The organism is Paenibacillus sp. alder61, from assembly GCF_020179875.1.
Taxonomy (GTDB): Bacteria; Bacillota; Bacilli; order Paenibacillales; family Paenibacillaceae; genus Fontibacillus; species Fontibacillus faecis.
In genome coordinates this window covers 115,343-173,013 of record NZ_JAIUDG010000013.1, presented here as the reverse complement: position 1 = coordinate 173,013, position 57,671 = coordinate 115,343, and the positions used below count along the sequence as shown (strand labels likewise).

Here is a 57,671-nt window from a genome sequence, read left to right as displayed (position 1 = left end):
AGACGACGCCGATAAACAAGGAGAAGCCAAAAGCTATGAGCACAACGGCGATCGAAACGTCGGCGCTTAAAGTCGAATAAGTGCTGATCAGAGCGCAAGCGCCGTACCCGATGCCTATGCCGATCAAGCCTCCGAAGCTGCTCAGGGCGGTGGACTCGATCATGAATTGGAGCAGAATGTTCCTTTTTTTCGCCCCGATCGCTTTTCTAACCCCGATTTCCCGCGTCCGCTCGCTGACGGACACCAGCATAATATTCATAATTCCGATTCCGCCGACGAGGAGGGAAATCCCGGCGATCCCGCCGAGCGCCATGGACAGCATCTGGGTGGTCGAGTTCAGCGTATCCATCATTTCCTGGGCGTTGAAAATCGTATAGGCGTTGTCGGCGGATTTGAACTTCTCGTTCAGCCACGCTTCAAGCCGGCTCTGCGTCCGCTCGACCAGGTCGGTCGATTCCGCCTGGACCGTGATCGAACGGATGCCCCGGGTTTGCATAAATCGTTCCGCGGTCGTGATGGGAATCAGAATTTTGTCGTCATTGGACTCGGTCGCGCTGGTGCCGATCGATTCCAACAGCCCGACGACGGTAAAGCTGGATCCGTTCAATTGCAGCGTTTGTCCGACCGGGTTGTCGGTTCCGAAAAAGTCGCCGGCCACCTCGGTGCCGATAAGCGCCACTTTCATGCGATATTCATTATCGATATCGAGAATATATCGACCCGCTTGGACATGAAAATCTTTAACCTCCTCATAGGCGGGAGTAATCCCTTCAATGGTATACGTATCGTTAATCGTTCCCTTTTTTACGGTAGCGGAACCGTTGATGACCGGAGAAACCGCCTTGATCCCCTCAATTTCGCTCAAACTTTTGACCTCCGCGTAGGTTAGGGACGTCGTCGCTCCCCGGCCCATGATATTGACGGTGAGCAGATCGGTTCCGAGCCCTTCCAGCTGTTCGGTAATGGACGAAGTGGTGCCTTGGCCGACGGAGACCAGGGTGATCACGGACGACACGCCTATAATAATACCCAACATCGTCAGAAAAGATCGAACTTTGTTCCCAAGTATGCTTTTCAAGGCCATCTTGATGCTTTGGTACAGGTTCATCCCGCGGCCCCCCGATCCTCGACGATCTCGCCGTCCATGATCCGGATAACCCGCTTGGCTTGCTCTGCGATAGAAAGGTCGTGTGTGATAAGAATGATCGTATGCCCTTTACGGTTTAAATCTTTGATCGTTTCCATCACTTCGGCACCGGTTTTACTGTCGAGCGCGCCTGTAGGCTCGTCAGCCAACAGGATCGGAGGATTCCCGGCGATAGCGCGGGCGATGGCCACGCGCTGCTGTTGACCGCCGGACAGAGCGGAGGGGCGGTTATGCATCCGGTTCTCCAGACCGACCGATCGGAGCGCCGCCTCAACCGCCTTCTTTCTCTCCCGGTGCGGCATGTTCCGGTAAATCAGGGGCAGCTCCACATTTTCATAGGCCGAGAGTTTCGGCAGCAGGTTATATTGCTGAAAAATAAAACCTATTTTTTCATTGCGGATTTGCGCCAATTTGTTATCGGACAATTGACGGACGTCCTGTCCGTCCAACATGTAGCCGCCCGCATCGGCGACATCCAGACAGCCCAGCATATTCATGAGGGTTGATTTTCCGGAGCCGGAAGGTCCGATAATGGCGACAAATTCCCCGTCATGAATGCGAAAGGAGATATTTTGCAAAACGGGTATCCTCTCTCCCGCCATGATATAGCCGTGACTCAGACGATCCACTTCGATTAGCGGCCGGGGCGAACTTATCATTCTCTCCCACCCCCGCCACCACCGCCGCTGCGGGGCATCCCGCTTCCGCCGCCGGGCATACCGCCGCCCATGCCGCCACCTATACCGCCGGGCATTGGAGCGCCTCCGCTTCCGAAACCGCCCATCCCTGCGGGGACGGCTTGCTCATTGGCCGTTGAGCTGCCGGAAGGCCGAACGGTGGGGATAACGACTTCGTCTCCTTCGTTCAAGCCGCTGACGATCTCAATCCGGGTTTCGTTATGCGCTCCAACCTGGACTTCCTTCATCCGGCCATTGGCCGAAGCGCCCGTTTTTCGGGCGGTGGGTGACGCGGAATCCGCCGCCGGTTCGCCGGTTTCCGTCTGCTCCCGCACGTTACCGCCGTCGTTCGAGGAACCGGAAGGCAGGAGGACTATGTATTTTTCGCCCCGTTGTTGAACCGCTTCGATGGGAAGCGTCAGCACATTCTTTTTCTCCTCCAACATCACCGTAGCTTCCGCGGACATGCCGACTCGAACTCCCTCGGTCTTCAGAAGCTTTATCGTAACGTCAAACAGGGAAACCCCGTTGGAGGCGACCCCCTCGTCGGCAATATCCGAAACTTCGCCTTCAAAGGTTTGATCGGGCAGCGCATCGATTTGAACGGCAGCCTTCAGTCCCGGTTTTACTTCGGGGATATCCAGCTCATCCACCTGAATCGCAACGCTGAGGTCCTGATAATTATGGATCGCAAACAATTCGGTTCCGGTCTTAGCTTGCTCCCCGGCCGTGATGTTGACGGTGGTCACGGTTCCGTCAATCGGAGCGGTTAGCGGATCCGGGGCAGCCATATCTTCCCGAATCGAGGCGATTTCCTTTTCCGTGCTTTGAATGTTCAGCTCCTGTTTGGCTATCGACTTTTTAATGGAGGTTAACTCCTCCTCCGTCCCGCCGTCCGCGACTTTTTGTTTGAATTGTTCCTGAAGGTCCTGAAGATCCAACTGCTGCGATTTCAGATTCCTTTGCTGCGATTCGAGATTCTCGGTGAGATCATTCGCTTCAAACGTGAGCAGAACTTGTCCTTTCTTGACGACGTCACCGGCTTCGACCAACACCTGCTTCACTTTGCCTTCGTCCTTGGTCCGCACCGTTTCGCTGTCCGTAGCGATCACCGAGCCGGATCCGGAAACGCTGACGGTAATATCGCCCATGGCCGCCTTGGCCGTGCTTTGGACGGGGGAGGGCGATTCCATGTTTCGATCCGGTAAGTTCAATACGATAATTATAGCGACTGCCGCAAGGGCGGCTGCCGTGAGCCCGATCCATAGCCATCTCTTTGCTCTCATTCCATCACTCCAGCTTTCCTTGATATTAGGCACTCTTCATATTAAGGGGGCAAGTTGAATCTATTCTGAAGTGAGGCTGAAAGAAAACTGAAAATTTCCTGCCGTTTTTTTCAATGTATAAATAAGGATGGCACCAAAACTGAGGATGAAGTACAATGTTATTATCTGGACTTTTTTGGGGCATATGTGAGGGCAGGAAATGGATTCCCAAGCATAGGGATATTTTCTGGCTTTCCGGCCATGCGAATATGCAGTAATTTTTTTGAGGAGGCTTCTTCATGGATCAAAATCCGCAAGACCAGTATCAATACACGACATTCAACAATTACCCGCCCGGCTATCCGCCGCCACCCGCCAAGACGAACGGTAAATCGATCGCATCTCTCGTCATGGGCATCCTGTCCATCGTGATTCCTTATATAGGCTTTCTCCTGGGGATTGTGGCCATTGTATTTGCCAGCTTATCCTTCAAGGAGTTGAAGAGAACCGGGGAACAGGGCAAGGGATTATCCATTGCCGGTCTGGTTTGCGGTATCGTCGGAACCGCTTTGTACGGCATCATTCTCTTGATTTTAGTCTTCGCTCTTATCGCGTTTGCTTCGGTAAGCAGCGGAAATATTTACACGAACTTCTAATGGTCATCCATGTTCCCGGAGACACCGCGGCTATACGCAGCCCCGGTGTTTTTTATTAGTGGCTTTAGTCTGTTGAGCTCGCGAAGCGTGCGAAACAACAAACCGCCTGCTATAGCAAAAAAACACCAGATGGGGTCGTTATCATAGGAGTGTTCAAGTTGCTATGTATAGCGAAAGGTAAGGTGGTTTAATGGCTAATCGAAGTGATATGTCACCTACATAGTGGCGCCTAGAGTACTTCCAAGCTTCCAACTCCAAAAAGATGCAAATCTGCAGGTTTTTATGCCGATTCCCGAGCGTATGCGAAAAAAGATGCAAATCTGCAGGAATTTCCAGCGATTTTAGAGAAACGAGCCGGTTTCGCCAAAAATACCTGCAGATTTGCAGGAATTTTGAAATTTTGGGCCCCTAACAAGAAAAAAACATGCACATATGCAGGAATTCTATATTATCAAGGTTGTCTGAAGGGGACTAGCAATAAACGCACCCTTTAAGGGATAGGCAAAAGCGGCAATTGGCATAGTAGCTTGAACGAAGTGAAAGCTAGCTCTTTTAGACGCGAGCCGGTAATAAAGGCTTATAGCCTAAGAGCAAGCCACCCGTTGGACGGGTGTTTTTTATTTCCAAAGGACCGGCATTCATCTGGTGGTGGAAATACCTTGGGAAGTCTGTGATAATACTAAGCACAGAGTATTTTTGAGCGAAAGAGGGATTCTATTGTCACATACGCAAGCGGATGCCATAAAGGCGGAGGAACAAAACGGGAGGGAGAACCGCGAACGGATCGTTCAGCAGGTCGCCAAGGAACTCTCGCTGTCCCAGAAACAGGTACGCACGACGATTTCGCTATTGGACGAAGGGAACACCATTCCCTTCATCGCCCGTTACCGGAAGGAAATGACCGGGGAGCTGGATGAGAACCAGCTTCGCGAAATTGAGGACCGTACGCAGTATTTGCGCAATCTGGAGGAACGGAAGAAGGAAGTCCTTCGCATTATCGCCGAACAGGGGAAGCTGACGGACGACTTGGCCGCGTCGATCGAGAAAGCGGTCAAGCTCCAGGAAGTGGAGGATTTGTACCGCCCTTACCGGCAGAAACGCAAAACAAGAGCGAGTGTGGCCAAGGAAAAAGGGCTGGAGCCGCTGGCCGAATGGCTGAGGTCCGAGCCCAAGCAGGGGGATGCGCTGGTTGAGGCAAGCCGGTACGTGAACCCCGATTTAGGCGTTCAGACGGCGGAAGAAGCGCTCCAGGGCGCTATGGATATCGTCGCCGAAGCGATAGCCGATGAAGCGGCGATCCGCGCATGGGCCCGCAAATATACGATGGACCATGGGATGATGGTATCGGAGGCCAAATCGCCGGAGGCCGAGTCCGTTTACGAGATGTACTACAATTATCGGGAGCCGGCAAAGAAAATGCCTTCCCACCGCATTCTCGCGATGAACCGCGGAGAACGGGAAGACGTCCTCAAAGTGACGCTTGAAGTGGATGCGGAGCCGATTCATCGCTATATCGCGGGACGCTGGATTAAGGGAAATTCCGCCGTGAGCGGCATCCTTCACAGTGTCGTTGAGGACGCGTACAAGCGGTTGATCGCGCCTTCGATCGAGCGCGAGGTTCGCGGCGCCTTGACGGAGCGGGCCGAACAGCAGGCCATCTCCATCTTCGCCGGGAACCTGCGCAGCCTGCTGCTGCAGCCGCCCGTCCGCGGCAAACGCGTGCTCGGCGTCGATCCGGCCTACCGGACCGGCTGCAAGCTGGCCGTGGTCGACGACACGGGCAAGCTGCTGGAGGTCGCGGTGACGTATCCGACGCCGCCGAACAACAAGAAGCGGGAGGCGGCCGCCAAGTTCAGCGAGCTGATCGACAAGTACGCCGTCTCGCTGATCGTGATCGGCAACGGGACCGCCTCGCGCGAAACGGAGCAGTTCGTCGCCGAGGTCATCGCCGAACGGAAAGACAAAGAGCTGGCCTATTTAATTGTCAATGAGGCCGGTGCCAGCGTTTACTCCGCGTCCAAATTGGCGCAGGAGGAATTCCCCGATCTGGATGTAGCCGAGCGGAGCGCGGTTTCGATTGCCCGGCGCCTGCAGGACCCGCTGGCCGAGCTCGTCAAAATCGAGCCGAAGGCGATCGGGGTCGGACAGTACCAGCATGACGTCTCCCAGAAGCAGTTGGACGAGAGCCTGACCGCCGTTGTGGAATCGGCGGTCAACCATGTCGGGGTCGACGTCAACACGGCTTCGCCGTCTCTGCTCTCGTACGTGTCCGGGGTCAACGCGACGACGGCGAAGAATATCGTCAAGTTCCGCGAGGAGAACGGACGGTTCGTCGACCGGAAGCAGTTGCAAAAGGTGCCGAGACTCGGCGCCAAAACGTATGAGCAGTGCATCGGGTTTCTACGGATCAGCGACGGACGGAACCCGCTGGACAAAACGCCGATCCACCCCGAGTCCTATGACGTGGTGAACCGGTTGTTCGCGGAGTTGGGCGTCGATTTGGGACAAGTCGGCTCCAAAGAGCTGGCCGCCAAACTTGCGGCGGTCGACGCGGAAGCGATGGCGGCCCGGCTGGAAGTGGGGGTTCCCACACTTCGCGACATTCTGGACAGCCTTCAGCGTCCGGGACGCGACCCGCGCGAGGAGCTGCCGCTGCCGATTTTCCGCACCGACGTGCTCAAGATCGAGGACTTAACCCCGGGCATGGAACTGCAGGGGACCGTGCGGAATGTCATCGATTTCGGCGCCTTCGTGGATATCGGTATCAAGAACGACGGCCTGGTGCATATCTCCCAGCTCAGCGAAGGATATGTCAAGCACCCGATGGATGTCGTCTCGGTCGGCGACAATGTGACCGTATGGGTCCTGAATGTCGATTTGAAAAAGGGACGCGTCGGACTTACGATGCGAAATCCCCAAAAATCGGCTTTATAGATGACAGACGAAAAACCGGACAGCACATGCCGTCCGGTTTTTTTGCGGTTGCTATGGTGTGCGCCGTTAGGCGGCTTCCTTTTTATGCTAAATCGAAAGAACTTTCCTGATATGTACACAGGCTATATACGCTAGCGAATTGTTACAGACCGGCGGATTGTTTCAGCCTTTCGGGGTCCCGTACCAGCACGACTTTCTTATCGACGGAAATATATTCGCTGTTTTGTAGGTCGAGCATCACCTTGGTTACCGTCTCCCTTACGGTGCCGGACATATCGGCAATCTGCTGATGGGTCAGCTTTAGCCCGATTTGAATGCCGTCCGTTTTGCGGCGGCCATGCTCCTCCATCAGCCGAAGCAGTGTGCGAACGATTCTCGCTCTGGCGTCCAACAAGGTCAGATCTAGGATTTGCTCATTGGCTTTGCGAAGCCGGGTTAGCGCGGTCTCCAGGATCTTGAGCGTAATCTGCGGGTTTACCTTCAGCATCTCGACGAAATCGCGCCGCTTCAAAATGCACAGTACCGATTTCTCAATCGTGCGGGCGGATGCCGAGCGGACTTGTCCGCTTTCCAGCAGAGCCATCTCTCCGAAGAAGTCGCCCTCACGGAGCACCGCCAAAATAATCTCTCTGTTCTCATCATTTCGGTAGATATGGATGGCTCCCGACTGGATCAGAAACAGTTCCTCGCCATCCTCGTTCTCCAAAAAAAGCGTAGTTCCTTTTTCATATGTCCTAGTCATAAAAAGCGGAACGATTTTTTCCAGATCCGCTTCCTCCAGATGCTCAAAGAAAGGAAAATTACGCAAAAAATGCAGGTTTTTCACAGTTTTCCCTCCTGCTTCTTGCTTTGCTACCAAAGTACCGTTACCGAGACTTTTTTCACATTTTGTGGTTCACACTACAAATTCGCGGTTGTAATCCTGTTAATGTTGTCGATAGGAATAATTCGCCATCGACCAGGCATATTCCTCTATTTTGATCGAACAGGGGTAGAAAGCGATGCAAGAGTTTCATGTCAAATTATTGGAACCTGGAGACATTTTAGGTCGGGCCGTGCTTGGACGCACAGGGCTAACGATTCTGGAAGAGGGGACGGTTCTGACGGAGCAATACATCAAGAGAATCAGACAGTTGGGAGTCGTTTCGGTGGTTGTGAAGAACAGGAAACTGCCGATGCCCGAATCGTCTTTGGCGGAACAGGAGAAGCCGGCTTTAAACCATACCCATTTTTCAGCCAGTACGGGAGTGCCGGTTTCCGATTTTCGCGCCCGCAAGCAAACGCTGGCCGAGTTAATGCAGTTGGCGGAATCCGAGAAAGTTCATGGCCGGATTGCCATTCCTTTCGTAGAGCAGCGGTTCAAGCGGCTTTTTCGCGGTCTGGTGTGCGATATATCTTCCCATCAAAAAATAATGGATCTTCTGACCATGCTTCGTACGTATGACCAAGGATTGTTTAAGCACACGCTGAGTGTGACCGCACTTTCCGTGATGCTTGGCATCTCGCTTCAGTACGATAACGCGAAGTTGCTTGATCTCACTGCAGGATCCCTGCTGTTTGATGTCGGAATGACCCGGGTTCCTCAGTCCATCCTGCGGTGCGTTCGGGAACTGACTTTAGAGGAGCGCGTCATTTTGCAAAATCATACGATTGAAGGATATCGCCTTACGGAAGGGCTGGAAGGAGTGTCGGCGGTTTCGGCCAAGTGCTCGCTGCTTCACCACGAACGCTTCGACGGGTCTGGCTATCCGTTCCATATGAAGGGCGAAGACATTCCGGAGATCGTGCAAATCGTGGCTATTTCGGATGTGTATGACGCCTTGATTTCTCCGCGCCCTTACAGACAAGCCTATAGGGAAAGCGAAGCGGTTGAATTTTTGTTCGGCGCCGGCGACCGGTTTTTCGATGCGGAGCTGGTTAAAGCCTTTTTGAAAAATATTTCGGTGTTTCCGATCTCCACCACCTTGAAGCTGAGCAGCGGACAAGTAGGGGTTGTAGCGGCCCATGCCAGCGGACTTAGTCATCGCCCCTTGCTTCGGATCATCCGGGAGGCCGACGGAACACGGGTAAGTCACCCCTATGAGCTGGATTTAGCCAAAAAAAGAGACGTGGTCGTACTGCATTCATGCGTGGAGTAGGGAGAACCGGGGAGTGTAAGTGTGAGGGAACTGATATTAAGCGGCTTACCGTTTTTGCAAGGCAAGATGCCGGCCGGCGGAGTGATGCTTCTGCTCGGCGCTCAAGCCGCGTGTTTGCTATGTATTGTTCTCCTTCGGCTGCGGGGAGAACGCAGACTGCGAAAAGTTGAGCATATTATCGGAAGGTACATGGCGCCGCAGGTGGTTCATCAAATCTTGAACAGCGGAGAAGCCGGACTCAGATTGGGTGGGACTCGCCGCATTCTGACGATTCTCTTTGTCGATATCCGTGGATTTTCCCTGTTGTCTGAAACCGCGGAGCCGGAAGAAGTCGTCGCCATTTTAAACGAATATTTGAACCTCACCGCCGGCTGTATTCTTCGTTATGAAGGGACGTTGGATAAATTTATCGGAGATGCCGCGATGGCGGTCTTCAACGCGCCCTTTTTTCAGGAGGATCATCCGATGAAGGCGGTTCAGGCCGCATGGGCGATGAAAGAAGGCGCCGCAGGCTTGGAGCGAAGGCTTATGGACCGATACGGCCGTCAAGTCCAGTTCGGTATCGGTATCCATACGGGCCCGGCGGTATTCGGCAACATCGGCTCCTTGACGAGAATGGACTACACCGCCGTGGGGGACGCCGTAAATACCGCGGCCAGATTGGAGAGCCTGGCCAAACCGGGGCAAATTCTAATCAGCGAAACGACCTATGAGGCGGTTAAGGACAGGATCCGGGTAAGTTCTCCTGGCAAGCTGCAGATGAAAGGAAAAGAACAGGAAATCGTCGTTTATGAATTGGAGGGGGTTGTGTGACAATTGAAAAGCTGCACCCGTTACCAAGAACAAAGCCCGCCAAAGATGGCGGGCTTTCGTTTTGCACCATGGTTTTTCACGGGGGGATACTTTACTGCAGGTCATGATTCGGACCGCTATCGTCCCGGCGGTTATAATAGAAAAACCAGCAGTCATTCAATAATCGAATCTGTCGGCGGTCGCGCTTATGAAAGGCGCGCATTATCTGGTTGCTGAGCCACTTAGGCAACACGATCTCCTCCTCCGGCACCCTTTGTAGGTAGCATATGGGGAAACGCCGGAAACCGTGCAGGTCCAGCCGGAAGGATGCTAGGCTATTCCTTCTTCCTCGTACCATTGTTCAAGCTGGGCTTGCAATGCCCGAATCTCCGTCAAAAGGGAGATCAGCGGGTAATTTTCTTCGCGGATGGCCGAGAACGCCGCTTCCAAGTCATTGATGTAATCCAATCCGCTTGTGATGAGCAGCGATTCCTGAAGCAAATCCAGATTATCGCATTCCGCTACCGCGATGGGCAGGGCGGGAACCTTGCTGGCGGTCAGTTTATCGATTTCTTTATTCAAACGCAGGTTCAACGCGCTTAGCTGATAGGCATAATCGCGGGGCATTTCTACAAATAACAAGTTTTGCTCCTGCTGCAAAATGACGTATCTCATAAGGGCCATGTACGATATCTCCTTTTTGTTGTATCCTACTTGACAGTGTAGCGTAAGGCGAAGTTAAAATTCAAGTAACAACCTTGAGGGAGAAGATCAGACTTTGGGCGGAAAAGGGGACAAGCCGATGACCAATGAACAACTGCAAGCCTGGGTGGAGCAGATTTCCCACGACTCCTTCGGCCTTCCGTTTAGGCATCGGGCGAGCTTTAACCGGCGCCTTCGGACGACCGGAGGGCGATATTTCATGAAATCCCATGATATCGAGATCAATCCCGCGCAGTTGGAAGTTTACGGGAAAGAAGAAGTAGAGCGGATTATTAAGCACGAACTGTGCCACTATCATCTGCATTTGTCGGGGAGAGGGTACAAGCATGGCGATCCCAATTTTAAGCGACTGCTGGCGCAGGTGGGCGGAAGCCGCTACTGCCAGGGATTGCCCGGGACCGCCAAACGCAGGGTCCTGCCCTATCGGTATAAACTGACTTGTTCCAAGTGCGGGATGGAGTACCTGCGAAAGCGGAAGGTCGACCCGGCCAGATACCGATGCGGAAGATGTGCCGGCCCGCTGCGTTTAAACGCACTGTAAGGGTCAAACATGTGCTATACTTAGCTCAATACATGTAAGGAGTGAACTAAGAATGGCCCAATCGAAAGCTAAGAAAATTCGCCGGAAGCTGATCCGCGAGGGAAAAAGAAACCCGGAACTCGGCCGCAGCCCGTTCTCTTTTGCGGATTTGAGAACCCGAAAAACAAAAACGAAGCAGGATTGCATCACCAAGCAAAAACATAAGAACCACGGTTCCTTTTATGGAGACGATGGTTCTTTTTATTTTGGGAGCAATTATAGCGTATTTAGGCAAAGATTAATCGCAAATCTAAGGTATAATGAAATATCAAAACCATCGAAGGAGGGATTTTTATATGCGATATGGTCCTGATCCTAATGCCATCTACCCGAACGAGCAAATTAAAAGTCTATGTTACATTAAAAACGTGGTCACTCGACCCAATATCATAGTCGGTGACTACACATATTATGACGATATAGACGGGGCAGAAAAGTTTGAAGAGCATGTTACTCATCATTATGAATTTATCGGAGATAAGTTGATAATCGGGAAGTTTTGCGCTATAGCCAAGGGCATTGAATTTGTTATGAATGGTGCAAACCATAGAATGTCCAGCGTAACCACCTATCCTTTTAACATTATGGGCAATGGTTGGGAAAAGTCGGCTCCCACACTGGCAGACTTACCCTTAAAAGGCGATACAGTTATAGGAAACGATGTGTGGATCGGTCAAAATGTTACCGTAATGCCGGGTGTGCATATTGGTGACGGAGCCATTATCGCAGCCAATTCAGTCGTCGTAAAAGATGTTCCTCCTTACCATATCGCCGGGGGGAATCCCTGTAAAGTAATTCGAAAAAGATTTGATGACGAACTCATCGAATATCTACTTTCCATTAAATGGTGGGACTGGCCGGCCCAAAAGATTTTTGAAAATCTGGATGCTCTTTGCAGTGGGGATCTAACAAGAATCAAGGAGATTATCGATATAGGTTGAACTATTGATTTGGTTCGAAATAAAGGGAATTCTTCCCGTTAATTTGGTACGTATTCGGCTGCAGAAGCGAATTAGCTGGAAAACCTCCCGTTAATTCGCCTGAGTTTTTGTATATCGGCAACAGGACCGCGAAATAGATGGAACTTTTCCAGCTAAATCCGATCGAGAGGCCAATAGTGGTAAATTAACAGGAAGTTTTCCCGTTAATGATACGGACTCCGACGGCGGTACTTTATGTCCGAATGCCTATCTCATCCTTGCTCAGTGCCAATCCTTTAGGTCAACCTATCTAGTTATGAATTCCTTATAACCGGAGGTCAAAAATACCGCTAAAATCTTGACTTGTTTACACAAACATGATAAATTTAATTTTGTTCTGACGACACTTCTATTCCCCGATAGCTCAGTTGGTAGAGCACTCGACTGTTAATCGAGTTGTCACAGGTTCGAGTCCTGTTCGGGGAGCCATTTTCCTGGAGAGATACCCAAGTGGCTATAAGGGGACCCTCTGCTAAGGGGTTAGACTGCGTAAGCGGTGCGAGGGTTCGAATCCCTCTCTCTCCGTTCTGAGTTACATCGATCAAGAACCTCCCGTTAAATCCGGGAGGTTCTTTTTGCAGAGGGATGAGAACCCTCAATGGGAAGGTTCGTCGCGAGAGTATCCCTCTATAAAACTTTAAAAATTATTGTTGCAAGGCATTCTAGTTTCTGTTATACTCATTCTTGTCGCCGCTTCTGGGTGACACAGCGTACGGCCCGTTGGTCAAGGGGTTAAGACACCTCCCTTTCACGGAGGTAACAGGGGTTCGAATCCCCTACGGGTCACCATATATGCGGTCGTGGTGGAATGGCAGACACGCTATCTTGAGGGGGTAGTGGGCGTACGCCCGTGGAGGTTCGAGTCCTCTCGACCGCATCCTATGATTTGAGGCAGTCCCGGTAACTTCGGTTATCGGGACTGCTTTTTTTCATTTTCAAACCTAAGCTTAGAGGAATATGGTATATTGATTGATAATGATTCTCAATAAAAGGTGGTTTTTGCATTGCTTGATCCTAAAACCGATCAACCGGACCAATTCCAACCGGGGGGCGGTCCTTGGACCGTTCGCCTGTGGGATCTTGAAATCATAAAAGGGCTGCGACAGCCGGGGGACCAACGGTTAACGCTGCATTCGGCTCTCATTGTATTGCTGGGAGGCGACATCCTTATGGAACGGGATCAGCAGACCTTGCGGATGAGCAAAGGCTCCGCCTGTTTTTGTCCCAAAAACAGCACCTTCGGGATGTCAGCCGAGTCACCGGCGTCGGTAAATGCGATGGTGTTTTACTTTAGCGTTTACCAAGCCAATCAGGCGAATGAGGGGCTTCGCCATGAATTACGCGAGACCGAAATGAATAGGGAAGACGGGGTGGAGGAAAGGATCATCCATTTCCCGGGTTGGGAAGATCGCGCAGCCTTGTTATGCCGGTCCGTCTATGGCCATTTTTATCACAAGGATAAGATAAAACGTTGGAAAGCCCAACTGGACTTTCAGGAGCTGTTGTACGGGATTATAACGGCATCGGGCCATCCGGCCGGAACGGATAAGAGCCAGGCGTTGGAACGGGCGAGAAGCCATATGGAGGAGCATTACGCCGACGAGTTGACCATGGACCAGCTGGCGGGAATTGCGGAGCTCAGTCCGAAGTATTTTGCAGAAGTGTTTCGGAAGGCGTATGGACTCAGCGCGATGGAGTATTTGACGCAAATCCGCTTGAATAAGGCGAAGCAGCTCATCCTGGGAACGGGGGGAAGGCTGCGGGATGTGGCCCACCAGGTGGGGTACAAAGACGAGTTTTATTTCAGTAGGAAGTTCAAAAAAGAGTTCGGTTTGTCTCCAACCGCCTACTCCAGATCGAAGCAGAATAAGCTTGCCGTGTACGGCTCGTCTTCCGTGCTCGGTTTTTTGCTTCCACTGCAAATTACTCCTTACGCCGCGCCTCTTCACCCCAAATGGTCCCGTTCTTATTATCATGCTCTGGCGTCGGTGGTTCCCGTGCATTTGGACGCCTACCGGCAGAATTATAATAAGCGGATGAATTTGCAGAAACTTGCCGATTCCCGGCCCGAGTTGATCATTTGCGCCTCTGGTGTCGAAGCTTGGGAACAAGAAAGGTTGGAGAAGATCGCTCCAGTCTATGAAATGAAGGCCGAAACAATCGGATGGGAATCCCAGTTGGGGGAGCTTGCCGAATTGCTTGATAAAAAGAAGGAAGCCCAAAACTGGCTCGATGGTTTTCACGCCAGAGAAACGGAGATTCGCAATACATTACGGGATCGGTTGAAGGAATCTCCCCGTATTCTGCCGCTCTGTTTGCACTTGGATCAAATGAGGATTAACGAGGGCAGGGGCCTTCGGGAGGTTTTATTTGAGATGATGGGGGCTGAAAATGCGTTGTCCGGCGTCGGTCCAATCCGGCTCGAGGAGCTCGCGGGCCTCCGGGCGGAGCATTTGTTTTTGCTCGTCCGGCAGGATACGGCGACCTTAGCGTACTGGGCCAAGCTGCAATCTTCTCCCCAGTGGCTGGGCATCGAGGCGGTTCGCGCCGGGAAGGTACATCTTCTTTCTTCCTATCCTTGGCGGGAATATTCGCCGGAAGCGATCTGGCGAATGCTTGGGGAGCTGCCGGCCTGCTTTTCCGATAAAAGTCCATGAAACTTCCGTCGATAATCCATGGCGAATCTATGACAGGTTATTTACGATATTAATGATAATAATTATCATTATCATCTGATAGATAGATTCGATTCATGGAAAGGGGCAGCAGAGAAGAGATGAAACAGACGAAATGGGCAGTAGTGGGGTTGTTATTCCTTATATCGGTTGTATTTACGGCCTGCGGTGAAAAGAAAGAGGCCGCCGAGTCCCCGTCGGGGACGGAAAAAGCGGCTTCGGCCGAACAGGCGGAGACAAGAATTATTAATTATCTCGGAAAAGAATACAAGGTCCCGGCCAAAACGGACCGTATTGTCATTACGGGAGCCGTGGAAGCGATGGAGGACGCCATTGTCCTGGACGTCAAACCGGTGGGGGCGATCACCGTAGGCGGCCAATTCCCCGAGCTGTTCCGGCCGATTACGGGGGAAGCCCAATCCGTAGGAGAGAAGACCGAACCGAATTTCGAGACGATTCTGTCCCTGAAACCGGATGTGATCTTGGGCAGCACCAAGTTCAAGCCTGAAGTGATGGAGCAATTGGCTAAGATTGCCCCGACGCTTCCGTATTCCCATGTGTCTACGGATTGGGAAAGCAATCTGCGCCTGCTTGGGGAGTTAAGCGGCAAGCAAGAGCAGGCGGAGCAGGAAATCGCCAAATATAAGTCCGATTTGGAGGATGCCAAAACCAAGCTGAATGATTCCGTAAAGGGTGCGAAGGTGCTTGCGATGCGTATTCGCGTTGGCGAGCTGTACATATATCCGGAGAAGGTGTTTTTTAATCCCGTGCTCTATGAGGATTTGGGCCTAACGGCTCCGGCCGAGGTAAAGGCGGCGAAAGCCCAGGAACTGCTTTCCAAAGAAAGGCTTGCCGAAATGAACCCGGATTACATTTTCCTTCAATTCTCGCCTGATGAAAATAAGGAAAGTCCGAACGCGCTGGAACAATTTCAGAACGACCCGATTTTGAAAAACGTGGCCGCCGTCAAAAACGGAAAACTGTTTATCAATGCGGTAGATCCCCTCATCCAAGGAGGCACCGCTTACAGCAAGATTGAATTTTTGAAAGCGGCGGTGGACCGCCTGACCAAATAGTATAAATAAGGCGTGTTAAATCATGAAGCAGAAAAAAATGCTGCCGGCGTTCATTTTGTTAATGGCTCCGGCAGCCGCTATTTTACTTATCTTAATTTCAACGCGTTACGGTGCAAAACCGATGACACTGGAGACCGTGTGGAATGCGGTATTCGCTTTCGACAAGGAGCTTGTCGACCACCAGATCGTTATGACTTCACGGCTTCCGAGGGCGATAGGCTCCATGCTGATCGGGGCTTTTCTTGCCGTGTCGGGAGCGCTGATGCAGGGGATTACAAGAAACTACCTGGCCTCCCCCTCCATTATGGGCGTCTCGGACGGCTCCGTGTTTGCGGTCACTTTGTTTATGGCCGTACTGCCTGGAGCCACCCCCAATTTGTACATTCTTAGTTCCTTGTTGGGATCTGCGGCCGGGGCGGCGATGGTGTTCGGACTGGCTTGGCTGATCCCGAAAGGAATGACTCCGGTCCGCCTGGCGATTTTAGGTACGGTTATCGGGAGCTTTTTAAGCGGTGTCGCCAATGCGATTCAATCGTATTTTCAAGTATCCCAAAAATTGAGTTTCTGGTTTAATTCCCGGCTGCACCAACTCGACCCGGAGATGATCAAGCTGACCGTTCCCTTTGCCGTGGCGGGTCTGGCGTTAAGCCTGGTATTATCGAAGTCGATTTCGGCTTTGTCGCTGGGCGAGGAAACGGCGGCGGGGCTGGGGATTCGAGTCTGGCTGGTCAAAGGGCTTGCTATGCTGGCCGTCGTTATTTTGACCGGCGTATCCGTGGCCCTGGCCGGGAAAATCGCTTTCGTGGGGCTGATTGTTCCTCATATCGCCCGGTTTATTTCCGGTTCGGATTACCGGTGGATCGTCCCCGTCTCCGGTGTGCTCGGGGGCTTGTTTTTGACGCTTTGCGATTTGCTGGCGAGGTTTATCAACTTTCCGTTTGAAACGCCGGTAGGGGTCGTGACCGCACTGTTCGGCGTTCCGTTCTTCCTTTATCTGATCAAGACCCGGGGAGGCGAGCAGCGTGCGTAAATTTTCGGCCGGAAGAACGGCAGCCGTTCTCGCCAGCGGGCTTTTGCTCATCCTCGTGGCGGTCTATTTCAGCTTAACTTATGGGAATTTTGAGATATCGGTCAAAGATATCGTTAAAACCTTGTTACGGATCGATCCTCAACCGGAATATGATCTGGTCGTTTTTGAGTTCCGTTTGCCGCGGATTGTTTTGGGAGCCTGCATCGGGTTTGCTCTCGGCATAGCGGGCTGCGTTCTTCAAGGGATTACGCGAAACGGGCTGGCCGATCCGGGCGTTCTCGGCATTAATGCCGGGGCCGGCATGGCGGTCGTTCTGTTCATGTTTCTGTTCCAGGGAACCGTAAATTTAACCGGCTGGCTCGGAGTGATGACCATGCCGCTGTTTGGGCTGGCCGGAGGATTTGCGGCCTTGGCCGCGATCTATTCCTTCGCCAGACAAGGAGGAAGACTCGACCCTCAGCGGTTGATTTTGGTCGGTATCGCGATGGGAACCGGTTTTGGGGCCGTGACGATGTATGTTTCGCTCAAAATGAATCCGCAGGACTATGAGATGGCCGCGGTCTGGTTGTCCGGCAGCCTCCATGGCGCGAACTGGAAGTTTGTTGCCGCTATGCTGCCTTGGTTGCTGATCATTCCGCTGGTCATTTGGTTAAGGTCGTCGGTTTTGGATTTGCTTCAGCTGGGCGAGGAAAATGCGAAAGGGTTGGGCGTGGCGCTGGAACGGGAAAAAAATCTTTTGCTGCTGTGCAGTATCGGACTGATTAGCGCCAGCGTAGCTTTTGCGGGGGCCATCGCGTTTGTCGGGTTAATCGCCCCTCATCTGGCGCGGCAATTGGTCGGATTGCAGCATAAGCATATCCTCCCTGTCAGCGGCCTGATCGGCATCGCGATGCTCGTCATCGGAGATTTGATCGGCAAGACGGTATTCGCCCCGGCCGAGTTGGCGGTGGGCGTGGTTATTTCTATTCTTGGCGTCCCCTATTTTGTCTATCTCCTTATTCGAAACAGAAAATAACCCAATTAGCGGGAGGTCCTGATGCGGAAATTCCAACAGTTGAAAATCGGAGAGAGAGAAGTGCTGCTGTATTTACCTCCCTCTTACGAGAAAACCGTTCGCCATTATCCCGTCGTGTATGTGCATGACGGCGGCTTTCTTTTTACGAGCTGCCTCAATTATTTGGAGCATTTATTTCTGTCGGGGCAACTGCCTGAATTGATTTGTGTCGGGGTTGAAACGGCATGCCGAAATGACGAGTACACCCCTTGGCCTGCGGAAGCCCTGGCTCCGACCTCCATCGGCTTTGGCGGGATGGGACGAAGGTATATCGATGAAATTGCGGAGGTGCTTAAACCCTATATTGACCGGCATTACCGGACGATTCCGGCCGCAGACTCCACGGGAATGATCGGCGGCTCGCTCGGCGGATTGATTTCCTGGTTCGCAGGGTATTGGAGGCCGGACGTATTCGGGAAACTCGGTTTGCTGTCGCCTTCCTTTTGGTACCCGGGGGTGCTTGATTTTGTTAGAGGTTCGCAAGGACTGGACCCTAATCTTCGTGTATACATGTCCCTGGGCGGCCTTGAAGGAATCTACAAGCAAACCGTCCAGAAAAATATGGTCTACTGCGGTAAAGAGGTTTATCGCTTGATGGTGGAGCAAGGATTTCCCCAAGAACAATTGACGTTTGCCTGGGACCCGGACGGGACGCATGACGATTTGTTTATGGCTCAAAGATTTCCCGAAGCCCTGCAGCGATTGTTCCATTCAACTCCCGGGTTATTGCAGCCGGTCAAAGAGAACAGCGCGCGCTATCATATCCCGGGAACCGAGGTGTGGCGTATGAGAGCAGACCATACGGGCCGCGAATATCGTGTTTTCGTGGCTGTGCCGGACGCGCCGCCTCCTGAAGCGGGGTACCCGGTTTTGTATTCCCTGGACGGGAACGCCTCATTCGGTTCCCTGGCGGAGGCCATGCGACTGCAATCGCGGGGCCCGCACGGGATTCCGGCCGCGTTGATCGTCGGTATCGGTTATGACTCTCTCGAACCGCTGGTTACAACCGAGAGATTTCGAGATTATACCGTTTACGCCGAGGACGGGGAGTTGCCGGAACGTCCGGGCGGGACGAAATGGCCGGAAACGGGAGGCGCGGATGAGTTTCTCGATTTCCTGGAGAGGCAGCTTAAGCCCGAACTGGGAAGGCGATATCGGATTAACCGGGCAAAGCAAACCTTGTTCGGCCATTCGCTTGGCGGATTTGTCACTCTCTATGCCATGATGACAAGGCGGGAGGCTTTCCAACGCTATGCGGCGGCGAGTCCGTCAGTCTGGTGGAAAAATCATGTGCTCTACACATTATGGGAGCAGGCGGGCGAGACTTTTCCCGACGCTGGGGAATTCTCCCCGGAGATCCTCTTGATCACCGGAACGGAAGAAAAGGAGTCCATGATCCGCGATGCCCGGGAGCTGATGAACCGGCTTACTCAATCCTGCCCTAAGCTTGCGGTGGAATATAAGGAAGTGGAAAGGGAAGGCCATGTCTCCGTACTTCCCGCCTTGATTAGCGAACTGCTGCGATTTGTGACCTCTTGAACAAAATAAACACCGCTGAGCACTTGTGCCTTTCAGCGGTGTTTTCTAATGGTGAAGGTGAATGATCGTCTTAGAACCTCTTAACTTAGCCGGGCCTTAGATTAAATGCCTTAAAGCATAGGCAACACCGTGTTCGTTATTGCTGCGGGTTACTGCGGAACTGAGTTGCTTGACCTCATCAACCGCATTTTCCATAGCGATTCGGGTGCCTGCGATTTGAAACATAGAGATATCGTTATAACTGTCTCCGATCACGACCGTATCACTCAAGGGGATGCTGTAATGGTCGGCGAGAAATTTCAACGCTTTGCCTTTATCCGTAGCGGTGGAGATGATCTCCAAAGTATGATCGGCGGAAGAGGTAGTATGGACATAAGGATGATCGGCAAAATGTTCCTGAATCGCTTGAAGTTTGCGTTCGTTGTAGGTAAACACAAGCAACTTGTAGACGGACGAGCCGGTTTGCAGCACTTGTTGAGGGTGATTCACTTGTCTTATACCGAACTGTACAAATTGGATCATGGCGCTCTTCCACAGCAAATCCCGATCAATCCCGGGATTGGAGCTGAGCAGGACATCCATTTCCGCTCTCAATTTGTCTTCCCCCCGGGAAGGAGAATAGATGGCGTCCGGGCAAAAAATTTCAAAGTATACATCCAGCTCGTGCAAGTATTGCACCGCTTCCTCGGCTATTTTGCGCTCAATCGGCGTTTCGTTCAACAGGCGGCCTTCCCCGTCTATGACCGACGCCCCGTTGAAGGAAATCATAGGCAGATTATCCAAACCGACCAAATTCCGCACATCATAGCTCGCTCTTCCCGTACAAATGGTGACCTTATGTTCACCCGACTTCAGCATTTTGGCAATCTCGGCTATGCCTTCTTCGCTGGGTTTGACTTGGCTTGTCAATAGAGTTCCGTCCAAATCGATGGCGATCAATTTCATGATGGTTCCTCCCGTTTCTCTATGCTCTAGTAATAACCCTTCCGAGTATAATTTATGAAAAGCATTTCAGGTCAACCCATAGGGGTTATGTTACAATGGACCGTGATGTGGGTGACATTAAGTCAAGAGCGATAAGAAGGATGAGAAAGAATGGATGCCACACTTTGGATGATACTGCTGATCGGCTTGGGTACGTATTTGTTTCGGGCCGGATCGTCTGTTCTGGGAAGCCGGATAAAATGGTCCGACAAGACCAGGGAATGGCTGAACTTTGTTTCACCTGCGGTTCTTGGCGCGCTTCTCGGTCCTTTGCTGCTGTTAAACCAAGATCAATGGGTGAATTGGGCGGAAAATAAAGCCCTTATTGCGGCTGTTCCCACCATACTGGTTGCTTGGTGGTCCCGGAGATTGCTGCCGACCGTGGCTTCCGGAGTCGGTTTGTACGCTGTCGCTTATTACTTGCTGTAACAGGGGGTAGGACTATGAACCGACAAGATCGAATCTCGATGGCGCTTAAAGACGCATTGCCGATAGTGATCGCTTATTTTCCAATATCGGTAACCTTTGGGGTATTGGCGGCAGCCAGCGGTTTTTCCTCGCTGTATACGATTCTCGGCTCGGTATGGATTTATTCCGGAGGAGCGCAGTTCATGCTGGTCGGTATGATCGGCTACGCCGCAGTCCCGACCGCAGTGATCACGACGATTTTGCTGGTGAATCTAAGGCACATTCTATATGGAGCCACGATAGGTCCCCATATGAAGACATGGAGCGAGCCGTTAAAGTGGGCTGCGGCTTTTGGTTTGACGGATGAGGTTTATGCGGTCGTTTCCAGTCGTCTCAAAAGTGGAGAACGGCTTATGCCAGCCTATTATTTAACCTTTGCCTTTGCGGCTTACGCCTCCTGGATCGCTGGAACGAGTGTCGGTATCGGCCTAGGCGGGCTCGTTCCTCCGGAACTGTCGGACATTCTGGAATTCGCACTTCCCGCGATGTTTATCGCCCTGCTGTTTGGCGGCGAGATCAACCTGCCGACGCTTGCCTCCGCCACGACCGGTGCCGTGCTGGCTATCACTGCGGGATTGATCGGTTTGGGAGGCGCAGGAATCGTGCTGGGCGGCTTGGGCGGAGCGACCGTGGGCCTGGTTGTAAAAAATTATCAAAATAGAAAGCAAAGGAGCATCTAAGTCCCGTTAGGGATCGCCGGAGTCCAAAATGCGGGAGTATTGGGGATAGTGGGAACGGATGCAATCCGGACAAATATCGTGTGTGAAATCTGCGCAAGTACGGGCTTTGAGATATTCTTCGATGGGAACCCAGGAATTCAGCTCGTCTTTAATTTTCTTGCAGACGGCGCAAATGGGCAGCAAACCATGGAGTATATGGGCTTGGGAGAAGGCTTCGCGAAGTTTGGATTCGGTTTCTTTATATATGGTTATATCGGAGTAGAGCAGGATCAAGCCGCGGATCTCCGATGTTTCGGCATCCCGCAAAGGTACGCCTTCAAGCCTGTACCAGCGCTTACTCGTGGCGCAAAGCTGCATCTCCGCGTTGAAGGAAGGGAGCGTTCCGTCGAGGACCCGTTGAAGCCGGGTCAACCATTCGGTAATATCGGGTTTTCCGCTGTGATTTGCCGGATTTCCGAAATGCTTCAGTACATTCATTCCCGGACGGTCCCAAAGCGGAGAAAGCCCGTATTTCTCCGCCGTACGAATCCAAGTTTGGTTAACGTAACGGATCGTTCCCTCGGGATCAAGGATGGCCAGGCTTATGGGAAGACAGTTGGCGGCTTCCTGCGAAAGGAAAAACGGATCTCTCAAAGCATTCCCTCCTACTCCAGTTATTTGGGGTCAGGTGTCATCGCGCAGTTTGCATAACAAAAATAATTTGTGGAAATTTTGTGGTATAATTGGATGGAGTTAAAGCGGCAGTAAGCTTTGATTTGATTATATACGCAAATACGTCATTTTACAATCCAACAACACGCAAATGCGCGAAAAAAGACATGTACTGAAGGAAGGTCGGAGAGAGTGGCCATTTATGACCGGATCGAGTCGCTTATTAAGGATAGAAAGATGACCAAAAAACAGTTCTGTCTGGACCTGAGCATCAGCACGGGGAATCTGGGAGATTGGAAACGTGGAAAATCGACGCCAAGCACGAACAAACTGATCGAAATTGCGGCTTATTTTAACGTAAGTTTGGATTGGCTCTTGACCGGGCAGGAAGTAAGGCAGCCCTCTATGGTAATGGAACATCAGGCGTCCTACGGCAGGAGCATTGGAGAAATTTTGATGGAATACGGCTATCCGCTGGACCATAGCGAAGCGACGTTCATTCAGGAATACTTGGAATTTATTAAGCACCGCAGACAGAAGGAAAACCGTGGAGATTAATTCCACTTTACATTTCTTAAACACATCGATATAATAAGAATGTTCGCTTATGAACTGCCGCGCGGTCGTGGTGGAATGGCAGACACGCTATCTTGAGGGGGTAGTGGGCGTACGCCCGTGGAGGTTCGAGTCCTCTCGACCGCATCCTATGTTACGCAAGAAAGTCTCCGGGAATCATCCCGGGGGCTTTTTTTTGTTACAGCTTTAGCCAGTTGAGTGCGTGAAAACGCGCGAAACAAAAAACCACCTGCTATGTGGATGGTTAGTGCTGCTTATAGCAAAAAACGACCTGATGGTTTCGTTATCATAGGAGTGTTCAAGCTACGATGTATAACGAAAGGAAAAGGTGGCTTAATGGCTAATCGATGTGATATGTCACATACAAAGAGGCGCCTAGTGAGCTTCCAAGCTTCCAACTCCAAAAGGATGCAAATCTGCAGGCATTTCCAGCGATTTTAGAGAAACGAGCCGGTTTCGTCGAAAATTCCTGCAGATTTGCAGGAGTTTTGAAATTTTTGGCCCCAACCAAGAAAAAACATGCACATATGCAGGAATTCTATGTTATCAAGGTGGTCTGACGGGAGACTAGTGCTAATCGCACCCCTTCAGGGGTGGTGATGTGATTGATTTACCTGGAAGTAACACTTCTCTAACAGTCCCCAAATATTTGGATAATATACTCGATTTAGTTTAAACCAAATAGGAGGGAAGAGCATGAATAAGCTGTGGAGAAGGCTGGCTGTCAGCGGAATGGCTCTGGCGGTTATCGCGGCGGGCCCTGCGGCGATCGCCCAGGAAAACGGAAACAAGGGAGCTTCCCCCGGGAAGGCGTCCTCCAAAAACCTGATCGTGCTGATCGGGGACGGCATGGGACCGGCTCAAATTTCGGCCGCCCGCTATTACCAGCAGTACGTAAAAGGCGTGAAATCGCTCAATCTTGATTCTTATTATGTGGGGCAAGCGACTACATATGCGGATCGTGGCGAGGACGGAGGTACCGTCGTTTCCGGTATCGTCACGGATTCGGCATCCGCCGGCACCGCCTTTGCGACCGGTCACAAAACGTATAATGCCGGCATCAGCGTATCCAACGAAGACGTCTCCAAACCGTTTGCCTCGGTCATTGAAGCGGCGGAAGCCAGCGGGAAGGCCACCGGCCTCGTGACGACGGCACGGATCACCCATGCAACACCGGCTGTTTACGCTTCGCATGTGCGCAGCCGCGATAACGAAAATGCGATCGCGTCCCAATATTTGGATAGCGGAGTGGATGTGCTCTTCGGCGGCGGCAAATCCTTCTTTGTAACAAAAGAGGAAAAGGGAAAACGGACGGATAAGAACCTGATTCCGGAATTTAAAGCGAAGGGATATAAGGTGGTAGAGGATGCCCAAAGCCTGAAGTCATTGACGGCAAAAGACACTAAAGTGCTGGGGCTGTTCGGCGGCTCCCACGTCGATTACGTACCGGATCGGAAAGCGGAAACGCCTAGCCTGGCGGCCATGACCTCCAAAGCGCTTGAAGTATTGTCGGCGGATGAGGACGGCTTTGCCATCATGATCGAAGGAGGACGGATCGACCATGCCGGGCATGCGAACGATCTGCCGACTCTGGTTCAAGAGGCGCTGGATTTCGATGCCGCGTTTAAAGTGGCGATCGATTTTGCAAAGAAGGACGGAAATACGTCGGTAGTCGTCACCGCGGACCATGAAACAGGCGGATTGTCTTTGTCCAGAGATAACATTTATGAAATCAATATCGATTTGTGGGATAAGCAAAAGCATTCTTCGGAATATTTGGTCGGCGCTTTAAACGAAGCCAAAACGTTGGCGGATGTGAAGAAAATCGTGGCGGACAACACCTGGATTACGGATCTGACGGACGAAGAAGCCCAATACATCCTTGATGGCGACGGATCTTCTTATAAACGGGAAGGCGGTTATAACGCGGTGATTTCCAAACGCCTTCTGGTAGGTTGGTCCGGGCACGGCCACTCCGCCGTGGACGTAGGGGTATGGGCCTATGGACCGATCGCCGAAAAGTTGAAGGGCCAGGTCGACAACACCGAAATCGCGGTAGCCGGAGCTGAAGTTATCGGCGTTGATTTGGCTAAGGCGACGGCCGAGCTGCAATCGCGTCATATCTATCCGAAATTTAAGATCAATCGCGATAAAGAGGTGCTGTATCCGGCAAAAGCCTTGACCGAGGCGCTTGGAGGAACATACCAGGAGAGCGGGGCGACCGCTACGCTCACCGTAAGCGGCAAGTCCTTGAAGATCGATCTCGGGGGGAAAGCGGCAAAGGCAAACGGGAAGTACACCATTGATGTCGATAACGGAACCTTGTACCTGCCCCTTGGCGCATTTAACGAGCTGACCGGAAAAACGCTGAAATGGGATGCTTTGTCGGAACGAATCCTATTGAAATAAGGCTTGAAGAAATCATGCAGGAACAGGAGAATCCCTTTTCTCCTGTTCGCTTTATTTTGAAGGGGGATAGGCATGCTGGAATTTCGTGAAGTTAGGAAACAGTTTCAAGTAGCGGGAAAAACGATTCCTATTCTTGATATTCCCGAATGGAACGTCAACCAGGGCGATAAAATCGCGATCACCGGGCCCAGCGGTTCCGGAAAAAGCACGCTGCTTCATTTGATCAGCGGAATTATGAAGCCTGATTCGGGTGTTATCACGCTCGGCGGCGAGCGGTTGTCCGAGATGAACGAGCCTGCCCGGGATTCTTACCGTTCCGCTCATATCGGGTATATTATGCAGGATTTTTATCTGATCCCTTCGTTAACGGCCAAGGAAAACATTGAAATGGCGCTCTCCGGTGCCGCGAAAGGGAAAAGTCGGCGGGGCAGCGTCGATGAATGGCTTGAGCGGGTTGGACTCAAGGATCGGGGAGCCCACAAGCCCGCCCAGCTGTCCCGTGGACAGCAGCAGCGGGTGGCGATCGTCCGGGCGTTGATCCATGAGCCGGAACTGGTGTTGGCCGATGAACCGACGGGAAGCCTGGACTGGGAAACCGCGGACGAAATCGGCAACCTGCTGCTGGAACTGTGCGGCAGCCATAAGCAGACGCTTTTGGTCGTTACCCATGATTTGAATATGGCCGAGCGCTTCCCGGCGACCCAACATATTCATCAAATCAATCGGATGAACCGTACCCTGCAAGTACAGGAGGACGTCGCGATATGAGCATGCTGCGTTACATGCTTCGAAACCTGCTGCACCGCAAGTTTCTGTCACTGCTGACAATTCTGTCGGTGACGGCGACCGTCGGGTTTGTTCTTTTACTATCCATGTCCAAGGCGGGGGTGGAGGAAGGGGCGGAAAACGGGTACGGCCCTTTTGATCTGGTCATCGGCGCTGCCGGAAGCGAAACGCAGCTGGTGCTCAACACCTTCTATCATGTGGGAGCCCCTACCGGCAATATTTCCGAAGAAGCGTGGGAGGCGGTAAGCGAGCATCAGGCGATAGATCGTGCTTTCCCCATGACGACCGGAGATTATTTTAACGAATTCCCGATCGTGGGGATCGACTCCGCCTATTTCATGACAAGATACGGGGATCGGGCCTTATCGGAAGGCGGCCTATACCGGCAAACGGGGGAAGTCGTCGTCGGGGCTCATGTGGCTCAAACGCTGGGACTTCATGTAGGCGACAGCTTTACAGGAGCCCATGGATTGGTGGAAGGATTGCATGATGAGGAGGAGCATGGAGAGGAGCACGAAGAGGAGCACGAAGAGGGGCATGAAGGGGAAGAGCATGATGCGCATGAACAATTCCGGTATACGATTACGGGAATACTGCCGAGATTGAATACGCCGGATGATCGGGCTGTTTTTACGACAGTAGATCATGCATGGGCGGTTCACGGCGTGGAAAGCGGGCATCGGGAGGTTACGGCCGTCCTGGTGAAGCCCAAGACGCTGCTGAGCGGGCAGGAGTTAAGGGATGCGCTTGAGAGCGAAGCCGGGGTTCAGGTGGTGTACACGAGCAAGGCGGTGGCCGATGTGGTGAACCTGGTGGACAGAGGTTCCGAACTGATCGAAATCGTGACCCTGCTGTGCGTGTTGTTGGCTGCCGTGACGATCCTGTTGTCCCTCGTGGCCGCCGCGGGTGAGCGTACCAAGGATGCGGGGCTGCTGCGTCTTTTGGGCAAGTCCAAAGGATATATCATGGCTTCGATGGTGGGAGAGGGGCTCGCGCTTACGGCATTCGGGCTTCTTTTGGGCTATCTAGCCGGGCATGCCGCCGCTTATTTTCTTAAAGAAGCCGTATTCAACTATGCGGGCATTCAGATTAACCCGTTTCAGATAACGGCGGATCACGCGGCCATTGCCGCCGGAGCCTTGGTAATCGGCCTGGCCGCTTCCATGATCCCGGCGTTCCGAATGTATCGGACGGATGCGTTGACTCTTTTTAAAGCATAGGAGGAACAAGAGGATGAGAAACCAAAGACTAATTCCTTTGTTGATGATAGCGATCGCCATTCTCTTGCAAGCATGCGGGCAAAGCAAACCCGCCAGCTCGACCGCGGGAACCTTCGCCCAGGCTGAGGCGGCAGACGCGCCCGTGACCGTGAAGGAAGAGCCGCCGGGGGGGACGCCCGATGAAGAGCCTGACGACAAGCCGCGGCAGGAAGCGGGAGCCCCTGGAGGATCCCTCAACGAGCCCTTGAAGGATCAGGAGAAGGGTTCGATTAAACAGGATGGCGAAATCGAAAATACAGAGGGAACGGGGCAAGTCAAAGAAAATCTAGATGCGGATCTATCAGGCGGCGTTAAAGCAGTAGAGAAGAGCTTACCCCAAGCGGGAACGGCCGACGGGAAGCTGCCGGCAAAAGCGGCATCCGCCGATGGGCGACAACCGGCCAAAACGGACACGGCAAGGGAGGATAAGCCGGAGAAAGCGGAAGCGGTGACAGGAAAGCAGGCGGCAGAATCAGCGGCCGCGGAACAAGAAAACCCCACTGGAAAACAGCCCAAGGAAGCTGACACGGATTCGAAACGGGCGGCCGCCGAAACGAAAACGAAAACAAAAATAACAACGGAGCAGCCTTCCGCCGAGCCGAAAACCGCGGATATAAGCACAAAAAAGCCCGCCAAAGGTCCTCAGACCATCAGCTGGTCCGGATTTTTCGACGGTGAAGACCAGACGACCCCTTCCGAACAGTTCTGGGATCTTAGCGGTACGACGGTTACCATAAAGGGGTTTATGGGGGAGGTGCTGTCCTTTGAAAAAAACTGGTTTTTGCTCATCCCGGAACCGGGTGCGGAATGTCCGTTCGATAACGGGGATGAAACCTATTGGAATAAAATTATGATCGTGTTTGTACCGGACGACGTCAAGCTCCGATACAAATCGGAGCCGCTCCAAGTGACGGGCCGGCTCGATGTGGGAATTAAAATTGACGAGTCCGGCTACAAGACGATGTTCCGCCTTTACGACGCGAAGTTTAAGGAAATTAAGGAATAGGCCAGGGCCGGCAGTTCGCCTTTTGCGTTTCAAGACCCGTGCATTGCTTTAAATGGACAATAGACCGGTTATTGAAGGAGGTGCTTTATATGAAACCATTGTATACGGTCTCTGCCACGGTAAAAGGCGGGCGTACCGGAACGGTGGAAACATCGGACGGCGTCTTAAAGCTCAACCTTAGTATGCCCGAAGCAATGGGGGGACAAGGCGGCGGAGGTACCAATCCGGAGGCATTGTTTGCGGCCGGGTATGGTGCCTGCTTTGCGAGCGCATTGGCCAATGTAGCCCAGAAAGCCGGAGTCAAGGCGGAAGACGCCGAGGTTACCCACCATGTAAGCATCGGCAAAGACGAGGAAGACGGCGGATTTCGTCTCGCCGTACAAATCGATGTGAAGCTGCCGGGAGTGGAGCGCGCCAAAGCCCAGGAATTATTGCATCAGGCGCACGACTTCTGCCCTTACTCCAAGGCGACAAGAGGTAATATCGAGGTTAAATTAAATTTGGTGGAATAGCGCAAACATCAGCTTCAATAAAAAAGACTTCCTTGTGGCATACTAACGGGGAAGTCTTTTTCTAAGCCGGGATTCTCGATGATCGGGATGTCATCCCCTTCCAAGTTGACACATGGATGAAAATTATTTAATATGTCTAAGTACTAAAACAGGTTTTTAAATTGATAATACGGGTGATGACCATGTCTTACAGACCGAATGTAGAGAACGTGACCAAGGCTGGAAGCAATGAAAAAGAAGGTTTGTACGAATTTATCGTCAAGCTGGCCGACGGAACGGAGTGCCGAGTATTTTACCACCGTTTTCCCGAATGGCGGTTAACGAATATCAGCCGTTTGCAGAAAACGCCTTGCCCGGTCTGCCGTAAAGATTTCATTTGCAAATGCATGGATAACTTTTCGGGCGATATCGAGCGCCAAATTACAGACGAACAATGGATTGACAAGGCTTTGGCCGAATAATGAACCGATTCGGTTGCGCATAGTGAGCGCGGGGCGATCATCGCTCCGTGCTTTTCTCTATATAAAAGAGGGGAGAGGAAGCACCGTGGAACAGGATCAGTCAGCCTCCGCGATCGTTTTTTTTGACGGCGTATGCCACCTTTGTCAGGGCGCGGTGAAGTTTATTATCCGGCGCGACCCCCGGGGAAGGTTTCGTTTCGCGTCCCTTCAATCCTCCTCGGCACGGAAACTTCTGGCGGACCGAGCCCCCGATACGGGAGATACGATGCTGCTATTGGAAAAGGGGAGGATATACTCCCGTTCCGCCGCGGCCCTTCGCATCGCCAAGGGATTGCGTTTCCCCTGGCCCCTGCTCTACATCTTTATCGTGGTGCCGCCCGTGGTGCGCAATGCCGTATACCGCTGGATTGCCGCCAATCGCTACAAGTGGTTCGGAAAGGCTGAGGCGTGTATGGTCCCCACCCCGGACATCAAAAGGCGTTTTCTGGAGGATGAGAATTAGGACTTGTCCGATGAAAAAAACTGTGTTATTCTAACTGTAAAATTCAGGAATACGGGAACGGAAGCACCGTCCAAACACCGAGAAATCGGTTTTTGGGCGGTGCTTTTTTTTCGTTCCTTGGAAGGAGCGTGATGCTTGGTGCCTTTAAGGCTTGTGCTAGCCGTTCAAGATGAGCAATATATCGAGCCTTTTCTTCATTTTGCCCGCAGCGGGGAGTTTGACCGGGGATTTTCAGTCACCGCGTTCAGCCGGACGGAGGCGTTTGCGCAATATATGGAACAGTACGGAGGTCAGGTTGACGCTGTTCTTGGGGAAACCGCCTTTTTCGAAGCGGTCCGCCATGACTCCGGGGAGAGAATAACCTGCATCCGTCTTTGTGAGGATGAACAAGCCGAGGCGGTCAATGGATCTTTGTACAAATATCAACCGCTCCCTTTGCTGCTTTCCGCCGTTTTCGAGCATGTTCGGGGGAAGCGTGAGGGAACTGCCGCCCCGGAGGGAAGATCACGAGTTTACGGAGTAACGGGTGCCGTAGGCGGCTGCGGGAAGACCACGCTGGCACTCCACCTGGTCCGGCATTTGGCTTCGGAAGGTAAACGGGTTTTCTATCTGAATTTGGAGACGATTCAAAGCGGGGACTTATCCGCCCCGGGAAGAGGAGCGGCAAGCGCGGAGGCAAACGCCGGACTGGCACGCCTTCTTTATGATCTGAAAGCCGGGGAAGAGCGACAGGCGGTGCCCAAACTCCCGGTCACCGCTTACTGCCTCCGCCACCCGGTTCTTCATGGCGACACGTTTGCACCGCTCGATAATCTGGATGAACTCATGGAGATTGGCAGAAGGGAGGCCGCCGCATTAATGGAGTTCATCGCCGGAAGCGGCCTTTATGATGTTGTGCTCGTCGATACCGATTCTTTTCCGCACGAACGAACGGAAACGGTGATGGAGAAATGCGACAAATTGGTCTGGATGGTCGCGGACGATTGGGGAGCCATCAGGAAAACGGGCGCTTGGCTCGCACATCTGGAGAAAGCACGACCCGCCCTGTTTAACGCGGTCATGTCCAAAACGATGTTTGCGGCCAATCGGATTTCGGGTGAGGTCCAGGCTTTGACTCAGGAGAAAGGCATTCAAATTGCGGCCTTTCTCCCCTTGATCCCGGCTTGGACCCAGGGGAACCGGCAGGGTGGAATCATGCATTCCCCGATATACCAGCGGGAGGTGATGAAACTTATCCGGATGCTGAGCGGCCGAAAGGCGGATTCCGGGAAGGGAGGAGAGGAGCGCTTTGATTCAGGGAGATCTTTTTACCGTGCTTAGAGGGGAAATTCGCTCGGGTTTGGATGTTACCTCCACGCTGGAGGACGAACAATTGATGGCTTACATCGAGCGGCGAGTGCTTGAGGAATCGCGGATAGCCGGCCTGACGGCGGCGGAGAAGCGGAAATGGGTACGACGGTTGTACGATTCCTTCCGGGGGCTGGACGTTCTACAGCCGCTCGTCGACGACCGGAGCATTACGGAGATCATGATCAACGGGCATGATGAGGTTTTTGTCGAAAAAGATGGAAAGGTGCTCCGTCTGCCGGCTCGGTTCGAATCCAGGGAGCGCTTGGAAGACATCATCCAGACGATCGTATCCGGCGTCAATCGGGTGGTGAACGAGTCTTCCCCTATTGTCGACGCAAGGCTTAAGGACGGTTCACGCGTCAATATCGTTCTGCCGCCGATCGCGTTGAAAGGGCCGACGATGACCATCCGTAAATTTCCCGAGCATCCGATGACGATGCGGGATCTGGTCCAGAGGGGGGCGCTCGGACAAGAGGCCGCCGAATGGGTGCAAACGCTTGTGAAGAGCAAATACAACATTTTTATCAGCGGGGGGACGGGGTCAGGCAAAACGACTTTCCTAAACGCATTGTCGCAATACATCCCCTCGGATGAACGGGTGATTACGATCGAGGATTCCGCCGAACTGCAAATCGTCACCGTACCCAATCTGGTTTCGCTGGAGACGCGAAACGCCAATACGGAGGGCAGAGGCGAAATTACGGTGAGGGACTTGATCCGCTCCTCTTTACGCATGCGTCCGAACCGGATAATCGTCGGGGAGGTCCGCGGCCGGGAGGCGCTGGATATGCTGCAGGCGATGAATACGGGACATGACGGCTCCCTTTCAACAGGTCACGCCAACAGTACGGCCGACATGATCAGCCGTTTGGAGACGATGGTGCTCAGCGGAGCGGATCTGCCGATCGCCGTGGTGAGGCAGCAGATTGCCTCGGCAATCGATATTTTCATTCATTTAGCAAGACTTCGGGACCGTTCGAGACGCGTGACCGAAATTTCGGAGGTGATCGGCATGAAAGATGGGGAGGTGATGCTTAACCGGTTATATCAGTTTTGCGAGCATGGGGAGAATGAGGGAAAGATCATCGGCCGGCTGGAAAGGACGGGAAATCGTCTTCTGCATGGAGAGAAACTGGCTATGGCCGGATTCAACCGGGAATGGACGGAGGAAAAAAAGGGGGGAGGCGGGTGAAGGAGCGGATAAGCGGCGGACCGCCGAGATCTAACCGGCAAGAACCGGACAGGGTAAACCGTCCGCTTACGGATTATCGCGTTTACGTATTGTCCGTTCGCCAGAAATGGAGCTGCCTGCTGTTAGGAGGGGTCGGATTATTCGGCATTGGCTTTGTTTTCTTCCATTCCGTAACGATCTCTATGCTGCTGTCGGGAGGAACGTTTTTTCTGCCTAAACATTTGAGCAAATACCTGCTGCGAAGGAGACGGGAAAAGCTTGGCTTGCATTTCAAGCAGGCTTTGTACTCCTTGTCCTCGTCGCTGGCGGCCGGGCGTTCCGTGGAAAACGGCTTTCGGGAAGCCATCGCCGATTTGAAACTGCTCTATCCCGACGGTAGTAATGATCTGATTGCCGAACTGGCCATCATATGTACCCGTCTGGAATACGGGCAGCCGATCGAAGAAGCGCTACAGGATTTCAGCAGGCGGGCAGGCATCGAGGATATCAGCAATTTTGCCGATGTTTTTACCACAAGCAAACGCACTGGAGGAGATTTGGTGGAAATCGTAAGGCGGACTTCCGCCATTATCAGCGAGAAGCTTGAAATCAGTCAGGAGATCGCGGTTATGATCGCTCAGAAACGTTTTGAGGCGAAAGCGATGCTCGCGGCCCCCGTACTCTTTTTGATGTTCATGGACTTGACATCACCGGATTACATGAGGCCTTTGCACAGTGGGGTAGGGCTGCTGATTTCTGCCGTCGCCCTGTTGATTTTTGTGGCTTGTTCATGGCTGATACTTAAAATTATGGACATCCGCATCTAGGAGGTAGTGGCTTTTTGAAGCTCCTGGGAGGAATGTTGTTAGTGTCCCTGCTCGGTTTGTGGGGGAGCTTGTACCTTAAATCCAAAGGAAGATACGAAGCATACAACGGGCTTGTCATGGAGGGAATCCGGCTGCAAAAGATAGCCCCTCCCATGCTGTTTTTGCTGGAGAAGCTGAAATTATCCCAGAGGGTGCCTTTCTTCCTTTTCAAAATTCAACGTACGGTCCAGAAGCTTGCCGGGGATCGAAGGGGCGGTGATTTGGCCCGTCTTTTTCTGGCGGAAATGCTCTCTTACAGCTGGTTGTTGATGACGCTCGGCAGTTTGATGACCTTGCTCATGGGAGGCGATGGGAGCGGGCTATTGTTGGGGGGAATCCTGGCTGTGCTGCTTCCGGCGGCCTTGATCAATGATCTGCATCGCAAGGTAGTCCGGCGCGAAAGAGAGGTACTGCTCGAACTGCCCGAGTTTTTGAACCAGTTGATCTTGCTGGTTGGAGCCGGATCTACCGTCCAGCAGGCGATTAAGCATTGCTTGGAACGAAGGAAGGAAGAACAAAGCCACCCGCTGTATCGCGAACTGCTGCAAATGCAGAGGGAGTGGGAAAGCGGCGATTCGTTTCAGCATGCGATGGAAGGCTTCAGCAAACGATGCGGCATTCAGGAGGTGTCCGTCTTTACAACCGCTGTACTGCTCAATTTTCGCCGTGGTGGCAACGATTTTGTACTGGCTTTGCGCGATTTGTCCCACTCTCTTTGGGAAAAAAGAAAGGCGGTGAGCAAAACGCTCGGAGAGCAGGCCTCTTCCAAACTCGTTTTTCCCATGGTGTTGCTGTTTGTTGTCGTGATTATTTTAGTGGGGGCTCCGGCCTTTATGATTATGGATTTGTAGCGAGGACATTTGAATATATGTAATGGGGAGTGATGCCGGTGTTGGCTATGGTGAACGAAAAATTGAAGGGGTTTTGGCGCAATGACGAGGGGCTTGGCATGCTGGAGATGATTTTGATCATCGCGGTCATCGTAATAATTGCGATTATTTTTCGGACCCAGCTTAAGGAAATCGTCACGAGTCTGCTTGGCAAGGCCAAATCAAAAACGGAAAATTTTATGGACGGACAGTGAAATGCGGCGGCTGCTGCAAAATCAAAAAGGGAGTTTTACCCTTGAAGCTTCCCTTGTTCTCCCGGTTATTTTAACCACATTGCTTATCCTGATATTTTTCTGCATGTTTCTTTATCAACGCGCAATGCTCGGTCAAGTCGCGGCGGTTGCGGCGGAACGCAACGCCTATGTCTGGGATAATAGCCATCGAAAGCCGGAGACCGGCGCATTTGAGGAAGGAAGCTATGACCCGCTGTATTGGAGGTTGACCGATGACGGGATGCTGCAGACTATCTTCGGTATTACCGGCCAAAACACGGAAGTTCTTGCCGCACTTCCCGTAAACGGAGAAAACGAGGAAGGTGCTTTGCCTTTAAGAAAACTCAATCGGGTCGGACAGAACATTCCCCCGGAAATGAAAGGCGGGATTACCTACGATAACAAGCTTTTGCTGCGAAAAGTCGGCGTGACCTTGCATCGCTTCTCCCCGCTGGCCCCGCTTGAAAAGGCCGTTGGGGATATCACTCAAGACGCCTTGGCGGAAGCTTATATCGTCGATCCCGTGGAGTGGATTCGCAGCGTTAATCTGGCTGGATATTACGGAGCCAAATTTAAGGGCGGCGGTATGGACAAGCAAGAGGCGGGAAAAGCGCTTGCGTTGTTCGGAAAGTAGCGGCTTTAAATCTGAAAGATGTTGATTTGCGATTAAAGCTGGTGAGAGGGGACGGTAGATATAAGTTTTTTTAATCGCGAGCGTGGGGAACGGGGAGCCGTTTCGGTATTTTTGATTATGATTTTTGCCGTCGTGTTTGCCTTTGTTTCCATTTTTGTGGATTTTGCCCGCATTTCCGCCCTCCAAGCAAAAGCGGAGATGCTGGCCCATGCCGCTTCCCGTTCTGTTATGTCGACTTATGATCCGCAATTGCTTGAGAAGTACGGTTTGTTTGCTTTCGGGGAAACGGATGCCAATTACTTGATGTCCAAGGTGCTCCAGACGCAATTTGACACGTTGAACTCGAGCGAAAGCTTGCCGATTGTAAACGCCGAGCTCGATTCGTCTTCCGTTGAGCTTCTGCGTCCGCTGGGGACTTATGCGGTATTTGAACAGCAAATCAGGGAGCAGATGAAATACAAAGCGCCGATCGATTTTACGATCGAGATCGTCAACCGCTTCAAACCGATGTCCGGGATGATGAAGGAGGCCTCCAACACGGTCGACTTGCTCGGGAAGCTGCAGAAGCTCTATGAACGCCGGGAAGCGAAGCTGGACGATATGCTGGATAAACAAACAAGGGCTAGCGTCCAGGTCGAAAAATTCGGGATTTGGGTACCGAGGGCGGGCGGTTCGGCCGGAGACGGAGAGCCGGAGGATATCTCCACCGCAGCGGATGTGGCGGCCCAGTACGGAGAGTACGCCCGTAAATTGGAGGAGGACCGTGACAGAGAGCCGCTGGAAAAGATGTATACCCTGGAAATCGGCAGATATCGCTCGGGGGCTTCAAGGGTGTTCGATCGCTTAAGGGATGGCAATAGGGAGGCGGGGCAACTTCATCGGGAACTGCTGCCGGAGGCGAAACGGCTTTTGAATGAGGCTAGGGAAATCAATGCAGAGATGAAACGGATCATCAAAGAGGCGGAGGAACGGCCCGCTCAGAACGGCTATAATGCGATGGCCCATGCGGAAAGCACGGGCGGTAACGATATGTTGTCCGGCGGGGAGCAAATCGATCAGATCCGCCGGAGAAGTCCGGAACTGATCCTCCCGGAGGAGTTGTTCACCGACTTTGAACATGATATTTCGCGGCAAGCCGCTGATTATGCAAAAACGGATGCCGCCGTTTCTTCGTTTTTGGCCGTGGAGGGCTCCGTTTTAGCGGCGGCTTGCTCGGAGGGCGGATTATTTTCGAACCTAGAGCGGATGCGATCGGAAGTGGGCGGGTATGCACGGAATTACGTGGACTCCGGAGCGGGAAATCTGCTGGAGCAAAACCGAAGGAAGCTGGGGGATCACCGTTCCTCGGACGCTGAACGGAAAGCGACCGAGAAGAAAGCCGCGACCAAGCTAAAGGAAGCTGGTAATCTGATTGGACAAATTTCCGGGTTGAAAGAAAAGCTTAAAGAGGAGCAAAAGCAGTTTGACCAATTAGAAGCCTATTTCCACGCTAACCGGGAAGTGAACAGCCATTCCGATTCGGCCAAAGGGGGGAAAGACGCAGATCCGGGGGCAGATCCGTATGAAGCGGGGGGTGAAGCCATGGAGGGAATGGATTCGCTTTATGGAGGATTTTCCGGATTACTGCAGGGGATGACGGACAACTGCTTCCAAACCGAATATATTGCAAGCTATTTCCGATTCTTTGATGTCAGTTCGCTCAAGGGACTGTTGAAGAAAGGGGGCGCGGGAAAAGAAGGGGTGATTTCCGCTGCCTTTACGGCGGACCGTCAGGAAGTGGAGTATATATTGTACGGATTTCATAATCCGGCGGGAAATCTCGCAGCGGCCTACGGGGAAATTTTCACGCTACGGCTGGCGATCAGGACGATGGAAGGATTGGTCAAAAACGCCTCCAAAGGAAATCCGCTGCTGATTTTGGCATCCGCTCTCCTTTACGGGGTGGAGAATGCTATAAAAGACCTCATGGATCTGACCCAAAAAGGCAGTCTTGAGCTAAGCGATTATTTAAAGGTTCAATTTTCCTACAGGGACCATCTACGTCTATTCTTATTGGTTCACGGCCGGAACGGGAACAGGCTGTCCCGGATGCTGGCCGTCATTCGGATGAATACGGGGATTGCGACCGAGGAACGGGCTACGTATTTAAAAGGAAGCGTCAACGTCTCCTCTCCGCTCTGGTTTTTGCCGGGGGTTGCCAAGGCGATGAGTTCGGCGGGGGTTCTCTCGGGAAGGGTGGAAGGAAGCCGATATGTCGCGAGCAAACAAGCGGATTTCTCTTATTAATGAACAGCCTGGGACGAAGGGCAGCATTGTACTCGAGGCTTCCTTGGTCATGCCCCTGTTTGTCATGGTTATCTTCCTGTTCATATACATGGTTCAGATGACCCTGATCTCCACACAGATGCAAGCCGTTGCCGCCAATGCGGTAAGGCAGGTCTCCGCTCATATGTATCCTGTGGCGTTGGCGTTCTCCAAATCAACGGCGGGGGAAGGGGCGAACGGACATGAAGTTGAATCTCGGTCGGACGGTTGGAGGATGCCGGAATTATCTTTGTCCGGGTGGGCGGGCGAATACGCCTCCAAGCTGCCGCCGCCCTTCTCCGGTTGGGTTCAGTCTGCGGCGAACCGGGGGGACGAGCCTTTGCAAGAGGTGAGGGACAGTCTGTCCGAACAAGTTCTCGATCCGGCGTTGAAACCGATGCTGCGTCCTTTTTTAAAGGGGACTTGGCTGAAGGAAGAACGGCTCCATGTTCACCGGGTCACGGTCCCTGATTTGAAGACAGGCAGAAATCCTTATTTCGGCCTCGAAATCAGCTACGAACTTCCGATCAAGGTTCCTTTAACCGGGCGACGGATTTTACTCCGGACGAGGGCGGAAGAGCGGCTGTGGATCGGAGATACCGGGGAGCAAAAAGGCAAGGAGGAGGGGGAAGGCGAATCGGGCCAAGGGAAACCCGCCTCCATTTTATCCAAACCCGAACCCGCCTACGCGGGTCACCGGACTCGTGTGAAGGCCCTTATAGAACCGGGAACGGAAGCCAGACTTACAGTTTATTACAAAAGTGGGGTCAGTAAAGCCAAGTATTTGGGAACCGCAACCGCCGGAAATGACGGAATTGTGGAATGGGAATGGCTTGTTGGCGGAAATACGACACCGGGTACATGGACGCTGGAGATAGAAACGGAAGGCGGACTCAAAACAACCGCACAGTTTAATGTCGAAAGCCCATAATCCGGTTCGACGGGAAATCATTTGCCTTCGCAGGGGGATTGGGGAATATGGCTGGGGAGTATGTAGGGGTTTTTATTTTATTGGGGGCCGCCTTTTTAACGGACCTGAGATCCATGAAAATACCGAACGCCTTGACGATATCCGGCGTCTTGGCCGGGTTGCTGTGGCATCTCCTCGATGAAGGATGGGGAGGCGCTCTGTTCGCTTTGAGAGGGGCGGCCATAGGGTTTGTCCTAATGCTGGTGCTGTATTGCTTCGGCGCGATTGGCGGGGGCGACGTAAAGCTGTTCGCGGGAATCGGCGCATGGACCGGAGCTCAGATGACATTGCATATTATAGTATATTCCATCCTTTGCGCCGGTTTAATCGGGGTGATCATCTTGATTTTGCGGCGGGAAGTATTTGCCCGGATACGCGGTATTCTGCGGAACTTTCTGGGCGCTGTCCTGCTGAAGAGCTGGGCTCCCGTCCGGTCGGGATTGAAGAACCAGCTGCAATTTCCGTTTATGCTTGCGGTTCTTCCCGCAGCGATCCAGGCGGTAATTTATCTATCCTAGCGGGAGGGAGGACATAGGACGATGCCGGAATTGACGGCCGATTTTATTAGAAACGGCGGAACCTACATGGTGTTGGGCGCTAAGGGCGGCCTCCATTCGAGGCAGTTCAACCGGGTTCAGCGGAGCATGCTCTCATCGGTTTCCATCCCGAATTTACTGCGCCTGGATGTCAGGGAAGTCGATTTTGAGGTCAGTCTGCATTATGAGATCACCGGCAAGCGCATGCTGTCCCAATGCTTGAAGCAAGAAAAGATCACGATGCCTGAACTCTACGGTTTGCTGATGCAAATCGCTGAAGCGCTGGATGACTGTAAGCAATTTATGCTGACGCCGCTTAATTTTTACCTGGATGTAGATTTTATATTTGTCGAGGAGCCCTTATCCTCCGGAATTCTCTATTTTACATACTTGCCTTTTACAGAGACGCTCTCGGCCGAATCGCTTTCGGGAGCATTGATCGGACTGATCACCAGGTTGATTACGTCGGTTTCAACGATGGAGGGTGAAGGAATTCAACAACTGCTCCGCCTTTGTTCGGACGAGCTTTTTTCATTGTCCGAGTTTAAGAAGCTGCTGGTCCGTCTGATGGCGGGGGAGGAACCCGCCTCGGCAGGCGGAACGGGCTATCATGGCCCGGAGAAACTTCCCTGCCGCCCGGATTCGCGTTCTTCCGCCGCCACAATCAAGGAATATGTGCCCGAGCAAGATGTTCCTGCTTCCGCCGGCGATTTATATACATCGATCTCCGACATTTACGGGGAAGAAGTTTGCTCGGCTTTTCCCGGCGCATCGGAACCGGGGGGGCGGATTTCGCAATCGTCGGCATCTTCTCGGGTCTACACCTATATTTTTGGCGGGACGGTGCTGGCGGCTGCTCTCCTGTGGAAGCTGATTTACTTCGATCATCCCGGCAGCTTGAACAGAAGCATATGTCTTGCCTTAACGGTATTGCTAATAGCGGCGGCCTTGCTAATATTACGAGGGCGATGGTCTCTGCTGCTTGGAAGCCGACCATTGAAGGTGGGCGATGCTAACAAGAATGAAATGGCGGAACAAGCAGACGAGGATAACGAGGATTCGTCCTGGAAACAAAGCTGGCGCTGGGATCATCCATCCGGTTCCGAACTTGGCAGCACTCCTCCTTTGAATCAAGCTGCTTCAAACCAAACCGCCTCAAACCAGGCGTTCAACATTTGGCATGGAAGCGTTCTTGAACCGCAGGAGTCAGGTCCGGCCGTCCCGTCACCTCCTTTGCCTGAGCAGCGCACGGTGCTGCTCAGGGAAGCGGCGGTGCCGGAGAAGCTATCTTCTTCGACTGCGAGATTTACCCTGGAGCGTCGGCAAACGGAGCAAGCAGCGGAATCTAACCCGGAAATTATCACCCTCCGCAAAGGCAGCTTCGTGATCGGGCGTTCTGAGGAGATATGCCAATATGTGGACGTCACGCCGGGGGTCTCCCGCGCTCATGCGGAACTGATGGTACTGGAGGAGGGGTGCTCGTTAAAAGACCTGGGTTCGCGAAACGGAACGGTGCTCCGGGGAGAACCGATCGCCCCGTATAAGAGCTACCCCATGAATCCGGGGGATTCGTTTACCATTGCCGATTGCACATACATTTTGCGTCAGCGGGGCTTGGGGGCTAATTTGGATTGACCGTAGATAATCCGACCAAAAGGGTGTATAATGATCGAGAATCATTCTCAATTACATTATTTTGGTTTATAATTGCTTTATGTTTTACTACTGTCAACTTGTCAAAAGGATGGATTAATTCATGGCAGCCACAACCCAAGCTACAAAAGCAAACCGCCGTTCCCGGCCGCTTGCGGCCAGTCTGATTTTGATCGGCGGCGTTATATTGCTCGCTTTCGCCATCGGCTTGTCCATTTCCGTCGGAGCCGCCGATATCAGGCTCTCGACGGTATGGGAAGCTCTGTTTCATTTCGACGCCGGGCGGACCGAGCATCAAATCATTCTCGACATGCGCCTTCCCCGCGCGGTAGCCGCGGCACTGATCGGCGCGGCGCTTGCGGTCGCGGGAGCGATTATGCAGGGAATGACAAGAAACCCGATGGCCGATTCCGGGCTGCTCGGACTGAACTCCGGTGCGGGACTTGCGTTGGCGATTTGTTTCGCGCTTGTCCCGGGGACGCCGTTTCTTCTGATGATGTTGTATTCTTTCATCGGTGCGGCGGCCGGGGCGGGTCTCGTATTCGGTATCGGCTTCCTCTCGAAAGGCGGCATGACTCCGGTCAGACTTACCCTGGCGGGGGCTGCTGTGAGTATGCTGCTCGTTGCGATCAGCGAAGGGATCGCCTTGTATTTCAAGGTCGGCCAGGATCTGGCGTTTTGGTACGCCGGCGCGGTCACCGGGACGACCTGGGAGCAATTGAAATTCGTCGCCGTAGGCGTTCTCGTCGGTTTGGTCGGGGCGCTCTCTCTTTCCAAGTCAATCACCCTGCTTAGTCTGGGTGAGGAAGTGGCTACCGGACTGGGGCAGAGGACGGGGCTGATCAAAGCGCTCAGCATGGTCTTCGTACTGATTTTGGCGGGAAGCGCCGTTTCGCTTGTCGGAGCCATCGGTTTCGTCGGTTTGATGGTCCCTCATGTCACCCGGTTTTTGGTGGGCGTCGATTATCGCTGGGTCGTCCCGTCTTCCGCGGTCTTGGGCAGCTTGCTGATGGTCTTTGCGGATATTTTGGCGCGGATGGTTAATCCGCCCCATGAGGTGCCGATCGGTGCGCTCATCGCCGTCATCGGAGTTCCTTTCTTCCTTTATCTAGCGATGAAGCAGAAAGGAGGGCTCGATTAATTATGAACGGACCGGATTATAGCGCTCATTTGCGGAGGAAAGCGGCGAGATCGTACGGGTTTATCCTGCTATTCGCTGTATTGATTCTAATTGTTTTTGTCATCAGCATGAACACGGGATATATACGGCTTTCGCCAGGCGACGTGTTCCGGACCTTGTTTGGTATGGGGACGGAAAAACAGGAGTTGATTCTCTATGATTTCAGGCTTCCGCGCATTGTCATCTCCGTTCTGATCGGGATGGGAATGGCGGTGTCCGGTTGTATTTTCCAGGGAATCTCCCGCAACCCGTTGGCCGATCCCGGCGTTCTCGGCATCAATGCGGGTGCCGGTTTGGCCGTTGCCTTGTTTATTTCGTTCTACCCTACGACGGCGGCGGCGCCGGTATTTCTGATGCCGGTTCTCGCCCTTTTGGGAGCCGCGTCGGCGGCGGTCCTGATCTATGTGCTCTCTTACAAAAAAAATTACGGACTTCAGCCGATTCGGATGGTGTTGGTGGGAATCGCCGTGGCCGCCGGCATTAATGCGGCGATGATCATTCTCCAGCTCAGGCTTCGTCCGGAAAACTTCCAACTGCTGCAGGTTTGGCTGGTAGGAAGCATCTGGGGCACTTCTTGGAAGTATGTTCTGGCGCTGCTTCCGTGGATATTCATTCTGATTCCCTATGTATTTATGAAAGCACGGGCGCTCAATGTACTTAGTTTGGGGGATCAGACGGCAACGGGACTCGGTACGCAAATCGAGCGGTCCCGGCTTGGGCTGTTGGCCGCGGCCGTCGGCTTGACCGGAGCTTCCGTCGCCGTAGGCGGAGGGATTTCCTTTGTCGGGCTGATCGCCCCGCATTTGGCGAGGCGGCTGGTTGGCCCGAAACACGAGTTTTTGATTCCGGCCTCCGCCTTGGCCGGCGGGCTTCTGGTCATCGTCGGCGACACGCTGGGCAGATGGGTACTCCAGCCGACGGAAATTCCGACGGGCATTGTCGTAGCGATCATCGGAGCCCCTTACTTCTTGTATTTGCTGGCGAAATCGAAGAATTGAGAGATTGGGAGAGTCGCGACATCCTGGAAAAAAGCCGTCCGCTGCAAGCGCGGACGGCTTTTTTTAGGCGTGCAGATCGGCCAAAGCCTCCTGCAACCCGGGGTGAATGAATTGAAATCCGGCTTCGAGCGCGGCCGCCGGAATCACTTTCTGGCCTTCCAACAGCAGCATGGATCTGTCGCCAAGCAGCAGTTTCAGGAGGAAAGCGGGGACGGGAAACCAGCTGGGGGTTCGGTGAACCCGTCCCAATACGGCGCTGAATTGCTCATTGGTCACGGGAAACGGACTGACCGCATTAACGGGACCGGCCATCGCCGGATTCTTAAGGCAGAAGTCTATCAAGCGGACCAGATCGTTTAAGTGAATCCAAGGGACCCATTGCCGACCGGTACCGACCTTTCCGCCTAAGCCGAGACGAAAGGGAAGCCGCATCAGCGGATAAGCGCCGCCGTCGTTGCCGAGAACGACTCCCGTACGCAGCAGGATGAGGCGGCGGTCCGGGAAGCTTTGCTTCGCGGCCGCCTCCCACCGCTCCGTCACCTCCCATAGAAAATCTCCGTTCCCTTCCGTACGCTGGGCCGCTTCCGTAAATTCTCCGGTAAGTGAGGTGCCGTAAATTCCGACGGCGGAGGCCTGGACGACGACCTCGGGTCCTGGACTTAACGCTGCCGCAAACTGAGCGACCTTTCGGGTTGTCGTCAACCGCGACTCCAGGATGATCCGCCTGGCTTTCGGGGTCCATCTTTGGTTGAGTGAAGCTCCCGCCAAATTAACGATGGCTCGAACATCGCTTAACGGAGAAAGATCGCGTTCCAGCTCGCTCCATGTACAATGGATCAGTCCGGACGCGACGGAATGGGATCCACGGTTTCCGCTTTTTCTGGAAACGACGACGACTTGGCTGCCCTCTCTTACCAAATAGGCCGCTAGAGCCCTGCCGATAAACCCCGTTCCGCCAAAGATAGCGATCTTCACGGAAATCCCTCCTTAAGAAAAAGTCCGGACCTGCGATAGTCAGGACCGGATGCCGTTTTTCGAAACCTATTTGTTCATTAAATGCCGATATGGCCGGTAATCAATTTGATTTTTCTCCAGAAACTGAATCAGAAACTTGTTGTCCCGCTTTGGCGTCGCCGTAATATACCCCTTGATGCAATGATCCCGGGTCACTTCGGTGGCTCCTTCCTCCAGGGCGATACGGCCGATTTCCGCCGCGATCGAATGCTTGGCGATATCGCGGAAAGGACCGGGCACAGGCTGCACCAATAGATTAAGAAAAGCCTTGGCATCGTCCCCCCAAAGATGGCGGCTTTTTTCGACCCAGTGGTTTTGCCAGTCCAGCTTGGACATGCCGTCCGCCTTGGGAAGCACTTTCAAAAATTTCCGGAACATAAAAAATCCGCCGATCGTCATCATGCCAAGCAGCACAAAGCCCCAAAAAACGATCGTATTCAAAAACAGGTTACTTGGTCCTCCCGAGGATAGCGGAAGCAGCAGGGCCTGATAGGGCATGGGTACAATCACCTCGATATTCTAACTGTGATTTTTCTCGTTGATAAAAATTATAACGTATTTTCAAGTTTATGACGAGACTCCTTGACCCCGCCGAAAATCTACGGAAGGAACAGGAGGAACCTTTTTTGCATAATGATAGATTTCATGCTCGGGTTGAAGGCTTGGCCTAGCTTTATTTTGCTATTCAAGATAAAATAGGGATGTTTAGCGATTTACTGTCCAAAAGGGGGAAGAAAAAATGCTTAAAATTGGCTCCCATGTTTCGTTTTCGGACAAAGGGCTCTTAAGCGCAACTTCGGAGGCCGCTTCCTACGGCTCCAGCTCGTTCATGATATATACCGGCGCACCGCAAAATACGCGCCGCAAACCGATCGAATCGATGCATATCGAGGACGGCAAGGCGGCGATGGCTACGGCGGGGATCGACGAGATCGTCGTCCACGCTCCATACATCATCAATTTAGGCTCGTATAAGTCCAATACGTATCAGCTCGCGGTGGATTTTTTGCAGGAGGAAATCCGGCGGACCCATGCCCTGGGCGTGAGGAACATCGTCCTTCACCCCGGCGCGTTTACCGATAAAGATGCGGAATACGGCGTCGAACGGATCGCGGAAGGCCTGAACCAGGTGCTGAACGGTACCGATGAAACCGAGGTCAATATCGCGTTGGAAACGATGGCCGGAAAGGGAACGGAGGTCGGCCGCAGTTTTGAGGAGATCGCGGCGATCATCGACAAGGTGCAGCATAATGAGCGGTTGACGATCTGTATGGACACCTGCCATATCCATGATGCCGGATATGATATCGTCAACGATCTTGATGGCGTGCTCCGCCAGTTCGACGACCTGATCGGTCTGGATCGGCTTGCGGTCGTGCACATCAATGACAGCAAAAATCCGATCGGCTCGCGCAAGGACCGCCATACCCCGATCGGCAGCGGCTGGATCGGTTTTGAAGCAATCCACCGCGTCGTTCACCACGAGGCGCTGCAAGGACGTCCTTTTATCCTCGAAACGCCGTGGGTGGGCAAGGATCCCAAAACCCAGCGCCCGATGTACGAGATGGAGATCGCCTTGCTGCGCGGGGATTTGGCCGGGCGTTTCGGCGAGGGCATCTTGACCGAGGTGGAGCAGCTTAGCGCGTTCTTTGCCGGTCAGGAAATTCATCCGCGCGCGTTCGTGCTGGACACCTGGAATTTGCTGAAGAGCGATGCCAAAGCGAAAAAGGCGGACCCGCGTGAGCCGTTGGAACGGCTTTACGATCTCGTGACGGCAGCCGATCTGTTTCCGGAATATAATGAGGAACAGATCAACCAGCGTCTGGTGGCTTGGCTCGCAACCGCTAAAGGATAACAACGACTACAGGGGGATGCAAAGGAAAGATGGAAACTCATATCAAAACCGGCGGCCGCCCCGCCAAACCTTACGAAAGCAACCGCGCCCGGATGCTGATCTCTTGTCCGGACGGACCGGGTATCGTATCGGCCGTATCGCGTTTTCTTCATGAGCACGGCGCGAATATCGTTCAATCGGATCAGTATACGATGGATCCGGAGGGTGGCATGTTTTTTATGCGCATCGAGTTTGACCTCGATCAGCTGGAGGAGCGGGCAGCCGGTCTCCAGGAGGACTTCGCGGCGATCGCCGACAAGTTCGACATGCAATGGAACCTGTACCAGCTAAGCCGCAAGAAGAAGCTGGCGATCTTCGTGTCCAAGGAAGACCATTGTCTGGTCGAGCTTCTGTGGCAGTGGCAGGCGGGGGACCTGGATGCCGAAATTTCCATGGTCGTCAGCAACCATCCGGACATGAAGGAGTACGTTGAATCTTTCGGAATTCCGTACCACCATATTCCGGTGACGCCGGAAACGAAGAAGGAAGCGGAACGAAAGCAGCTGGAACTCGTCAACGGCAAAGTGGATCTGATCGTACTGGCCAGATACATGCAGATCGTATCGCCCGCTTTGATCGAACCGTACCGGAACCGGATCATCAACATTCATCATTCCTTCCTTCCGGCCTTCGTCGGCGGGAAGCCTTATGCTCAAGCCTATGATCGCGGGGTGAAAATTATCGGCGCGACGGCTCACTATGTGACCGAAGAGCTTGACGGAGGGCCGATTATTGAGCAGGACGTCCAGCGGGTCAGCCACCGCGACAATGTGAGCGAGCTGAAGCGCATCGGAAGAACGATCGAGCGCGTAGTGCTCGCAAGAGCGGTGAAATGGCATATTGAGGACCGCATTCTGGTTCATCAGAACAAAACCGTCGTTTTTAATTAAATATCGCTTGTTCCACCGCGCGGCAGAGGCGGATCAGCCGCGCGGTTTTGTTTTTTGGGGAAACTTTTTGCGCCGCCTGCCCGTTAAACATAAAGAAGGAATCTATGGCTGGGAACTTGTTTAGTTCGGAAAGGGGAAACTTGTGTTGCATTCAGTAAAACGATACGTCATGTACGCATGCCTTGGATGGATGCTGGCGGCATTTTGCGTTGCGGGCATTCCGGTATCCGCCGCCGCGGCCGAACCGAAAATCACGGTTCAAAGCGAAGAGGGGTTTGGCGGACTTTTCAAATCCAATGAATGGATCCCCTTAAAAATTTCGCTGACGAGCGATCGGGACATTTCGGGGGAACTGGTGGTGCAAACGGAGGTCCCTTTTACGGGAACCCGCATATCCCACGTACAGCAGGTAGAGTTGCCCGCGGGAACGACGAAGGTGGTTACCTTCGGGATCGAGGGTGACAGTTTCAGCAAAAACAACAATGAAATTCGCTTCTATCAAGGTTCGGCCGAGTCGGGGAAATACATTCCGTTCTCTTCCGGAACACCTTACCTGCAAAGGGCTTCCGTCCGCGGAACGCTGATCGGTGTTCTGGCCGCGGATCCCGATACGATGAATTTTCTCGCGGCCCTTAACGGAAACGTCAACCAGGCGGTGGTCGCCCCGCTAAAAGGGAGCGATATTCCCAACGAGGCGGCGCTGCTGGGCAGCCTGGATGTGCTTGTCATGAACAATTTTCCGGCGGACAGCCTGACCAGGGAGCAGGCGGAAGCGATCCGCTCTTGGGTCGACCGCGGCGGCTCGCTCGTATTGGCCGGCGGACAGGGCTATCCCAAGACCGCAAAAGGGTTTGAGGACCTTTCTCCGGTCGAGTATAAAGGCAGCGCGGATGTATCCTCTTTGCCGAATGTAGCGAAAGCAGGGGGGAAGCCGCTATCTTTAAACGAACCTTTTCCCGTTTCCGAGGCGAGTTTGAAGACGGGGGCAAAGGCGGACATCGCGGAAGGCGATCTGCCCCTGTTCGCCTCCTGGTCCGTCGGTAAAGGAAAAGTCTACTATGCCGCCTACGATGCGGCGATGGCGCCCCTCCAAGGATGGGCGGGGCATCCCGAAGTATGGAACCGGTTGCTGCGGGAGGAGATTTCCGCAAACTCAGGATCCATGGGCCATGGCGGTATGGGCTACGGCAGTAATTTGGCTTCCAATATCAGCTATTTACTGGATTATTTCCCTTCCTTAACGCTGCCTCCATTCTCCGCGCTGTTCTGGCTGCTTCTCGGATACGCCATCCTGGTGGCGCCTGTACTGTATTACATTTTGAAGAGAATCGACAAGCGCGAGTGGGCCTGGGGATTGATTCCCTTGATCGCGGTTTTGGCCAGCGGCGCCGTCTACATGACGGGAACGAGCGGAAAATCGAATCTGCGCAGCCATACGTTAAGCTTCGTGGAGCTGGACGGCAAAGGCCGTGCTTTAAATTCGACGGCTTCGGCTATATTTGTGCCCCGAGGCGGCACTTATAACGTTGCTCTTCCGGCGGGCACCTTTGTATCGGTGACCAGGGAGGACGGATTGCTCTCCGGCGGACAGGCCGGACAATCGAACCGTCAACTGGTCAGAGTTAAACCCGACACAACCGAAGTGAAGCTCCGGGACATGACGCATCGCTCCTTGGCCAAGCTGTGGATGGGCGAAACGATTCTACCCGAGTTCGGGGCCATAAAAATCAATTCCTCGTACGATGACCAGGGGCGCCTGACCGGAACGGTGACGAATGAAACCCATACCGATTTGAAAAAAGCAGCCATTCTTTCCGCGGGGAAAGTCTACCAGATCGGCGATCTCCCCCCAGGGAAAACCGTGCAGATTCCGGCGGGCACCGGTGTGGTTAATACGGGCGATTACGGTTCCACCTTGTATCCGCCGACGGGAAACAAGGAGGATTATTTGCTGCAGCGGCAAAGAGGCATGATCAACCAGTATATGGGCTCGGGATCGGCCTGGACGAAACATACCTTTATCGCATGGAACGAGGAGCCGCTGGAACAGGACCAGTATGAGGTTAACGGAAAGTCGCCGCAGTCCGACCGGCTTAATCTGGTTACCCAATTTTTCGCTCCGAGTTTTGAACAGGGCGGGGCGGTTTCCATTCCTTACGGGATGATAGGGGCCCGGATTACGGAGGTTACAGCAAAAGACTGGGGAACGGAAGGGTCCAACAGAGTCAACATGTCAAACGGAGAAATGACCTTGGAATACACCTTGCCGGATCTTGGCGATCTCCGGATATCAAGATTGATGATCCGCTCCACCTATCCCGGGGATAAAACGACAATAATGATTTGGAACGAAGATCTCGGGAAGTGGGAGAAGTTTGATCTTGGAGCCAAGTTCGAGGCCGACCTCACCAAGAAAGCGGAAGCTTATGTACGCGGGGGGGTTATGAAAGTGAAAATTACAGCCGCAGAATGGACCTACTTCGATCTGCCGGAAATTTCGCTGAAAGGAAAGCAAAACCGATGATTGAAATCAAAAACTTATGCAAGACATACGGCGGTTTTGAGGCGCTGAAGTCGGTGAATCTTACCATTTCCAAAGGAACGGTGTTCGGTTTCGTGGGGCCGAACGGAGCGGGAAAGACGACCACGATGTCGATCCTGGCGACCTTGCTGGCCCCCAGCTCCGGGTCGGCCAGAGTCGGGGGCTTTGAAGTGACGGAGTATCCGCACGAGGTCCGCAAGCGAATCGGATACATGCCGGATTTTTTCGGGGTTTACGACCAGTTCAAAACGACGGAATATCTCCATTTTTACGGGGCCAGCTACGGCATTCCGAGGGACGAAAGAGAGCGGCTGATTCCTCAGTTGCTCGAGCTTGTGAACTTGAGCGATAAAAAAGACGCCTACGTCGACAGCTTGTCCCGCGGGATGAAGCAGCGCCTCTGTCTGGCGCGGTGCCTGGTGCACGATCCCGAGGTGCTGATTCTGGACGAGCCGGCTTCGGGGCTCGATCCCCGGGCTCGCATCGAGATGCGGGAAATTCTGAAGGAACTGAAGCTGATGGGCAAGACGATCATCATCTCTTCTCATATTTTGCCCGAGCTGGCGGAGATGGTCGATGAAATCGGCGTGATCGAGCACGGAACGATGATTGCTCAAGGGCGGGTGAGCGAGATCCAGAATCGGCTCCGGGTCAAAAGAGTGCTGCATATCCGCGTCCTGGACCGGGCCGGCGAACTGGCCGCGCGGCTTAAGGACGAGGCGCATGTCAGCCAGGTCCTCCACGACGAGACGGGCATCCATGTTCATTTCGGCGGTGGCGATGCGGAGCAGTCCCAACTGCTGGGCGGCATCATCGGTTCGGGGTATCAGGTGATCTCTTTCCATGAAGCCCAGAGCAATCTGGAGGATGTCTTCCTGGAAATTACGAAAGGGGGGACGGAACATGAACTGGCGCAACATGTGGATTAATCCCGTCCTGGACAAGGAGTTTCGTCTGCGGATGCGGACGCCGAGGGCCGCGGTGTCGGTGCTTAGTTACGTGCTGGTCATGGGGCTTCTGGCCATGGGCATCATCTACGTGATGACCTCCGGCGGCATGGGCCAGGCCGGAAGAATCGACCCGACCAGCAGCCGGATGATGTTCTATGCGCTAAGCATCGCGCAGCTCGTTCTGATCGCTTTTATGACGCCGGCTCTGACGGCCGGAGTGATCAGCGGGGAGCGGGAAAAGCAGACGCTGAACATGCTGCTGACGACGCAGCAAAGTTCGGCGACGATTATTCTAAGCAAGCTGGTCTCCTCGCTCGGCTTTATAACCCTCCTGATCGTGGCGACACTGCCGGTCTACAGCATCGTGTTTCTGTATGGCGGGGTTTCTCCGAGCCAATTGCTTTCGGTCTTTATTTTCTATCTTTTTGTCATGCTGCTGCTCGGCTCGATCGGAGTGATGTACTCCACGCTGTTCAAAAGAACCATGGTTTCCGTGATCATGACCTACGGGACGGGACTGATCATTTTCTTGGTGACCGGACTCGTGTTCTTGTTTGCCTTAAGCATAGAACAGGCGCAGCAATACGCGGCATCCGGCCCTCCGCAGCCTTATTCCTGGGTCGGGTATGTGCTTGGGCTCAATCCGGCCGGGGCTCTCATCAGCATCCTGGAGCCTTCGTTCTCGGAATCCGCCTTCTTGGTTAACGGGGGCAATTTTCAGGCCAAGGCGCCCATTCCGTTGTGGCTGGAGTTTGTACTCGTTTATGCTGTCGGGATCGTTATTTTTCTCTGGGTGGCCATCCGCAAAATCCGTCCGGTCAGAGGCAAACGATTCCGTCCCGAGAGACCGCGGGAAACAGGCGGCGAAGCGACCGACAAGGTGATGCGAAAGCAGCCATGAATCGTTTAACTAAAAGATGACGGGAGGAGGCGGCAATATGGAGGAGTTCGAGTTCCACCGACAGTTGAAGCTCGTCCGCAGGCGATTACAGCGGTTTCGCGAACTGGACGGGATGAGATGGGGATTTCTGTCGGGGCTTGCCGCCGCCCTTCTGTGGCTGGCTGCCGGCAGATTGTGGCCCTTGGAGGGGCCATGGATGTATGCGGCGGCCAGCATAGGGGTGTTCACAGCGGCCGGCTGGCTGTACGGCCGCTTTAACTGGGTGCCGCTCGCGGAAGCGGCCCGGACGATGGACCGGGCCGAACCGGGGGAGGAGCGGCAGGATCTGCTGGCGACGGCGTTCGCCTTCGCCGGAGAAGACTCGCCGGCCGCCCGTCAGCAACGGGGACAGGCGGAGGCGTACGGCGCGGCCTATATCGGCGAGCTGAAACAGCGCCTGCCGCTGCCGCGCCGCCGCTATTGGCCGCTTGCCGCCGCCGCGGGCCTGCTGGCCGTGCTCCTGCTGGCCGTGCTGCCGAATCCGATGGACGAGACGGTGCGAAAGAACCGCCAAGCGCGGGACTGGGTTCGTACCCAACAGACGGAGACCGAGCGGAAGCTGGAGCAGTTGAAGGCGGAAACGCTGGACCCGCAGGCGAAGACGGCGTTGTCCGACGAGCTGGCCGAGCTCCGGCAGGCTTTGCGGCAGAGTCGAAATCCGGACCAAGCGTTGGACCTTCTCGAGGAAAAAATGCGGAAGCTGGACGAGATGGCGGATAAGCTTGAATTGGAGCAGCGTCGGCGCGAGGATTGGCTCGAGGCCTGGAAAAGCCGCGCCGATACCGGGAAGTTGGGCAAAGCGCTGGAGATGAAGAGCCCCGATGAAGCCGGCAAGGCGGTGGACGAGCTGAGGCAGAAGGCGCCGAGCCTTACCGTGGAGCAGCGGGAGAGCCTGGCGGAAGCGCTTCGGCAACTGGCCGAAACCGCGCCCGACGAAGATGCGGATGCGCAGCGGCTCGGGGAAGCGCTGCGGAAAGCGGCCGCAGCGCTGGAGAGCGGAGAGGCCGCCGGGGCGGACCGGGCGCTGGAGGAATTGGCCGAAGCGATGGAGCGGGACATCCGCGCCTCGGAGACCAAATCCGGCCAAGCCGCGTCCGCGTCCGAGTTGGCGGCGGCCTTGGCGGAGCAGGGGCTGGATTTGGCGGAGGACATGGCCGCCTCCGGGTTGGCCGTTTCGGGCGCCTGGGGCCAGGGCGGCCGGGCGGAGCAGTTGGCCGCCGGAAGCGCCGCGTCCGGCAGCGGCGCTTCTCCCGGCAATGCGCCGGGAGAGAACGCCCCGGGCGGCCGCGGCACCGGTGAAGGAAACGGGCCCGGCGATGGCTCAGGTGCAGGGGCCGGCCAAAGAAGCGGCGGCGGGTCGGGAATCGGCCAAGGCCAGGGCTCGGGTGCGGGGTCCGGAACCGGCGGTCGCGGTCAGGGGATTGGCGCCGGTCAAGGCCAGGGCTCCGGCGCCGGGCTTGGCAGCGGCGGCCGCACGCTGGTGACGACGCCGCGGAGTATTCAGGGCGGCGGCCGGGTCGAAACCGACGGGGGTCCCGCTACCGGAGGCAGTGTGCAAAAAGGAGGCAAGTCTCCGGTCTTGGACGGCGTCAGCCGTCCCTATGAAGAGGTCTACAGCGACTATGCGGCCGAAGCCAAACGGTCGCTGGAGCGGAAGGATCTTCCCCAGCGGATGCAGGGACTGGTCGAGCGTTATTTTACGGAAATTGACCCGGGGTCTTAATCGTTTTTTTGTATTTACAACTAAGGAGGAGATGGATGATGTTGGAACCGATGCCGCAGGTAAAGGCCTGGAGCGACACGATTTCGGCCGTGCGGGAGCAGATCTCCCGTGTGATCGTGGGGCAGACGGACGTGGTGGAGCAGATGTTGTGGTGTATTTTTGCCGGCGGACACGCGCTGCTGGAGGGGATTCCCGGTCTCGGAAAAACGGTGCTGGTCCGAACGATCGCCGATACGCTCGAACTGTCCTTCTCGAGGATCCAGTTTACGCCGGATTTGATGCCGAGCGATATCACCGGGACGAATGTCATCCGGTTCGGGCCGCAGGGGGCGGCGGACGCCGTATTCCAGCCCGGCCCCGTGTTCAGCGGCATCGTGCTGGCCGACGAGATCAACCGGGCTTCCCCGAAAACCCAAAGCGCCCTGCTCGAAGCCATGCAGGAGCAGACCGTTACGGTGGGCGGGGAGACGCGGAAACTGCCGCATCCTTTTTTCGTGCTGGCCACGCAAAACCCGTTGGAACAGGAAGGAACTTATCCGCTGCCCGAAGCCCAGCTTGACCGGTTCATGCTGAAAATTCATGTCGGCTACCCATCCCCGGAAGAGCTTAAGGAAATCGTTCGCCGGACGACCTCAGGGCCCACGCCGGTACCGGACCGACGGACCCAGGTGGCCGATCTGCTGGAGATTCGGCAGGCATCCAGGGAGGTGCTGCTGGCCGACGAGGTGCTGGATTACGGCATACGCCTCCTGATGATGACGCATCCGGAGGAACAGGCCGCACCGGAAGCGGTTCGCAGCTACGTCCGTTTCGGGTCGGGCCCGCGCGGCATTCAATCGATCATTGCGGCGGCCAAGGTGCGGGCGATCTCCAAGGGGCGTCTGCACGTGTCGACCGGCGATATCGCCGCGGTAGCGGTGCCGGCGCTGCGCCACCGGCTGTTCCTCAATTTCGAAGGGCAGGCCATGGGGATCTCGACGGATGCGATCATAAAGGAAATCCTCGCCGTGCTGGAGGGTGCCAGATGAATCAGCCGCTTCTTCCGCCTTCCCTGCTCCCCCGCTTGGAGAGACTGTCCCTGAACTCCGGACGGCAGGTCCGAGGGACGGCCCAGGGCAAGAGACGATCCGGCCGCCTCGGAGCATCCCAGGAGTTTGCCGATTACCGGGAGTACACGCCGGGTGATGATATCCGCCGCTTTGATTGGGGGGTGTACCGGCGGACGGGCCGTCCTTTTGTCCGCCAGTATTGGGACGAGCAGGAATTGATGGTCAGTCTGTATCTGGACGTTTCGGCTTCGATGGATTTCGGCGAGGAGAACAAACTCCGCTACGCGAAAAGGCTGGCGGCGGCGGTCGGCTATATGGCTTTGGCCGCGGACGACCGGGTGGCGGGGGCGGTGTTTACGGATGCGATCCGGCAAAAGCTGCCGGTGATTCGAGGCAAAGCCTCGGTGCTTCGGTTGTTCCGGTTTCTTGAAGAGGCCGTCCCTTCCGGGGTTGGGAACATCCGGACCGCGCTCAGCACCCCCGCTTCGCTGCCCGTCCGTCCCGGCATGGCCTGGATTTTCTCCGATTTGTGGCTTGAGGACGGGGTGGATGGCTTGAAGGACGCGCTCTCCTATCTGCTGGCCGCCGGTCAGGATATCGTGCTGGTCCAGATCGTTTCTCCCGCGGAGATCAAGCCGGCCTTTAGCGGGGATTTACGGCTGGTGGACAGCGAGCTGGGAACGGGTAAAGAACTGGCCATAAGCGGCAGAGTCCTGGAGAGCTATGCGGCGGAATGGAAGGATTATACCGGCCGAATCTCGGCTTTCTGCTTGGAGCGCGGTATTCGCTACGTTGTGATCCCCACGGATTTGCCATTGGAAAAGGGGATTTTTCAGACCCTTCGCACTGCGGGGCTCCTCGGTTAAAGAACGGTTTTATAAACAAGGAAAGGGGGGAAGAGCGGATGGAATTCGCTTCCTGGGCCGGCCTGTGGTTCGGACTTGCTTTGCCGGCGATCGTCGTCATGTATCTGTTTAAGCGAAAATATGCGGATATGCTCGTCCCCAGCCATATGCTGTGGAACCGGGTGCTGCGCAATATGGAAGCGAACCGCCCTTGGCAAAAGCTGCAGAACCGGCTGCTGTTGTGGTTTCAGCTGCTTGTGGCCGCCCTCCTCACGGTTGCGTTGATGCTGCCTTTCGTGTGGGTTCAAGGCGGATTTCAAGGCCATACGGTCATCATTATGGACACGTCGGCCAGCATGAGCGCAGCCGCCGAGGCGGGGGAGAACGGCGAGGCGGAGCCGGTCAGCCGGTTAGACCGGATGAAGGAGCGGCTTTCGGAGTACATCGGAAACAAAGGGGTCGACGAGGAAATCACGCTGCTTCAACTCGGCGGCAAACCCGAAGTTTTAATGTCGAAGGAGTCGGACAAGGACAAGCTTCGCCGGGCGGTGTCGGGGATTTCTCCGGATTACGGCTCGGCGGCTTACCGGGAAACGCTGTCCCTGGCCACGGCATTAACCCGAAGCGATTCCGGGGCACGCATCATGCTGTTTTCGGACAGCCCCTGGAACGAAGCCTTCGCGGACGTCAACAACGCGGGGAGCGAAACGCCGGTCGAATACGTTCCGGTTGAAGCCGAAGGGGAGGTGCGGAATACCGCCATCGAACAATTCGGCGTGAAGTCGAACGACCATACCCAAGCGAGTATCGCCGGGGTGGCGGTCGTGAAGAACTTCGGGAGCGTAGAGACGAAAGCGACCCTGAACCTCTACGGGGACGGGGAACTGCTGGCGACGAAGACCGCGGTACTTCGGGAACAGTCTAATTCAACCTTGACTTTCGAGGACCTCCCCGGGGCCGACGTATATCGTTTGGCGGTTGAGGAGACGGATGCGTATGCTCCGGACGACGAGGCGTTTGCTTTTTTGGAATGGGCCGACTCCCCGAACGTACTGCTTCTATCCCCGGGGAATTTGTTTCTGGAGAAAGCCGTGCAGCTTACCGGAGCCCGGTTGTCGCGGATGCAGCTTCCGGCGGAGGGAGGCGACGGAGCGGAAGGGAAAGCTCCATCGCTTCCGGAGCGCCGTCCGGATCTTATCATCGTCGACGGTCCGCTGCCGGAGTTCGCGCGGGAAGGGGAGTGGGCCGCGCTGTTTAAGGAAACGCCGCTCTGGAGCTGGGGAGGACGGGGGGACAAAATGCGCCTCGCGTCCAGCGAAGTCGTCATCGGGGAGCACCCGGTTACGCGTTATTTGACGATGGCGGATCCTCCGGCCGGACAACTGCGAAAAGCAGAGATTCCGGTCTGGGCCAAGCCGATCTGGACGGTCGGCGGGCTTCCTGCCGCCTACGCGGGGACTGAGAACGGCGTCCCGCGTCTCGTTTTTTTGTTTGATTTGCAGGACGGGGATCTCCCCCTGCGGCCCGAGTTCCCCATTTTGGTGAAGAACGCCGTGGATTGGCTGAAGGCCGGGGGAACGGCCGGGCTGGGAAGGGCGGTCGCCGGAAGCGAATTGGAGATTCCTTTCGCCGCGGATACGGTCCGGGCGGTTTGGACTCCGCTCGAAGGATACGCCGCCCGCCAGGGGAGCGGAGAAATACCGATATCCCCGGAGAGGGGAGAATTCTCCGCCAATCAGCAGGCTCCCGGCATTCCCGGTTTATGGAGGCTGCGGGTCTTTGCCAATGACGGCGCTGAGGGGCCGGGCTTTCTGCTGGAAGTGACGGCCGATCCGGCGGAATCCTCGCTTCGCGGCCCCGTCTTGTCCGCCGGCGGCGCGGGCACAGCCTCGCAGGAAAAAGAGGCGGAGACCCGTCCGGAGCAGTCAAAAACCCGGTACTCTTTGGTGTATTTGGCTGTGATCCTGGCCATCGCTGTGATTTTGACGGAGTGGGGGGTGTACCGGCGTGGGCGTTCAATTTCATAATCCTTGGGTGCTGTTGCTGCTGCTCCCATTAGGTGCCTTTGTAGTTTACTCGCTTCGCTCCGATTTCGGACTGAAGGGAGGGCGCAAAAAATGGGCCATCGGCCTGAGAACCGCCATCCTTATGCTTCTTCTTATGGTTCTTGCCGGATTTCAAACATACGCTCTGGTTAAAGAGAAGGAGGTGGTCTTTCTCGTCGACCGCTCGGCGAGCGTCGAGGAAACGGATTCCGCGCAGGAATGGATCCGCAGAGCCTCCGCGGCAAAAGACGAACGGGATCGGGCGGGCGTCGTTTCCTTCGGTCTTGACGGTTTGATCGAGAAAAACCTGGATGCGCGTCCCGTATCCGAAGCAAGCCTGGGGGCGGACGTCAATCCGGGATTCACCCATCTTGCGAAAGGACTTCAGGTCGCGGGCGGGCTGTTTGCGGGCAAGGAGAATCGGAGGATCGTCCTGATCTCGGACGGACGGGAGAATGTCGGCGACGCGGCTGCGGAAGCCGCGCTGCTGAAGGAACGCGGTATCGCGGTCGACGTGTCGGAAATCACGCCGCCGCTCCGTACGGACGCAGCGATCGAGGAATTCAGTCTGCCCGAACAACTGTATCAGGGGGAAGCCTTCGCCTTTGAAGTCCTGATCCGCAGCACCTTTGCCGGAGCCGGGGAGCTTCGGCTGTATGAGGACAACCGGGAGATCGGGCGGCATCGGATCGCGCTGGAGCGGGGGGACAACCGCCTTGCCTTGCAAGGATTGGCGAAAGAGCCGGGGCTGCACCGCTACCGGGCCGAATTTTTTGCGGGTGCGGACGAACGCGCCGAGAACAATGTCCATTATGCGTTCACCCGCGTGAAAGGCGAGCCCAAAGTGCTGATCGTCGAAGGAAAGCCGGGGACCTCCTCCAATCTGGAAAACGCGTTGAAATCCGGGCTGATCGATTACGAGGTCATCCCGCCCGGCATGCTGCCCTCGGAACTGGCCAAGTATGCCGGATACGAAAGCATTCTGTTTAATAATGTGTCCGGCGAGCAGGTCGGCGGCAAGCAAATGGAACTGATCGAACAGGCGGTCCGCTCCTTTGGCGTTGGCTTTATGATGATTGGAGGCGAGGACAGCTTCGGAATGGGCGGTTACTATAAAACGCCGATCGAGCAGCTGCTTCCCGTTTCCATGGAACTCGAGGGAAAACGGGAAGTCCCCTCCCTCGGGCTAATCCTGGTCATCGATCGGTCGGGCAGTATGACCGGGGATAAACTGGAGCTGGCCAAGGAATCGGCGATGCGTACGGTGGAGCTGCTGCGGCCGAAAGACACGGTCGGCGTGGTGGCGTTCGACGACAAGCCCTGGTGGGTGGTCGAACCCCGGACGCTGGACGATAAAGCAGAGGTGATCGCTCAAATCGGCGGTATACCAAGCGCGGGCGGGACGAATATTTTCCCCGCGGTGTCGGAGGCCGCGGAGAAAATGCTGGCGGCCGA

The 57,671-nt window shown here is 54.3% G+C and carries 53 protein-coding genes and 5 tRNA genes (2 of these 58 running past the window's edge); 48 read left to right on the top strand and 10 right to left on the bottom strand.

From position 1 onward, the window contains the following. The 3 genes in view from LBW89_RS15655 to LBW89_RS15645 are tightly spaced (each overlapping or abutting the next) and all read right to left on the bottom strand, a layout consistent with a single transcriptional unit that may run on beyond the window. Positions 1-1,108, bottom strand: the 5' portion of a protein-coding gene (locus LBW89_RS15655) for an ABC transporter permease (protein WP_148450791.1). 65 nt of this gene lie to the left of the window's left edge; 1,108 of the gene's 1,173 nt are visible here — the first part of the coding sequence; it begins with the start codon at positions 1,106-1,108; its stop codon lies beyond the left edge, outside the window. After that, complete coding sequence (locus LBW89_RS15650; RefSeq protein WP_148450790.1) at positions 1,105-1,806, bottom strand: ABC transporter ATP-binding protein; 702 nt, start codon at positions 1,804-1,806, stop codon at positions 1,105-1,107. Before LBW89_RS15650 ends, LBW89_RS15655 begins: the two co-directional genes overlap by 4 nt. Then, positions 1,803-3,110, bottom strand: a complete 1,308-nt coding sequence (locus tag LBW89_RS15645) for an efflux RND transporter periplasmic adaptor subunit (RefSeq protein ID WP_148450789.1) — start codon at positions 3,108-3,110, stop codon at positions 1,803-1,805. Before LBW89_RS15645 ends, LBW89_RS15650 begins: the two co-directional genes overlap by 4 nt. A gap of 278 nt (positions 3,111-3,388) precedes the next feature. On the opposite strand from LBW89_RS15645, the gene LBW89_RS15640 reads away from it, so the two are divergent. Both LBW89_RS15640 and LBW89_RS15635 read left to right on the top strand, forming a co-directional pair. Beyond that, positions 3,389-3,745: a DUF4190 domain-containing protein gene (locus LBW89_RS15640; protein ID WP_148450788.1), complete on the top strand. Its 357-nt coding sequence runs from the start codon at positions 3,389-3,391 to the stop codon at positions 3,743-3,745. A gap of 717 nt (positions 3,746-4,462) precedes the next feature. Continuing rightward, positions 4,463-6,679 carry a Tex family protein gene (locus LBW89_RS15635; RefSeq protein WP_211373262.1) on the top strand — a complete coding sequence of 739 codons (2,217 nt, stop codon included), beginning with the start codon at positions 4,463-4,465 and terminating at the stop codon, positions 6,677-6,679. Positions 6,680-6,821: 142 nt separating this feature from the next. Here LBW89_RS15635 and LBW89_RS15630 read toward each other — a convergent pair whose 3' ends face one another. Next, entirely contained in the window at positions 6,822-7,505 is a 684-nt protein-coding gene (locus LBW89_RS15630; RefSeq protein ID WP_225039510.1) for a Crp/Fnr family transcriptional regulator, read from the bottom strand. A gap of 175 nt (positions 7,506-7,680) precedes the next feature. On the opposite strand from LBW89_RS15630, the gene LBW89_RS15625 reads away from it, so the two are divergent. Together LBW89_RS15625 and LBW89_RS15620 are read left to right on the top strand one after the other, a co-directional pair. Next, positions 7,681-8,817 (top strand): HD-GYP domain-containing protein, encoded by a 1,137-nt coding sequence (locus tag LBW89_RS15625; RefSeq protein ID WP_148450786.1) that lies wholly within the window; start codon positions 7,681-7,683, stop codon positions 8,815-8,817. Between the two features lie 21 nt (positions 8,818-8,838). Further along, entirely contained in the window at positions 8,839-9,630 is a 792-nt protein-coding gene (locus LBW89_RS15620; protein WP_148450785.1) for an adenylate/guanylate cyclase domain-containing protein, read from the top strand. A 91-nt stretch (positions 9,631-9,721) separates the two neighbouring features. On the opposite strand, the gene cmpA is transcribed toward LBW89_RS15620, so the two are convergent. Next, the gene (gene cmpA / locus LBW89_RS15615) at positions 9,722-9,859 is read right to left on the bottom strand and encodes a cortex morphogenetic protein CmpA (protein WP_148451205.1); all 138 of its coding nucleotides are present in this window, start codon (positions 9,857-9,859) and stop codon (positions 9,722-9,724) included. Positions 9,860-9,939: 80 nt separating this feature from the next. Further along, a complete protein-coding gene (locus tag LBW89_RS15610) occupies positions 9,940-10,293 on the bottom strand; it encodes a hydrolase/acyltransferase (RefSeq protein ID WP_148450784.1) in 354 nt (117 codons plus the stop codon). Positions 10,294-10,411: 118 nt separating this feature from the next. Between LBW89_RS15610 and LBW89_RS15605 the strand changes: the two genes are divergently transcribed. The 11 genes from LBW89_RS15605 (at position 10,412) to LBW89_RS15550 (ending at position 19,266) form a co-directional block, all read left to right on the top strand. Then, on the top strand, positions 10,412-10,873 hold the full coding sequence (locus LBW89_RS15605) for a SprT family protein (RefSeq protein ID WP_225039509.1): 462 nt from the start codon (positions 10,412-10,414) through the stop codon (positions 10,871-10,873). A gap of 335 nt (positions 10,874-11,208) precedes the next feature. Beyond that, the gene (locus LBW89_RS15595) at positions 11,209-11,853 is read left to right on the top strand and encodes a Vat family streptogramin A O-acetyltransferase (RefSeq protein WP_148450782.1); all 645 of its coding nucleotides are present in this window, start codon (positions 11,209-11,211) and stop codon (positions 11,851-11,853) included. A 392-nt stretch (positions 11,854-12,245) separates the two neighbouring features. Beyond that, positions 12,246-12,321: transfer RNA gene (locus tag LBW89_RS15590), tRNA-Asn, on the top strand. 7 nt (positions 12,322-12,328) lie between these two features. Then, positions 12,329-12,417, top strand: a tRNA-Ser gene (locus LBW89_RS15585). A gap of 189 nt (positions 12,418-12,606) precedes the next feature. Further along, positions 12,607-12,681, top strand: a tRNA-Glu gene (locus LBW89_RS15580). Positions 12,682-12,686: 5 nt separating this feature from the next. Further along, a tRNA-Leu gene (locus LBW89_RS15575) sits at positions 12,687-12,769 on the top strand. 127 nt (positions 12,770-12,896) lie between these two features. Next, positions 12,897-14,549, top strand: a complete 1,653-nt coding sequence (locus LBW89_RS15570; RefSeq protein WP_148450781.1) for an AraC family transcriptional regulator — start codon at positions 12,897-12,899, stop codon at positions 14,547-14,549. A gap of 119 nt (positions 14,550-14,668) precedes the next feature. Beyond that, positions 14,669-15,643, top strand: coding sequence for an ABC transporter substrate-binding protein (locus tag LBW89_RS15565; protein WP_148450780.1), 975 nt, complete (start codon positions 14,669-14,671; stop codon positions 15,641-15,643). A gap of 22 nt (positions 15,644-15,665) precedes the next feature. Continuing rightward, positions 15,666-16,673, top strand: a complete 1,008-nt coding sequence (locus tag LBW89_RS15560; protein ID WP_148450779.1) for a FecCD family ABC transporter permease — start codon at positions 15,666-15,668, stop codon at positions 16,671-16,673. After that, the gene (locus LBW89_RS15555) at positions 16,666-17,688 is read left to right on the top strand and encodes a FecCD family ABC transporter permease (protein WP_148450778.1); all 1,023 of its coding nucleotides are present in this window, start codon (positions 16,666-16,668) and stop codon (positions 17,686-17,688) included. Before LBW89_RS15560 ends, LBW89_RS15555 begins: the two co-directional genes overlap by 8 nt. A 21-nt stretch (positions 17,689-17,709) precedes the next feature. Then, positions 17,710-19,266, top strand: a complete 1,557-nt coding sequence (locus tag LBW89_RS15550) for an alpha/beta hydrolase (protein WP_148450777.1) — start codon at positions 17,710-17,712, stop codon at positions 19,264-19,266. A 96-nt stretch (positions 19,267-19,362) separates the two neighbouring features. Here the strand turns inward: LBW89_RS15550 and LBW89_RS15545 are convergent, their stop codons facing one another. Continuing rightward, positions 19,363-20,211: a Cof-type HAD-IIB family hydrolase gene (locus LBW89_RS15545; protein ID WP_148450776.1), complete on the bottom strand. Its 849-nt coding sequence runs from the start codon at positions 20,209-20,211 to the stop codon at positions 19,363-19,365. Between the two features lie 150 nt (positions 20,212-20,361). Between LBW89_RS15545 and LBW89_RS15540 the strand changes: the two genes are divergently transcribed. After that, positions 20,362-20,679 carry an AzlD domain-containing protein gene (locus tag LBW89_RS15540; RefSeq protein ID WP_148450775.1) on the top strand — a complete coding sequence of 106 codons (318 nt, stop codon included), beginning with the start codon at positions 20,362-20,364 and terminating at the stop codon, positions 20,677-20,679. 14 nt (positions 20,680-20,693) lie between these two features. Then, positions 20,694-21,398 carry an AzlC family ABC transporter permease gene (locus LBW89_RS15535; protein WP_148450774.1) on the top strand — a complete coding sequence of 235 codons (705 nt, stop codon included), beginning with the start codon at positions 20,694-20,696 and terminating at the stop codon, positions 21,396-21,398. Positions 21,399-21,404: 6 nt separating this feature from the next. Here LBW89_RS15535 and LBW89_RS15530 read toward each other — a convergent pair whose 3' ends face one another. Continuing rightward, positions 21,405-22,031 (bottom strand): PAS domain-containing protein, encoded by a 627-nt coding sequence (locus tag LBW89_RS15530; RefSeq protein WP_170287033.1) that lies wholly within the window; start codon positions 22,029-22,031, stop codon positions 21,405-21,407. Between the two features lie 210 nt (positions 22,032-22,241). Between LBW89_RS15530 and LBW89_RS15525 the strand changes: the two genes are divergently transcribed. From LBW89_RS15525 to LBW89_RS15425, 21 genes are all read left to right on the top strand, one after another. Further along, entirely contained in the window at positions 22,242-22,607 is a 366-nt protein-coding gene (locus tag LBW89_RS15525) for a helix-turn-helix domain-containing protein (RefSeq protein ID WP_225039507.1), read from the top strand. A gap of 61 nt (positions 22,608-22,668) precedes the next feature. Beyond that, positions 22,669-22,751: transfer RNA gene (locus tag LBW89_RS15520), tRNA-Leu, on the top strand. Positions 22,752-23,321: 570 nt separating this feature from the next. After that, complete coding sequence (locus LBW89_RS15515; protein ID WP_148450771.1) at positions 23,322-25,034, top strand: alkaline phosphatase; 1,713 nt, start codon at positions 23,322-23,324, stop codon at positions 25,032-25,034. A gap of 72 nt (positions 25,035-25,106) precedes the next feature. Then, complete coding sequence (locus tag LBW89_RS15510; protein ID WP_148450770.1) at positions 25,107-25,802, top strand: ABC transporter ATP-binding protein; 696 nt, start codon at positions 25,107-25,109, stop codon at positions 25,800-25,802. Continuing rightward, positions 25,799-27,040, top strand: coding sequence for an ABC transporter permease (locus LBW89_RS15505; protein ID WP_148450769.1), 1,242 nt, complete (start codon positions 25,799-25,801; stop codon positions 27,038-27,040). Before LBW89_RS15510 ends, LBW89_RS15505 begins: the two co-directional genes overlap by 4 nt. 13 nt (positions 27,041-27,053) lie before the next feature. After that, complete coding sequence (locus tag LBW89_RS15500) at positions 27,054-28,085, top strand: hypothetical protein (protein ID WP_225039506.1); 1,032 nt, start codon at positions 27,054-27,056, stop codon at positions 28,083-28,085. Positions 28,086-28,174: 89 nt separating this feature from the next. Further along, on the top strand, positions 28,175-28,597 hold the full coding sequence (locus LBW89_RS15495) for an organic hydroperoxide resistance protein (RefSeq protein ID WP_148450768.1): 423 nt from the start codon (positions 28,175-28,177) through the stop codon (positions 28,595-28,597). A gap of 182 nt (positions 28,598-28,779) precedes the next feature. After that, on the top strand, positions 28,780-29,058 hold the full coding sequence (locus tag LBW89_RS15490) for a hypothetical protein (protein ID WP_148450767.1): 279 nt from the start codon (positions 28,780-28,782) through the stop codon (positions 29,056-29,058). A gap of 85 nt (positions 29,059-29,143) precedes the next feature. Beyond that, the gene (locus LBW89_RS15485; RefSeq protein ID WP_148450766.1) at positions 29,144-29,560 is read left to right on the top strand and encodes a thiol-disulfide oxidoreductase DCC family protein; all 417 of its coding nucleotides are present in this window, start codon (positions 29,144-29,146) and stop codon (positions 29,558-29,560) included. A gap of 138 nt (positions 29,561-29,698) precedes the next feature. Continuing rightward, the gene (locus LBW89_RS15480) at positions 29,699-30,880 is read left to right on the top strand and encodes a hypothetical protein (protein ID WP_225039505.1); all 1,182 of its coding nucleotides are present in this window, start codon (positions 29,699-29,701) and stop codon (positions 30,878-30,880) included. Further along, on the top strand, positions 30,852-32,102 hold the full coding sequence (locus tag LBW89_RS15475) for a CpaF family protein (protein WP_148451204.1): 1,251 nt from the start codon (positions 30,852-30,854) through the stop codon (positions 32,100-32,102). The genes LBW89_RS15480 and LBW89_RS15475 overlap by 29 nt, the downstream gene beginning before the upstream one ends. Beyond that, entirely contained in the window at positions 32,099-32,908 is an 810-nt protein-coding gene (locus LBW89_RS15470; RefSeq protein ID WP_225039504.1) for a type II secretion system F family protein, read from the top strand. Before LBW89_RS15475 ends, LBW89_RS15470 begins: the two co-directional genes overlap by 4 nt. A gap of 32 nt (positions 32,909-32,940) precedes the next feature. Next, on the top strand, positions 32,941-33,798 hold the full coding sequence (locus LBW89_RS15465) for a type II secretion system F family protein (protein WP_148451203.1): 858 nt from the start codon (positions 32,941-32,943) through the stop codon (positions 33,796-33,798). Positions 33,799-33,845: 47 nt separating this feature from the next. After that, the gene (locus LBW89_RS15460) at positions 33,846-34,031 is read left to right on the top strand and encodes a Flp1 family type IVb pilin (protein ID WP_170287055.1); all 186 of its coding nucleotides are present in this window, start codon (positions 33,846-33,848) and stop codon (positions 34,029-34,031) included. A 1-nt stretch (position 34,032) separates the two neighbouring features. Continuing rightward, positions 34,033-34,683, top strand: coding sequence for a TadE/TadG family type IV pilus assembly protein (locus LBW89_RS15455; protein ID WP_148450762.1), 651 nt, complete (start codon positions 34,033-34,035; stop codon positions 34,681-34,683). Positions 34,684-34,800: 117 nt separating this feature from the next. Continuing rightward, entirely contained in the window at positions 34,801-36,969 is a 2,169-nt protein-coding gene (locus LBW89_RS15450; RefSeq protein WP_225039515.1) for a hypothetical protein, read from the top strand. After that, entirely contained in the window at positions 36,935-37,918 is a 984-nt protein-coding gene (locus LBW89_RS15445) for a TadE/TadG family type IV pilus assembly protein (RefSeq protein WP_148450760.1), read from the top strand. The genes LBW89_RS15450 and LBW89_RS15445 overlap by 35 nt, the downstream gene beginning before the upstream one ends. A 47-nt stretch (positions 37,919-37,965) precedes the next feature. Then, a complete protein-coding gene (locus tag LBW89_RS15440; protein WP_148450759.1) occupies positions 37,966-38,475 on the top strand; it encodes a prepilin peptidase in 510 nt (169 codons plus the stop codon). A gap of 21 nt (positions 38,476-38,496) precedes the next feature. Next, positions 38,497-40,128 (top strand): DUF6382 domain-containing protein, encoded by a 1,632-nt coding sequence (locus LBW89_RS15435; RefSeq protein WP_148450758.1) that lies wholly within the window; start codon positions 38,497-38,499, stop codon positions 40,126-40,128. A gap of 121 nt (positions 40,129-40,249) precedes the next feature. After that, complete coding sequence (locus LBW89_RS15430; RefSeq protein ID WP_225039502.1) at positions 40,250-41,287, top strand: FecCD family ABC transporter permease; 1,038 nt, start codon at positions 40,250-40,252, stop codon at positions 41,285-41,287. Positions 41,288-41,289: 2 nt separating this feature from the next. Next, on the top strand, positions 41,290-42,324 hold the full coding sequence (locus LBW89_RS15425; RefSeq protein WP_148450756.1) for a FecCD family ABC transporter permease: 1,035 nt from the start codon (positions 41,290-41,292) through the stop codon (positions 42,322-42,324). A gap of 63 nt (positions 42,325-42,387) precedes the next feature. Here the strand turns inward: LBW89_RS15425 and LBW89_RS15420 are convergent, their stop codons facing one another. Then, positions 42,388-43,299, bottom strand: a complete 912-nt coding sequence (locus LBW89_RS15420; RefSeq protein WP_225039501.1) for a TIGR01777 family oxidoreductase — start codon at positions 43,297-43,299, stop codon at positions 42,388-42,390. Positions 43,300-43,365: 66 nt separating this feature from the next. Next, positions 43,366-43,836 carry a DUF2621 domain-containing protein gene (locus LBW89_RS15415; RefSeq protein WP_148450754.1) on the bottom strand — a complete coding sequence of 157 codons (471 nt, stop codon included), beginning with the start codon at positions 43,834-43,836 and terminating at the stop codon, positions 43,366-43,368. Positions 43,837-44,077: 241 nt separating this feature from the next. Between LBW89_RS15415 and LBW89_RS15410 the strand changes: the two genes are divergently transcribed. The 10 genes from LBW89_RS15410 to LBW89_RS15365 form a co-directional block, all read left to right on the top strand. Beyond that, positions 44,078-45,193 (top strand): deoxyribonuclease IV, encoded by a 1,116-nt coding sequence (locus LBW89_RS15410; protein WP_225039500.1) that lies wholly within the window; start codon positions 44,078-44,080, stop codon positions 45,191-45,193. Between the two features lie 29 nt (positions 45,194-45,222). After that, entirely contained in the window at positions 45,223-46,122 is a 900-nt protein-coding gene (gene purU, locus LBW89_RS15405; RefSeq protein WP_148450752.1) for a formyltetrahydrofolate deformylase, read from the top strand. A 145-nt stretch (positions 46,123-46,267) separates the two neighbouring features. After that, positions 46,268-48,646, top strand: coding sequence for a hypothetical protein (locus LBW89_RS15400; protein WP_148450751.1), 2,379 nt, complete (start codon positions 46,268-46,270; stop codon positions 48,644-48,646). Then, entirely contained in the window at positions 48,643-49,593 is a 951-nt protein-coding gene (locus LBW89_RS15395) for an ATP-binding cassette domain-containing protein (protein ID WP_148450750.1), read from the top strand. Before LBW89_RS15400 ends, LBW89_RS15395 begins: the two co-directional genes overlap by 4 nt. Beyond that, a complete protein-coding gene (locus LBW89_RS15390; RefSeq protein WP_148450749.1) occupies positions 49,568-50,515 on the top strand; it encodes an ABC transporter permease in 948 nt (315 codons plus the stop codon). The genes LBW89_RS15395 and LBW89_RS15390 overlap by 26 nt, the downstream gene beginning before the upstream one ends. A gap of 37 nt (positions 50,516-50,552) precedes the next feature. Next, positions 50,553-52,277, top strand: coding sequence for a phage tail tape measure protein (locus LBW89_RS15385; RefSeq protein WP_148450748.1), 1,725 nt, complete (start codon positions 50,553-50,555; stop codon positions 52,275-52,277). Between the two features lie 38 nt (positions 52,278-52,315). Continuing rightward, positions 52,316-53,305, top strand: a complete 990-nt coding sequence (locus LBW89_RS15380) for an AAA family ATPase (protein WP_148451202.1) — start codon at positions 52,316-52,318, stop codon at positions 53,303-53,305. Then, positions 53,302-54,192 carry a DUF58 domain-containing protein gene (locus tag LBW89_RS15375; protein WP_148450747.1) on the top strand — a complete coding sequence of 297 codons (891 nt, stop codon included), beginning with the start codon at positions 53,302-53,304 and terminating at the stop codon, positions 54,190-54,192. The genes LBW89_RS15380 and LBW89_RS15375 overlap by 4 nt, the downstream gene beginning before the upstream one ends. 38 nt (positions 54,193-54,230) lie before the next feature. Then, the gene (locus LBW89_RS15370) at positions 54,231-56,198 is read left to right on the top strand and encodes a vWA domain-containing protein (protein WP_225039499.1); all 1,968 of its coding nucleotides are present in this window, start codon (positions 54,231-54,233) and stop codon (positions 56,196-56,198) included. Then, on the top strand, positions 56,179-57,671 hold the 5' portion of the coding sequence (locus LBW89_RS15365) for a VWA domain-containing protein (protein WP_225039498.1). Its footprint extends 1,357 nt past the window's final position; only the first 1,493 of its 2,850 coding nucleotides appear in the window; the start codon lies at positions 56,179-56,181; the stop codon falls past the right edge of the window. Before LBW89_RS15370 ends, LBW89_RS15365 begins: the two co-directional genes overlap by 20 nt.

Coding starts and splice junctions, on each gene's coding strand:
- LBW89_RS15650 (WP_148450790.1), bottom strand. CDS start 1,806: ATGATAAGTTCGCCCCGGCCGCTAATCGAAGTGGATCGTCTGAGTCAC.
- LBW89_RS15645 (WP_148450789.1), bottom strand. CDS start 3,110: ATGAGAGCAAAGAGATGGCTATGGATCGGGCTCACGGCAGCCGCCCTT.
- LBW89_RS15640 (WP_148450788.1), top strand. CDS start 3,389: ATGGATCAAAATCCGCAAGACCAGTATCAATACACGACATTCAACAAT.
- LBW89_RS15625 (WP_148450786.1), top strand. CDS start 7,681: ATGCAAGAGTTTCATGTCAAATTATTGGAACCTGGAGACATTTTAGGT.
- LBW89_RS15610 (WP_148450784.1), bottom strand. CDS start 10,293: ATGGCCCTTATGAGATACGTCATTTTGCAGCAGGAGCAAAACTTGTTA.
- LBW89_RS15605 (WP_225039509.1), top strand. CDS start 10,412: ATGACCAATGAACAACTGCAAGCCTGGGTGGAGCAGATTTCCCACGAC.
- LBW89_RS15595 (WP_148450782.1), top strand. CDS start 11,209: ATGCGATATGGTCCTGATCCTAATGCCATCTACCCGAACGAGCAAATT.
- LBW89_RS15565 (WP_148450780.1), top strand. CDS start 14,669: ATGAAACAGACGAAATGGGCAGTAGTGGGGTTGTTATTCCTTATATCG.
- LBW89_RS15560 (WP_148450779.1), top strand. CDS start 15,666: ATGAAGCAGAAAAAAATGCTGCCGGCGTTCATTTTGTTAATGGCTCCG.
- LBW89_RS15550 (WP_148450777.1), top strand. CDS start 17,710: ATGCGGAAATTCCAACAGTTGAAAATCGGAGAGAGAGAAGTGCTGCTG.
- LBW89_RS15545 (WP_148450776.1), bottom strand. CDS start 20,211: ATGAAATTGATCGCCATCGATTTGGACGGAACTCTATTGACAAGCCAA.
- LBW89_RS15540 (WP_148450775.1), top strand. CDS start 20,362: ATGGATGCCACACTTTGGATGATACTGCTGATCGGCTTGGGTACGTAT.
- LBW89_RS15535 (WP_148450774.1), top strand. CDS start 20,694: ATGAACCGACAAGATCGAATCTCGATGGCGCTTAAAGACGCATTGCCG.
- LBW89_RS15515 (WP_148450771.1), top strand. CDS start 23,322: ATGAATAAGCTGTGGAGAAGGCTGGCTGTCAGCGGAATGGCTCTGGCG.
- LBW89_RS15510 (WP_148450770.1), top strand. CDS start 25,107: ATGCTGGAATTTCGTGAAGTTAGGAAACAGTTTCAAGTAGCGGGAAAA.
- LBW89_RS15505 (WP_148450769.1), top strand. CDS start 25,799: ATGAGCATGCTGCGTTACATGCTTCGAAACCTGCTGCACCGCAAGTTT.
- LBW89_RS15500 (WP_225039506.1), top strand. CDS start 27,054: ATGAGAAACCAAAGACTAATTCCTTTGTTGATGATAGCGATCGCCATT.
- LBW89_RS15495 (WP_148450768.1), top strand. CDS start 28,175: ATGAAACCATTGTATACGGTCTCTGCCACGGTAAAAGGCGGGCGTACC.
- LBW89_RS15490 (WP_148450767.1), top strand. CDS start 28,780: ATGTCTTACAGACCGAATGTAGAGAACGTGACCAAGGCTGGAAGCAAT.
- LBW89_RS15465 (WP_148451203.1), top strand. CDS start 32,941: ATGTTGTTAGTGTCCCTGCTCGGTTTGTGGGGGAGCTTGTACCTTAAA.
- LBW89_RS15460 (WP_170287055.1), top strand. CDS start 33,846: ATGGTGAACGAAAAATTGAAGGGGTTTTGGCGCAATGACGAGGGGCTT.
- LBW89_RS15455 (WP_148450762.1), top strand. CDS start 34,033: ATGCGGCGGCTGCTGCAAAATCAAAAAGGGAGTTTTACCCTTGAAGCT.
- LBW89_RS15450 (WP_225039515.1), top strand. CDS start 34,801: ATGATTTTTGCCGTCGTGTTTGCCTTTGTTTCCATTTTTGTGGATTTT.
- LBW89_RS15445 (WP_148450760.1), top strand. CDS start 36,935: ATGTCGCGAGCAAACAAGCGGATTTCTCTTATTAATGAACAGCCTGGG.
- LBW89_RS15440 (WP_148450759.1), top strand. CDS start 37,966: ATGGCTGGGGAGTATGTAGGGGTTTTTATTTTATTGGGGGCCGCCTTT.
- LBW89_RS15435 (WP_148450758.1), top strand. CDS start 38,497: ATGCCGGAATTGACGGCCGATTTTATTAGAAACGGCGGAACCTACATG.
- LBW89_RS15430 (WP_225039502.1), top strand. CDS start 40,250: ATGGCAGCCACAACCCAAGCTACAAAAGCAAACCGCCGTTCCCGGCCG.
- LBW89_RS15425 (WP_148450756.1), top strand. CDS start 41,290: ATGAACGGACCGGATTATAGCGCTCATTTGCGGAGGAAAGCGGCGAGA.
- LBW89_RS15415 (WP_148450754.1), bottom strand. CDS start 43,836: ATGCCCTATCAGGCCCTGCTGCTTCCGCTATCCTCGGGAGGACCAAGT.
- LBW89_RS15410 (WP_225039500.1), top strand. CDS start 44,078: ATGCTTAAAATTGGCTCCCATGTTTCGTTTTCGGACAAAGGGCTCTTA.
- purU (WP_148450752.1), top strand. CDS start 45,223: ATGGAAACTCATATCAAAACCGGCGGCCGCCCCGCCAAACCTTACGAA.
- LBW89_RS15395 (WP_148450750.1), top strand. CDS start 48,643: ATGATTGAAATCAAAAACTTATGCAAGACATACGGCGGTTTTGAGGCG.
- LBW89_RS15390 (WP_148450749.1), top strand. CDS start 49,568: ATGAACTGGCGCAACATGTGGATTAATCCCGTCCTGGACAAGGAGTTT.
- LBW89_RS15385 (WP_148450748.1), top strand. CDS start 50,553: ATGGAGGAGTTCGAGTTCCACCGACAGTTGAAGCTCGTCCGCAGGCGA.
- LBW89_RS15380 (WP_148451202.1), top strand. CDS start 52,316: ATGTTGGAACCGATGCCGCAGGTAAAGGCCTGGAGCGACACGATTTCG.
- LBW89_RS15375 (WP_148450747.1), top strand. CDS start 53,302: ATGAATCAGCCGCTTCTTCCGCCTTCCCTGCTCCCCCGCTTGGAGAGA.
- LBW89_RS15370 (WP_225039499.1), top strand. CDS start 54,231: ATGGAATTCGCTTCCTGGGCCGGCCTGTGGTTCGGACTTGCTTTGCCG.